Genomic DNA, 57,671 nt, shown 5'->3' on the forward strand with positions numbered 1-57,671 from the left:
GCCGAATAATCCACAGCCCTCATGCGCCGGACCTCCTGTGGATAACCGGGGATCGGGAGCCAAGACACGAACGCCCGCACGAGGCGGGCGTTCTCAACAGCATTGCCTGGCCACGCCGGTCAGGAAACCAGGACCCTGGCGTAGCGTTTTTTGCCGGCCTGGATCACATAACTCTTGCCGGTATCCAGCAGGTGATCACGGGCGACTGCCTCTCCGTCGACTTTCACCCGGCCATTGCCCAGCATGTCCTTGGCCTGGGCGCTGTTCTTCACCAGGCCGGCCCGGTTGAGGACGGCACCGATCGGGGCCTGATCGCTACCCTCGAAATCGACTTCCACTTCCGGCAGGTCTTCCGGCAATTCGCCATCCGCCAGCTGGTTGCCGGCACTGCGGTGCGCATTGGCCGCCGCTTCTGCGCCGTGGTAACGCCCGATCAGCTCACGCGCCAGTTCCATCTTGATATCGCGGGGATTGTCACCGCGCTCGATACGCTGGCGGAGATCCTCGATCTCGTCATTGTTCTTCAACGACAACAACTCGAAGTAGCGCCACATCAGGCTGTCGGGCATGGAGACCAGCTTGTTGAACATGGCCCCGGGCGATTCGTCGACACCGACATAGTTATCCAGCGACTTGGACATCTTCTGAACGCCGTCCAGGCCTTCCAGCAGCGGCATGGTGATGACGACCTGGGACTCCTGGTCGAAGTGCTTCTGCACTTCACGGCCCATGAGCAGGTTGAACTTCTGGTCGGTACCGCCGAGCTCGATGTCGGCTTCCAGTGCCACCGAATCGTAGCCCTGCACGAGCGGATAAAGGAACTCGTGAATGGAGATCGCCTGACCACCGCGATAGCGCTTCTCGAAATCATCGCGCTCGAGCATGCGAGCCACCGTGCTCTGTGCGGCCAGCTCGATCATGTCGGCGGCACTCATGGAGGAGAACCACTCGGCATTGAAGCGCACCTCGGTCTTGGCCGGGTCGAGCACCTTGAACACCTGTTCCTTGTAGGTCTCGGCGTTGGCGCGCACCTCTGCTTCCGTGAGTGGCTTGCGGGTCACGCTCTTGCCGGTCGGGTCGCCAATGCGACCGGTAAAGTCACCGATCAGGAAGATGACCTCATGGCCCAGATCCTGGAACTGACGCATCTTGGTCAGCAGGACGCTGTGCCCCAGGTGCAGGTCCGGTGCCGTGGGATCGAACCCGGCCTTGATGCGCAGGGTGCGACCGGACTCGAGCTTCTTGACCAGCTCGTCTTCCAGCAGGATTTCGTGAGTACCGCGCTTGAGCAACGCTAGCGCGTCGGCGACATCGGACATTCTCTCCTCTCCACTCGGCAAGATGGCCCACCCGGGACCTTGATCGGCGATGATGATTCACCAATGCTACCATGTCGCTCGATAACGGTTGAGCCTATTGGCAGGAGTTCCCATGAGCTTGTTCATCGGCCTGATGTCAGGCACCAGTCTCGACGGCATCGATGCCGCCCTGGTCGACCTGAGTGCGGAGGCCCCGGCACGACTGCTGGCGACCCGCGCCGAGCCCATGCCCGCCGAGTTGCGCGACCGCTTATGGCAGCTCTGCCATGCCGAGAGTGCGCGCTTCGCCGACCTGGCCCGGGCCGAACATGACTTTAGCCACCTGCAGGCCCGGGCCGTGCGCCACCTCCTGGACGACCAGCAACTGGAAGCCTGCGCGATCACCGCCATCGGCAGTCATGGCCAGACCGTGGAACACGCGCCGGCGGGGCATGACGGCGGCTCCGCCTATACCCTGCAGCTGGACAACCCGAGCCTGCTCGCGGAGCTCACCGGATGCCAGGTAGTTGCCGACATCCGGCGTCGCGACCTGGCCGCCGGCGGCCAGGCGGCCCCCCTGGCGCCGGCCTTCCATCAGGCCCTGTTCCGCGCTGCCGACGAGTGGCGCGTGGTTCTCAATCTGGGCGGCTTCGCCAATATCACGGTCCTGCCACCCGACCACGATCCTCGGGCCCCGCTGGGCTTCGATACCGGCCCCGCCAATGCCCTGATGGATGCCTGGCATGCACGGCACCGTGGCGGCCACTTCGATGCCGAGGGCGCCTGGGCCGGCTCGGGCCAAGTCGACAAGGCCCTGCTCGCCCGCCTTCTGGATGATCCCTTCTTTCGCCAGGCGCCGCCGCGCAGCACCGGCCGCGAGTATTTCCACCTCGACTGGCTGCACGCCCGGCTCACCGGCGACGAGCACCCCGCCGACGTTCAGGCCACGCTCGCCGAGTTGACCTCCAGCAGTATCGCCCAGGGCATCGAGATGGCCCGGCTACAGCTGGAAGCGCCCGCCATTGCTCGGCTCCTGCCCTGTGGCGGCGGGGCGCACAACCCCGACCTGATGGCCAGGCTGGCCCGCCAACTGCCCGATGCCCGCGTGACCGACAGCAGCGAGGCCGGCTGGCCACCCGACTGGCTGGAGGCCGGCGCCTTTGCCTGGCTGGCCTGGCGACGACTCGAAGGCCTGCCCGGTAACCTGCCCTCGGTTACCGGCGCCCTCGGGCCACGCGTTCTGGGCGGCATCTACGCCGCCTGAGCTCAGGGCGCCGCGACGCCCGGCAGGTCAGCACGCGCCAGCGATTGCGCCTCGTCCGGGTCGACCACGCCCGCACTCACCAGGCGGCTCAATGCCGTATCGAGGGTCTGCATGCCCTGGGCCGTCCCGGTCTGCAACACCGAATAGAGCTGGGCCACCTTGTCCTCACGAATCAGGTTGCGCACTGCCGGTGTCGCCAGCATGCGCTCATGAGCGACCACGCGGCCGCCCGTCCGGCACTTGATCAGCACCTGGGACACCACCGCCTGCAGGGATTCCGACAGCATGGCGCGCACCATCGGCTGTTCTGCCCCCGGGAAGGCATCGATGATACGATCAATGGTCTTGGTCGCGGAGAGAGTGTGCAGGGTTCCCAGTACCAGGTGGCCGGTCTCGGCCGCGGTCAGCGCCAGCCGCATGGTCTCCAGGTCGCGCATTTCACCGACCAGGATCACGTCAGGATCCTCGCGCAGTGCACCACGCAGGGCAGCCGAAAAGCTCTGCGTATCCCGCGCGACCTCGCGCTGACTGACCAGACCGCACTGGCCCTGATGCACGAATTCCACCGGATCCTCGATGGTCAGGATGTGCTCGGGGCGCGTCGCATTGATGGCATCGATGATCGCCGCCAGGGTGGTGCTCTTGCCCGAGCCGGTCGGCCCGGTCACCAGCACCAGACCCTGCCTCAGCCGGGCCAGCTGGCCGAGCTCCGCGGCCAGCCCGAGGGCCTCGAGGCTCGGCACCGCTACCGGGATGGCGCGCAGCACGGCCCCGATGCCGCGACCATGCTCGAAGACATTGCCGCGGAAACGGGACCCGTCCGGCATGGCCAGCGCCAGATCGACCTGCCCCTCGGTCTCCAGCGTCGCCCAGTGCGACTCGCCGAGCAGGCCGCGCAGCTCCCGGCGCAAATCCGCATCGTCGAGGGGCTCACTCCCCAGAGGTTGCAGAGCCCCGTCAACACGCACCATCGGCACCGTTTGCGCCGAAAGATGCAGATCCGAGGCGCCGTGCTTTGCCGAGGATGCCAGCAATTCGGTAATATCCATGCGATTCCCTCGCTCCCTCGCCAGAGGTTCCTGTTGCATGACGGGCCACACGACATGACAGACCCAGCACTTTCCGAGTCATTGGACGCCGCCCGCGCCCGCCTCGCTGCCGCCCTGCAGGCCGCTCGGCGCCCCGAGGGCGAGGCGCGGCTGCTGGCCGTCAGCAAGACCAAGCCCGCCGCCATGATTCGCGAGGCCTGGGGCCTGGGGCTGCGCGAGTTCGGCGAAAGCTATGTCCAGGAAGCCCTGGACAAGCAGGCCGAACTCGACGACCTGAGCGATATCGTCTGGCACTTCATCGGCCCGCTGCAGACCAACAAGAGCCGCAGCGTCGCCGAACACTTTTCCTGGGTACACAGCATAGACCGTGAACGCCTGGCCCGACGCCTGGATGCACAGCGGCCCGCGACGCTGCCGCCACTGAACGTCTGCCTCCAGGTCAACATCAGCAACGAGGCCAGCAAGTCCGGCGTGACGCTCGACGAGCTGCCTGCCCTGGCGGCCTGCGTACAGTCACTGCCGAACCTGCAACTGCGGGGGTTGATGGCCATTCCGGCCCAGTACGACGACCCGGACGCACAGCGCCGTCCTTTCCGGCAGCTGCGCGAGGCGCTCGATGCCTTGCGCGAACACCTGCCCGAGGCACCACTGGATACGCTCTCCATGGGCATGAGCAACGACATGGAAGCCGCCGTGATGGAAGGCGCTACCCTGGTAAGACTGGGTACCGCCATCTTCGGCACACGCCATTACAGCTGACATTGCCGCGCCGACCCGGCGCCGAGCGACTCACCGACAGACACAGGACACCAGCATGACAACTCGAGTGACTTTCATCGGGGCCGGCAACATGGCCGGCGCCATCATCGGCGGCATGATCGACAGCGGCTTTGCGCGTCAGGCGATTACCGCCACCTCGCCGGATGACAGCGTGCTGGCCCCGCTGCGCGAACGCCTGGGCATCCATACCGCCACCGACAACGCCGCCGCCGTGGCCGAGGCCGACGTGGTCGTGCTGGCCGTCAAGCCGCAGATCATGCAGGACGTCTGCGCCGGCATGCAGGCAGCCATCCAGGCCCGCAAGCCGCTGATTCTCTCCGTGGCCGCAGGCCTGCCGGCCGACACCCTCGAGCATTGGCTCGGCGGGGAACTGCCGGTGGTCCGCTGCATGCCCAACACCCCTTCGCTGGTGGGCGCCGGCGCGGCCGGCCTGTACGCCAATGCCCGTGTCAGCGACGACCAGAAGCGCAGTGCCACCGAGCTGCTCGAGGCCGTGGGGCTGGTCGAGTGGGTCGACGACGAATCACTGCTGGATGCCGTAACCGCCGTGTCCGGCAGCGCACCGGCCTACTTCTTCCTGATGTTCGAGGCCATGGAGCAGGCCGGCGTCGAACTCGGCCTGCCCGCCGACACGGCGCGTCGTCTGGCGATGCAGACCGCCTATGGCGCCGCCAGCATGGCCATGGACAGCGACAAGACGCCCGGCGAACTCAAGCGCAACGTGATGTCACCGGGCGGCACCACCGAACGTGCCATCCAGCACATGGAAAACGCCGGCCTGCGTGACATCATGCAAGGGGCCATGCGCGCCTGCGCCGACCGCGCGAGTGAAATGGCCGACGAACTCGGCAAGCGCTGAAACCCGCTCTACCACGGAGGAGCCCAATGGGCAGTCAACTGGGAAACGCCGGCCTCTTGCTGGTCAACACCATCGTCAACATCTACCTGTTCCTGCTGATGCTGCGCTTTCTGCTGCAGGCATCACAGGCCGACTACTACAACCCCATCAGCCAGTCGGTGGTCAAGATCACCCAGCCGGCCGTGCGCCCTTTCCAGAGTTTTCTGGGACCGATCATGGGGCGTTTCGACCTGGCCACCCTGGCCAGTGGTCTGGTCATCAAGCTGATCGCCATCATCGTCGTGCTGCAGATCGCCGGCTACGGCATGGCGCCCATCGACAGCCTGGCCATCGGCGCCGTGGCGGCACTGGCCAATGCCATCCTGAAGATCTATTTCTTCGCGCTGATCGCCATGATCATCCTCAGCTGGGTCGCGCCCCAGGCCAGCCACCCCGGCGCCCTGCTGATCATGCAGCTGGTGGAACCGATCATGGCGCCGGTGCGGCGCATCATTCCGCCGCTGGGCATGATCGATCTGTCACCCATCGTGGTGTTCATCGCCATCAACCTGATCGATGGTATCGTGGTGGGTTCACTGATCCGCGCCGCCGGCGTCGTCGGTGTGCTGGTCGGCCTTTGACGATCGGCACGCTGCCAACAAACGCGAACAAGGGAAACGACACACCCGATGACCGAGATGCCTCGTGAGTCGGTCGGCCTGGTGACGCCTATCACGGCGCACTTCGACGACCCCCTGGAGCTGGCCTGCGGCAAGACGCTGCCGGCCTATGACCTGGTCTACGAGACCTACGGCACGCTCAACGCCGAGCGCAGCAACGCCGTGCTGATCTGTCACGCCCTGTCCGGGCACCACCACGCCGCCGGCTATCACAGCAGCGAGGACCGCAAGCCCGGCTGGTGGGATGCGCATATCGGCCCCGGCAAGTCCATCGACACCGAACGCTTCTTCGTGGTGTCGCTGAACAACCTGGGCGGCTGCCACGGCAGCACCGGCCCCACCAGCCTCGACCCCGCAACCGGGGAAGCCTGGGGGCCGGACTTCCCGATGGTGACGGTGATCGACTGGGTGCACAGCCAGGCACGGCTGGCCGATCGCCTGGGCATCGAGCGCTTCGCCGCCATCATCGGCGGCAGCCTCGGCGGCATGCAGGTACTGCAGTGGGCGCTCAGCTACCCGGAGCGCATCGCTCATGCCGGCGTCATCGCCGCGACTCCCAAGCTGTCGGCTCAGAACATCGCCTTCAACGAGGTCGCACGCCAGGCCATCCGCTCGGACCCGGACTTCTTCGACGGCCGCTATGCCGACCATGACACCCTGCCGCGTCGCGGGCTCAAGCTGGCGCGCATGATCGGTCACATCACCTATCTGTCGGAAGACGCCATGGGCAACAAGTTCGGCCGCGACCTGCGCAGCCAGGACCTGAACTTCGGCTATGGCGAGGAATTCCAGGTAGAGTCCTATCTGCGCTATCAGGGCGACACCTTTTCCTCGTCCTTCGATGCGCATACCTACCTGCTGATGACCAAGGCGCTGGACTACTTCGACCCCGCCGCGAACCACGACGGCGACCTCGCCGCCGCCCTGGCCCCGGCGCGCTGCCCCTTCCTGGTGGTCAGCTTCACCAGCGACTGGCGCTTCACGCCCTCGCGCTCCAGGGAACTGGTCGACGCCCTGATTCGCGCCGGCAAGCCGGTCAGCTATGCCAATATCGAATCGTCCCATGGTCACGATGCCTTCCTGCTGCCCGAACCCCGCTACCAGGCGGTATTCGCCGCCTTCATGGATCGCGTGGCCGATGACGAGGGACTGGAGGGCCGTTTGTGATGCGTACCGACCTGAAGCTGATCTACGACTGGGTGCCCGAGAAAGCCCGCCTTCTCGACCTGGGGTGCGGCGATGGCGAACTGCTGGATGCCCTGGCCCGCGACAAGCACGTCACCGGCTATGGCCTGGAGATCGACCCCGAGGGCATCACCCGCTGCCTGGCCCGGGGCGTCAACGTCATTGAGCAGAACCTGGATGAAGGGCTGGCCAACTTCGAGGATGATGCCTGCGACCTGGTCGTCATGACCCAGGCCCTGCAGGCCCTGCGACGGCCCGACCGGATGCTCGACGAGATGCTGCGCGTCGCCGAGGAATGCATCATCACCTTTCCCAACTTCGCCTACTGGCGCCACCGGGTGCATCTCGGCATGCGCGGCTACATGCCGGTGTCCAAGTCGCTGCCGCACGCCTGGTACGACACCCCCAACATCCACCTCTCGACCTTCAACGACTTCGAGCACCTGTGCCGCCAGAAGGACCTGGTCATCGTCGATCGCGCCGTGGGCGCCGGGGATTATCGCGACCACTGGGCATCGCGGCTGTGGCCCAACCTGCTGGGCGAAATCGCCATCTTTCGGGTCACCCGGCGGCGCCGCCAGGGGGCGACGGCCTGAGCCACCGCGGCGCGGCGGCGTTCAGGCGCCGTGCAGGCGTACCGGCAGTGCCGCCGCCAGGCTGATATCCTCGGGCACGGCATCGGCGCCACGCGCCACCCTGACCCCATGCGCCAGCACCTCGACGCCCTGACCGGCGACCCGGCGCAGGGTCTCGGCGTAGGCCGGGTCCAGGTGGTCCGCCGGCGCGACATCGGCGATGCCCTCATGGGCCACGCAGAACAGCAGCACCGCCCGGTGCCCACGGGCCGCCAGCGACGCCAGGGCCTCCAGGTGCCGGCGGCCGCGCTCGCTTACCGCATCGGGAAAGTAGCCGTGGCCATCCGTCTCGCGCAGCGTGACCTGCTTGACCTCCACGAAGGTGTCGACACCCGCGGTGCCGGGGCGCCGGAAATCGAGGCGACTCCCCTCGACCCGGGCCTCGGCCTGCCAGCTCCCGGCGCCGGCCAGCGCCGCGATGCGTTGCGCCTGCAGGGCTTCCGCGACGATGCGGTTGGTGCGTCCGGTATGCACCGAGGCCAGTGCCACGCCACCCTCCGGCTCGGGCAGCTCGATCAGCTCCCAGGTCCAGGCCAGCTTGCGTTGCGGGTTGTCGCTGGGCGCCAGCCAGGCCCGACAGCCCGGCACATTGACCGCACGCATCGAGCCGGTATTGGGGCAGTGCGCCACCACCTCGCGGCCATCGTCCAGCCGTACATCGGCCAGAAAGCGCTTGTAGCGGCGCCGCAGGGTACCCCCCACCAGACTCGGATAGCGCATCACGCCATCCCTTGGCGGCGTTGTAGAAAGCGCCCGAGGCGCGCCACGGCCTCTTCCAGCCGCGCCACGTCAGTGGTGAAGGCGATCCGCACATGGCGCTCGCCGCCCTGCACGGCAAAATCCGTCCCCGGCGTGATGGCCACGTTCTCTTCCTCGAGCAAGCTCAGGCAGAAGGCTTCGCTGTCCTGGCTGTAGCGCGAGATGTCCAGCCACAGATAGAACGCCCCCTGGGGCGGCAGCGACGGCGCCAGCCCCAGGGCGGCCAGCCCCTTCAGCAGGGCATCACGGCGCGTCTCGAGCTCGCGACGGCGACCCTCGAGAATCTCCCGGCAGTCGGGCCGGAAGGCCGCCAGGGCGGCATACTGGGCCGGTGTCGAGGCCGCCAGGAAGATGTTCTGCGCCAGCCGCGACAGAGGCTCGACGGCATCCTCGGGCGCCACCAGCCAGCCCAGCCGCCAGCCGGTCATGCCGAAGTACTTGGAGAAGCTGTTGACCACAAAGGCGTCCGAACTCACCGCGGTGGCCGAGACCGGTGGCATATCGTAGGTCAGGCCCTGGTAGATCTCGTCCACCAGCAGGTGACCGCCGCGCTCGGCCACGCTGCCAGCCAGCTCGCGCAAGGCGTCGAGGCCCAGCATATGGCCGGTCGGATTGGAGGGCGAGGCCAGCATGGCCAGCCGCGTCCGGGGCTGCCAGTGGCGGGCAACGAGCGATGCATCCAGCTGCCAGCCACTGTGCTCGTCCACCGGCACGGCATCCACCTCCGCCCCGGCCAGCGACATGAAGTGCCGGTTGCAGGGATAGGTCGGGTCGGCCATCAGTACCCGGTCGCCGGACTCCACCAGCAACTGGCTGGCCAGCAGCAAGGCCCCCGAGGCCCCGGGCGTGACCAGGATGCGTTCCGGCGCCACCGACGCGCCGAAGTGCTCGGCATAGTGAGTCGCAATCGCCTCGCGCAGTGCCGGCAGTCCGCCGGCCGGCGTATAGCGCGTTCGCCCATGGGCGAGCGCCGCCTGACCCGCTTCCAGCACCGGCGGCGGGGTCGGAAAATCCGGCTCGCCGATTTCCAGATGAATCACGTCATGGCCGGCCGCTTCCCGGGCCTGCGCCGTTTCCAGCAGATTCATCACCCGGAAGGGCGCAATGCCCTTCAGCCGCGAGCTCCAGCTCATCCTGTTCTCCTCTTGTCGGTCTCGCAAACCACCCTGTGGGACTCGTCAGGATACTGCTCGGCATGTTACGACGTTTGGCTCGAGGACGCAGTCGCCGGATCGGCCGGCCTTCTGACAACAGTCCTTTACACAATGGCCTTGCAAAACCGCCAATTTTTCGCTAAACAAGCATCCCTTTGGCGTGAGATACCTTAGGGAGCGCTGGAAGAGCCGCCTGACGGATCAGGCGTGGCGCACGATACCGGGAGAGCACGACATGGCGGCGCTCTCTGAAACGCCGGCACAGGCCGGCAGCGCGCCGCGCACGGCTTCGACGCAGTGTTCCCGCATCAGCATGGCAGGTATTGATCAGCAGTCACTCAAGTAGCGAGGCAGTCCCATGCCAGTAGCCGAACAGAAAATGGAAGCGCCCCGGAAATTCACCCCGTACGAGCCTGCGGCGGATGAAGAGTACATGAACGACAAGCAGCTCGCGCATTTCCGCCAGATCCTTCAGGGCTGGAAGCAGGAGCTGATGGAGGAAGTCGACCGCACGGTGCGCCACCTGCAGGAAGAGGCCAACAACTACGCGGACCCGGCCGACCGGGCGACGCAGGAGGAAGGCTTCAGCCTGGAGCTGCGCACCCGTGACCGCGAGCGCAAGCTGCTGAAGAAGATCAACGAGACCATCGACAAGATCGACGAGGACGACTACGGCTTCTGCGAGGCCTGTGGTGTCGAGATCGGCATCCGTCGTCTCGAGGCACGACCCACCGCTACCCTGTGCGTCGACTGCAAGACGCTGGCCGAGCTCAAGGAAAAGCAGCTCGGCGGCTGAGCCGCCCCGATGCGTCGCGCCGGGCACGCTGCCCGGCGTCCCGGTTTCCTGCAAGCCTTGTCGCCGGTGACACGCGCACAAGGCTCGCCGCCACGTCCCGGAGTCGTGCATGCGCGCCTACCGCGGCCGCTTCGCCCCCACCCCTTCTGGCCCCTTGCATTTCGGCTCGCTGATCGCGGCCCTGGCCAGCTATCTGGATGCCCGGCATCAACAGGGACAGTGGCTGCTGCGTATCGAGGATATCGACCCGCCGCGTTGCCCGGCCGGTGCCGCGGCGACCATTCAGCGCCAGCTCGAGGCCTTCGGCCTGCACTGGGACGGCCCGGTGCTCTGGCAGCATGATCGCAATGCGGCCTACCAGCAGGCGCTCGAGCGTCTCGCGGCACTGGGGCTGGCCTACCCCTGCAGTTGTTCGCGCAAGCAGTGGCGGGACCACTCGATCTATCCGGGCTGGTGCCGTGACGGCCCACGGGAACCCGACAGCCCCCTCGCCTGGCGGCTGCGTACCGACCTCGGCCCGACCCCGGTCAGCTGGCAGGACCGCCTGTTCGGTCATCAGCAGTTTACGCCGACCGCCATGGGCGATGTGGTGCTCAAGCGCAAGGACGGCCTCTGGGCCTACCAGCTGGCGGTCGTGGTGGATGATGCCGACCAGGGCATCAGCGACATCGTGCGCGGCGCCGACCTCCTCGACAACACCCCCTGGCAGCGTCAACTGCAGCATGCTCTGGACCTGCCGACGCCTCGCTACCTGCATCTGCCATTGATTCTCGCCGACAACGGGCAGAAGCTGTCGAAGCAGAACCTGGCCCCGGCCCTGCCCGAAACACCCGACGCGGCCCGCCCCCTGCTGCATCGCGCGCTGGTCGCGCTGGACCAGGCGCCCCCGGCATCCCTGGCCAGCGAGCCGGTGCACACCCAGCTCGACTGGGCCATCGCGCACTGGTCGCCGCGCTCCCTGCAGGCCACGGCGGAGCGGCGTGAACCCAGGCACAACGGCTTTTAGGGAGTGACATGTACGTCTACCGCATCATGCTATTCCTGGTCTTTGGTGGCTACCTGCTGTCCCCCCTGTTGATGAGCGGCTGGGCGTCGCCCGAGGCGTCCTGGTACCGCCCCTTCCTGATCTGGGCCGGGCTGATCGCCCTGACGCTGTGGCTGGAGCAGAAACGCAAGCTGGACGAGCGGCGCTAGGGGGTAATGACTGCCATGAGCCTGAACCTCCCCGGCCTGCTGATGCTCGGCATCGGTTACCTGTCACTGCTCTTCCTCAGCGCCACGGCCGTCGATCGCGGCTGGCTGCCCAGGCGGCTGGTCCGCCATCCGGCGGTCTATATCCTGGCCCTGGGCGTCTACGCCAGCGCCTGGGCCGTCTACGGCAGCCTCGAGTTCGCCAGCCGCTATGGCTTCGGCTATCTGGCCTATTACCTCGGCGTTGCCGGCGCCTTCCTGCTGGCCCCAGTGCTGCTGGTCCCCATCCAGCGCATGACACGCACGCACCAGCTGGCCTCGCTGGCCGATCTGTTCGCCTTTCGCTTCCGTTCGCGCTGGGTCGGCACCCTGATGACAGTGGTCAGCCTGCTGGCCGTACTGCCCTTGCTGGCGTTGCAGATACAGACCATGGGCCAGGCCATCCACCGCCTCAGCGGCAGCGCCTCCCCGGCACTGCTGGCGCTGGGCTTCAGCCTGTTGATCGCCTTGTTCGCCATGCTGTTCGGCGCGCGTCACACGCACCAGCATGCCCGCCATGACGGCCTGCTCGCGGCCATTGCCCTGGAATCGCTGGTCAAGCTGGCCGCCATGCTGGCGCTCGGCGGGGTGGCCCTGTTCGGTGTCTTCAACGGTCCCGCGGACCTGCAGAGCTGGCTCGATGGCGCCGGCCACGTCAGCCAGACACGCATCGCCCAGCTCGACCCCGGACAGTGGCGCACCCTGCTGCTGCTGTTCTTCGCAGCGGCCTTTTTGATGCCGCACATGTTCCACATCGCCTTCGCCGAGACGCTGGACCGGCGCACGCTCCTGCAGTCCAGCTGGGCATTGCCGCTGTTTCTGCTGCTGATGGCCCTGCCGATTCCCTTGATCCTGTGGGCCAGCCAGCGCCTGGGCGTCGACGAAGTGGGCGCCGGGGCGGCTTACCTGGCCTTCGGCCTGTCCACGTCCTGGTGGGTCGACGGCCTGGCCTTCATCGCCGGCCTGGCCGCCGCCAGCGGGACCATGATCATCATCTCGCTGGCGCTGTCGGGCATGATGCTGAACCATATGGTGCTGGTGGCCCACCCGCCGATCGCTCAGCCCGACCTCTATCGCTGGCTGCGCTGGCTGCGGCGCGGCTTGATCGCCGCGGTCATCCTGGCCGGCTGGCTGTTCTATCGACTGGTCGGCGTGCATCACGACCTCTCCGCCCTGGGCCTGGCTTCCTTCGTCGGCGTGGCCCAGTGCCTGCCGGGTATGCTGGCGCTGCTCTACTGGCCGGGTGCCAACCGCAAGGGCATGGTCAGCGGGCTCAGCGTGGGCGTGGTGATCTGGCTGGCGGGCCTGTGGGTGCCATTGCTGACGCCCTATCCCGGCCTGGTCCTGCTGCCGCCAGGCCTCGATGTGCTGGCCGGCGAACCCGACTGGTACAGCGTCACCCTGGTCGCGCTGGCGGCCAATATCCTGACCTTCATCCTGGTCTCCCTGGCCACGCAGACCTCGACCGGCGAACGTGCCGCCGCCGAGGCCTGCTCCGTGGACGCCGTGGTGCGTCCCATGCGCCTGCCGCTGGCCGCCGCCAACGGTGCCGAGTTCAAGCAGCAGCTGGCCGGGGTACTGGGCGCCGATGTCGCCGGCCGGGAAGTCGAGAGGGCCCTGACGGCTCTCGAGATGTCGCCCCTGGACGCCCGGCCCTACGCCCTGCGCCGCCTGCGTGACCGTATTCAGGCCAATCTTTCCGGCCTGATGGGCCCTTCGGTGGCCCAGGACATCGTCGACCGCTGCCTGCCCTATCAGCACGACGGCCCGGTCGCCAGCGAGGACATCCACTTCGTCGAGAACCGGCTCGAAGCCTATCGCTCGCGCCTCACCGGCCTGGCACGCGAACTCGACAGCCTGCGGCGCTACCATCGGCGGACGCTCACCCGCCTGCCCATCGGCCTGTGCGCCTTCGGCGAGGACGGTGAACTGCTGATGTGGAATGATGCCCTGGCCGAACTGTCGGGCATCGCCGGCGAGGCCGTGCTCGGCGCGCACCGCGAGACTCTGCCGGCCCCCTGGAACACCCTGCTGGGGCAGATTCTCGCGGCACCCCAGGAGCGGCTCTACAAGCAGCCGGTCAGCCTGGCACACGGCGAACGCTTCCTGACCCTGCACCGCGCCGGCCTGCAGGGCGAACAGGGCGAGGATGGCGGTCATGTCATCCTGGTCGAGGATCACAGCGAAATGAAATGGCTCGAGGACGAGCTGATTCATGCCGCGCGCCTGGCCTCCATCGGCCAGTTGGCCACCGGCGTGGCCCACGAGATCGGCAATCCGATCACCGGCATTTCCTCGCTGGCCCAGAACCTGCGCTACGACACCGAGGACCCGGCACTGCGCGAAACCGCCGACCAGATTCAGGGCCTCACCGATCGTGTCTCGCAGATCGTCGGTTCGCTGGTGGGCTTCGCCCATGGCGGCCGGCATGTCACCGGGGCCGGCTTTACTGCCACCCGCATGCAGGAGGTGACCGAGGAGGCCCTGCACTTGATTCGACTCGCCCGCTCGGGGGACGATATACACTACATCAATCGCTGTGCGGCCGATCAGGTCGTGATGGGCGACGCACAGCGCCTGCAGCAGGTGATGCTCAACCTGCTGGGCAATGCCCGGGACGCCAGCGAGGCCGGTGCCCAGGTCATCATCGAGGCCGTGCCCCAGGCAGCCTACCTGCACCTGAGCATCACCGACGAAGGCCGCGGCATCGACCCGGAGGTGCGCGACCACCTCTTCGAGCCCTTCACGACCACCAAACCCGCAGGCGAAGGAACCGGGCTCGGCCTGCCGCTGGTCTACAGCATCATCGCCGAGCATGATGGGCATATTGACATCGAGTCGCCGCCCGCGGGACATGCCGGCGGCACTCGCATCCACCTGTGGCTGCCCCTGTACCGAGAAGGTGACGAAGGCCCCCATGAGCCGGATTCTGATCGTTGAAGACGAAGCCATCATTCGCAGCGCCCTGAGGCGGCTGTTGGAGCGGCATGACCATCATGTCAGCGAGGCGGCCTCCATCGACGAGGCCCGTGCGCTCGAGCCCCAGGGCCAGGATCTGGTCATCGCCGACCTGCGCCTGCCCGGCGAGCCGGGGACCGACCTCATTCGGCTGGCGGACCCGGTGCCGGTGCTGATCATGACCAGCTATGCCAGCATGCGATCAGCCGTCGAGGCGCTCAAGCTCGGCGCCGTCGACTATGTGGCCAAGCCCTTCGATCATGACGAGCTGCTCGAGACGGTCTCGCGCATCCTGCACCAGCAGGCCAGCCGCCGCACCGAGCCGCCCGACGTCACCGACCCGGTCGGCCAGGCGCAACCCATGATAGGGCGCTGCCCGGCCATGCAGGCCGTCTACACACGCATCCGCAAGACCGCGCCCGCGGATGTCACCGTGCTCATCCAGGGCGAGTCGGGCACCGGCAAGGAACTGGTCGCCCGCGCCCTGCACCAGCAGAGCCGGCGCGCCGCCGCCCCGCTGATCTGCGTCAACTGCGCCGCCATCCCCGAGACGCTGATCGAGTCCGAGCTCTTCGGTCACGAGAAGGGCGCCTTCACCGGGGCCAACAGTGCCCGCACCGGCCTGGTCGAAGCCGCCGACAACGGCACCCTGTTTCTCGACGAGATCGGCGAGCTGCCGACGGATGCCCAGGCGCGTCTGTTGCGCGTGCTGCAGGAAGGCGAGATCCGCAAGATCGGCTCGGTGGAGACGCGTCACGTCGATGTGCGCCTGATCGCCGCCACGCACCGCGACCTGCATGCGCTGTCGCGGACCGGAGAATTCCGTCTCGACCTGTATTACCGGCTCAACGTCATGCAGATCGATCTGCCGCCCCTGCGGGACCGCGAGGACGATATCCTCGAGATCGCCGACACTCTCCTCGACAAGGCGTGCCGACGCCACCAGCGCGAGGGCCTGCGCCTCTCCCGGGCTGCCCGGCGCGTGATACGCGACGCCCCCTGGCCGGGCAATGTCCGCGAGCTGGAAAATGCCCTGGAGCGCGGCGTCATCCTCGCCGAGAGCCACCTCATTCACCCGGATGACCTGGGCCTCGGCGGACCGCTTCCGCCGGCCACCACGCGTGCCGAGGCCCACAATGTCACCCCGCTCGACGAGGGCCCGGACCCCGCGCCGACCAGCGACGACGCCGAGGACCTCTCCCTCGAGGATTACTTCCAGCACTTCGTGCTCGAGCATCAGGACCAGATGAGCGAAACCGAGCTGGCCCACAAGCTGGGCATCAGCCGCAAGTGCCTGTGGGAGCGGCGCCAGAAACTGGGCATTCCCCGCAAGAAGGGGCCACGCCGCCACACCGGCTGACCCGCATGCCCCACCGGCGCGGCCGGCCTGCAACCAAAGTGTGAGAGAAGCCCTGCCTCCCGTTCTCTGTCCGGCACCCCGTAGCGCGCACCAGATTGTTACCTTCCCACACAGCGCATGCGCCACCACGGGGCAGAGCGGGTAACACAGCCCTTACCGGAGCCCCATGACAAATCGATGAAAAACCATAAGACACTGTCTAAAAACAGCTTTCATCATTCTGGCACGAGCTCTGCAATTAAATAGGCAAGAAAAACAATCCGGATGTCACCACGGCCGCCAACAATAACAACGGCTCGCAAGGTGACAGGATCCGACCCGACAACAACAAGTCCCCGGGTCGAGACACTGGAGCCCCATGCCGACCAACAACAACAGCACGGCATGCATGAGCTCTGTTCGAGGCCAACAACGACAATATCCTCGAGAACCGGAAAATGACGCGACGCACCCATCACCGACCGCCAACAACAACAAGGGTCGCCGAGGTGCACTCCCGGTAACAACAACAAGCCATCGGGAGGAGGTATGCCAGGCATGCCGTCGTGGTTGGATTATTGTTTTGAATACGAGGCGGTCGCTGCCAGGAGCAGCACAAGGACAACAACATGCTTGCCTGAGACTCCTTGGTGACTGTGGTGCGTATTCAAGGCGATGTGCCATCACGAAGAAAAACAGCAGCTCGCGAGCTGCCATCTGCAACATTCCGGGGAGGCCACTGGCCTCCCCTTTCTATTGGCCGCCTGCCCAGACGTTCCCTGCCCGCCATCGTCGCGCTCCGACCGCCTCGCGCCACGCACCTGGGACTCCTCATGCAGGGCGACGTCCTCGCTCCCTGATGCACCATGCTTTGCAAGGCCGCGGGTGTCCGCTACACTCGACGACTTTCATGGTTTCATTTCGACCCTCTTTTCGAACTCCCGCGAGTCGACAACACCGCATGATCAAAGGTTTTACCCGCTTTCTGCAGAGCCCGGGCGAGCACCTCAAGTCGCTGTTCGGCACTCAGGATGCGCCGGCCGGAGGCCCAGTGCTGCGCATCATTCCCCGCGAAGATCACCCTGTCTCGCGCCAGCTTTTCAGTGACTCGGCGCTCAAGGTGCTGTATCGCCTGCACAATGCCGGGTTCGAGGCCTTCCTGGTCGGCGGCTGCATTCGCGATGCCCTGCTCGGGCGCCAGCCCAAGGACTTCGACGTGGCAACCGACGCCACGCCGGAAGAGGTGCGCGACCTGTTCCGCAACTCGCGCCTCATCGGCCGGCGCTTCCGCATCGTTCACGTCCGCTTCGGCCGTGAAGTCATCGAGGTCACCACCTTTCGCGGCAAACCGAGTGAAGATGACGGCCAGAACGTGGCGCACCAGTCCGATGACGGCATGCTGCTGCGCGACAACGTCTGGGGCAATATCGAAGAGGACGCCCTGCGTCGCGACTTTTCGATCAATGCCCTCTACTACAACATCGCCGACTTCTCGATCCATGACTTCGCCGATGGCGTGCGTGATATCGAATCGCGCACCCTACGGCTGATCGGCGATCCGGCGACCCGTTACCGCGAGGACCCGGTGCGCATGCTGCGCGCCATTCGCTTCGCCGCCAAGCTGGACTTCCAGCTCGACGTCGAGACCGAGGCGCCGCTCGAGGAACTGGCGCCCCTGTTGTTGCAGGTGCCACCGGCACGCCTGTTCGACGAAGTCCTCAAGCTGTTCATGAACGGCTACGGCGTCGAGACCTATCACCTGCTGCGTGACTACGGCCTCTTCCCCATGCTGTTCCCGGAAACCGACGAGGCCTTCGACGAGCTGCCCTGGGCCGACGCCGTGATCGAAAGAGCGCTGGCCAGCACCGATGAGCGCGTGCAACAGGACCGGCCGGTCACCCCGGCCTTCCTGTTCGCCGCCCTGCTCTGGGGCCCGGTCCAGCTTCGCCAGCGTGCCCACGAGCAGGAAGGCATGGCGCCGATCCCGGCCCTGCAGGCCGCCTCGCAGCGCGTGGTCTCGCGGCAGCTGCAGCATGTCGCCATCCCCAAGCGCTTCAGCCTGCCCATGCGGGACATCTGGGATCTCCAGCAACGCCTGCCCAAGCGGCGCGGCAAGCGCGCCTTCCAGACACGCGAGCACCCGCGCTTCCGTGCCGCCTTCGACTTCCTGCTGCTGCGCGAGGCCGCCGGCGAGCTCGAACCGGGTCTCGGCGACTGGTGGAGCGCCTTCCAGAAGGCCGATGAGCACGAACAGCGCCGCCTGCTCGGCAAGGTCGATGCCGATCCGGCCGGCTCTCCCGCGCCACGCAAGCGTCGCCGGCGTCGTCGGCGCAAGCCCCAGAACACGCCGTCGGACTCATGAGCCTCGCCTGGATCGGACTCGGCAGTAACCTGGATGACCCGGCAGGACATGTCGCCCGGGCCCTGCACGAACTCGACGGACTGCCCCTGACCCGTCGTCGCACGGCCTCTTCACTGTATGCCACGTGCCCGGTGGGCCCGGCGGATCAGCCGGACTTCATCAATGCCGTTGCCCAGCTGGAGACCCGGCTCTCGCCGCTGGCCCTGCTCGATCAACTGCAGGCCCTCGAACAACGCCATGGCCGAGTGCGCGAGCGCCGCTGGGGCCCCCGCACCCTGGACCTCGACCTGCTGCTCTTCGATACGCGACAGCTTGAAGCCCCACGCCTTACGCTCCCCCATGCGGAGATGACGCGGCGGGCCTTCGTACTGGTGCCACTGCTGGAAGCGGCCCCCACGCTGTCGCTGCCCGACGGTCAGACCATTGCCGCCCTGGTGGCGCAGTTACCCGAGGCGACGCCGCCGCGCCGCATGTCCGCTGCAGTGTTACCCGAATCCCGCTGACGCCTCACCAATGTTACCTATCGACACCCTGGACGAATTCGAGTAACAATCTCATGTTACCCGAGGGCCGCGGCCCATCGCCGACCGGTCGACGACATAACGAGAGCACGCCATGAAACCCATCACCCTGAGCACGCTGCAGGCCAACAAGCGCGCCGGTGAAGCCTTCAGCTGCCTGACCGCCTATGACGCCACCTTCGCGCACGCTGCCGATGCCGCCGGCATCGAAGTGCTGCTGGTGGGCGACTCCCTGGGCATGGTGCTGCAGGGCCATGCCAGCACCCTGCCGGTCACCCTGGCGGACATTGCCTACCACACCGGCTGTGTGGCGCGACACAAGGGCAGAAGCCTGCTGATGGCCGACCTGCCCTTCATGAGCAATGCCTCCACCCAGCGCCTGCTCGAGGATGCCGGCGAACTGATGCGCGCCGGCGCCGAGATGATCAAGGTCGAAGGCGAAGCCTGGATGGCCGAGGGCGTGCGTGAGCTGGTGCGCCGCGGTGTGCCGGTCTGCGCCCACCTGGGCCTGACGCCCCAGGCCGTTCACCAGCTGGGCGGCTACAAGGTGCAGGGCCGGGACAGCGAGGAGGCCTCGCGCATCCTCGAGGAGGCCCGCGCCCTGGTCGCGGCCGGCGCCTCGGTGATCCTCCTCGAATGCGTGCCGGCCAGCCTGGGGCGTGCCGTCAGCGAGGCGCTCGAGGTGCCGGTGATCGGTATCGGCGCCGGCCCGGACACCGATGGCCAGATCCTCGTCATGCACGATGTGCTGGGCGTGACAGCGGGGCGCGGCCCACGCTTCGTCAAGAACTTCATGGCCGAGGCCGACGACATCCAGGACGCCTTCAAGCGCTACCATGACGCCGTCAAGACACGTCAATTTCCCGCCGAGGAGCACTGCTTCTGATGCAATGCCTGCAGCAGATCCGCGCCTTGCGAGACACGCTCGACGCGCACCGTCGTGCCGGCCGCAGCATCGGCCTGGTGCCCACCATGGGTAATCTGCATGACGGCCATCTGGCCCTGGTCGCCGAGGCGCGGCGGCGCGCCGACATCGTGGTGGCCAGCATCTTCGTCAACCCGACCCAGTTCGGACCGGGCGAGGATCTGGATGCCTACCCGCGAACCTTCGAGGCCGACCGCCGCCAGCTCGCCGAGGCCGGCTGCGACCTGGTGTTCGCGCCCGACGAGGCCACCCTCTATCCGCGCGGCGGGGCAGCCCAGACCCGGGTCAGCGTGCCCGATGTCTCGCAGGGCTTGTGCGGCGGCTCGCGTCCCGGCCATTTCGATGGTGTGGCCACCGTGGTCACCATGCTGTTCCATCTGGTGCAGCCCGATCTGGCCTGCTTCGGCGAGAAGGACTATCAGCAGCTGGCGGTGATTCGCCGCCTGGTCGACGACCTGCACCTGCCCATCGAGATCATCGGCGTGCCCATCGTGCGCGACGCGGATGGCCTGGCGCTGTCGTCACGCAACGGCTACCTGAATGCCGACCAGCGCCGCACGGCGGCCCGGCTGCAACAGACGCTGGGCGAGCTGCGCGATGCCCTGGAAAACGGCGCCGCCATCGCGCCGACCCTCGACCAGGGCCGGCAGCGCCTGCGCGCGGCCGGCTTCGAGCCCGACTACCTGGAGCTGCGCGCCGCCGACCTGAGCGAGCCCGATGCCTCGACAGGCGACGCCGTGCTGCTCGCCGCGGCCTGGCTCGGCAGCACCCGACTGATCGACAACCTGACCCTGAGGCTGCCCTCGGCCGCTTCACCGCCCTGACCACCCTCATGCCCTGACTCACCCCTAAAAAGGAGCCCGCGATGCTCACCCATATGCTCAAGGCCAAGCTGCACATGGCCCGCGTGACCCACGCCGTTCTCAACTATGAAGGTTCCTGCGCCATCGATGGCGAGCTGCTCGACATGGCAGGCATCCGCGACAACGAACAGATCCAGATCTACAACGTCGAGAACGGCCAGCGCTTCACCACCTATGCCATCCGCGCCGAGGAAGGCTCCGGCATCATCTCGGTCAACGGCGCCGCCGCCCATCTGGCCAGTGCCGACCAGCGGGTCATCATCTGCAGCTACGCCATGTACACCGATGCCGAGCTGGACGCCCATCAGCCGGCCCTGGTCTACCTGCAGGATGGCAACGCGGTCAGCCACACCAGCAACGCGATTCCCGTCCAGCTGGCCTGAGTCGGGCACGGCATGATGCCGCCGTCAGCCGCCATGCGACATAAGTTCAGGGGGCTTTCGGCGCACCGGGCATTGTCGCAGCGCACAATGGTCGCCTATGCTGGAAAGGCGTACGTCCGCTCATTTCAGGAGTCTTGACCATGTCAGAAGTGGTGATCGTTGCTGCACGCCGTACCGCTGTCGGCGCCTTCGGCGGCTCTCTTGCCGGCATTCCCGCCAGTGAACTCGGTGCCCATGTCATCAAGGATATCCTTGGTGGCACCGGTGTTGCCGGCGACCAGGTCGACGAGGTGCTGCTCGGCCAGGTGCTGACCGCCGGGACCGGCCAGAACCCGGCTCGTCAGGCGGCCATTCAGGCCGGCCTGCCCGAGGCGGTGCCCGCCATGACCATCAACAAGGTCTGCGGCTCCGGGCTCAAGGCCCTGCACCTGGCCACCCAGGCCATCCGCTGCGGCGATGCCGAGCTGATCCTGGCCGGCGGCCAGGAGAACATGTCGCTCTCCCCCCATGTGCTGCCCAACTCGCGCACCGGCCAGCGCATGGGGGACTGGAAGGCCATCGATTCCATGGTTCACGACGGCCTGTGGGACGCCTTCAACAACTACCACATGGGCATCACCGCCGAGAATCTGGCGGAAAAGTACAGCATCACCCGCGAGGCCATGGACGAGTTCGCCGCCGCCTCCCAGCAGAAGGCCGCCGCCGCCATCCGCGAAGGCCGCTTCAAGGGCCAGATCGCTGGCATCGACATCCCGCAGCGCAAGGGTGACCCGGTCCACTTCGACACCGACGAGAATCCTCGCGAGGTGACCGCCGAAAAGCTGGGCAGCATGCGCCCGGCCTTCAAGAAGGATGGCAGCGTCACGGCCGGCAATGCCTCGGCGCTCAATGACGGCGCCGCCGTGGTCATGCTGTGCTCCGCGGAAAAGGCCGAGGCCCTGGGCCTGGAGCCACTGGCCCGCATCAAGGCCTACTCCAATGCCGGCGTCGACCCGTCCATCATGGGCATCGGCCCGGCCCCGGCCACCCGCCGCTGCCTGGACAAGGCCGGCTGGAGCCTCGCTGAGCTTGATCTGATCGAGGCCAATGAAGCCTTCGCCGCCCAGGCGCTCTCGGTCAACAAGGAGCTCGGCTGGGACACCGACAAGGTCAACGTCAACGGCGGCGCCATTGCCCTGGGCCACCCGATCGGCGCCTCCGGCTGCCGGATTCTGGTCACTCTGGTGCACGAGATGATCGCCCGCGACGCGCACAAGGGACTGGCGACGCTGTGCATCGGCGGGGGGCAGGGCGTGGCACTGGCCATCGAGCGCTGATGGCTCGCTGACCGCCCTATCCAACCCATCGTCACCCTCGACAGGCCCCCGTTTGACGGGGGCCTTGTCGTTGCATTGCCGTCAATCGCGGCTGGGCCCGACCACCCGCGATGGCGTGCCTGCCACCAGTACCGCCGCCACGACGAACAATGCGCCCGAGCACAACAGCACACCGCTCAGGCCGGTGGCATCGACCACCTGCCCCCCGGCCATGGCGCCGATGCCGATCGACAGGTTGAACACGAAGGCCATCAGGGCGGTGGCGGCCTCGGAGTTCCGGGCGCTCTTGAGAATCCAGGTCTGCAGGCTGACCGAGATGCTGCCGAACACCGCGCCCCACAGCATCAGCAAACCGATCGCCAGCGGCGGCTGATGCCCCAGCAGGGGAAACGCCAGCGTCGCCGTGGCCAGCAACAGCGGAATGGCCAGCACCGTGGCATAGGGCCGACGCCCGGCGGCACTGCCGGCAAAGAAGTTGCCCAGCAACCCCGCCGCGCCGTAACACAGCAGCAGGGCACTGATGCTGGCTAGCGGAATACCGGCGATGTCCTGCAGAATCGGGCTGATGAAGGTGTAGGCGGAGAAATGACCGATCACGATCAGCGTCGTGACCGCGACGCCGACCCGCACGCCGCGACTGGCAAACTGATCGGCCAGATTCGACAGACGCACCGGCTCGCGTGCCGGCAGGCTGGGCAGCAACTGCCACAACGCCAGAGTCACCAGCAGGCTCAGCCCCGCCAGTGAGCCGAAGGCAATGCGCCAGTCGGTATGCTCGCCCAGCCAGGTCCCCGCCGGTACACCCAGCACCGCGGCCCCGGCCACCCCACTGAAGATCATCGACATGGCACGCGGCACCTGCGGCAGGGCAACCAGGCGCGAGGCCAGCCCCCCGGCAATCGCCCAGAAGCCGCCGATGCAGATGCCGACCAGCACTCGGGTCGCCAGCAGGGTGATGAAATCATCCGCCAGTGCCCCCAGCAGACTGGCCAGCGTCATCAGCGCCATCAAACCGGTGAGCAGCCAGCGCCGATTCAGGCGCCCGACCGCAACCGGCAACAAGGGGGCCGAGAAGGCCGCCACGACGCCGGGCACCGTGATCAGCAGGCCGGCGATGCCCGGCGTGACTGCCAGCGAATCGGCGACCTGGGACAGCAGCCCGATGGGCAGCTGCTCGGCCGTCACCAGCAGGAAGATGCCCACCATCACGGCGCCCACGCCCAGCCAGTCACGTTTCTCGGTGGTGGCCCTGGCCGCCGTCTGACTTGCAGTATCCTGTGTCATGAATTCCTCGGGTTCCACACAAAGACGCCCCCGCAGCTCGGCTGCAGGGGCGGCTCGTCCTCAAGCGTGCGGCTTGAAGCTTACAGCTGCGATTCTTCCTCGGCTGCCTCGGCTTCGAAGGCCGCCTTCTCTTCCGGAGTGATTTCCTTGATGGTCAGCTTCACCCGGTTGCGGTTGTCGATGTCGAGCACCTTGACGATGGGCTCGTCGCCCTCGTTCAGGAAATCGCGCACATCATTGACCCGCTCTGGCACGATCTGGGAAATGTGCACCAGGCCATCGGTCCCCGGAATGATGTTGACGAAGGCGCCGAAGTCGGCGATACGCACGACCTTGCCACGATACAGCTTGCCGATTTCGGGCACGGCGGTAATCGACAGCACGGTATCGATCGCCGCCTTGGCCGCCGACTTCTCCTCGGCATAGATGCGTACCGTACCGTCGTCGTCGAGATCGATGGAGGCGCCGGTGTCATCGCAGATCTTGCGGATCATGGCGCCGCCCTTGCCGATGACGTCGCGGATCTTCTCCGGATCGATCTTGATGGTCGCCATGGAGGGGGCGTTCTCGGAGACTTCCTCACGGCTCGTGCCGATCACGTCGTTCATCTGGCCGAGGATATGCTGACGCGCTTCATGGGCCTGCTGCAGCGCCTGCTCCATGATCTCCTCGTTGATGCCCTCGATCTTGATGTCCATCTGCAGGGCCGTGACGCCGGAGGCCGAGCCGGCCACCTTGAAGTCCATGTCGCCGAGGTGGTCCTCGTCCCCCAGGATATCGGTCAGCACGGCGAAGTCATCCCCGTCCTTGACCAGGCCCATGGCGATGCCGGCCACCGGAGCCTTCATGGGCACGCCGGCATCCATCAGGGCCAGCGAGGAGCCGCACACCGAGGCCATGGAGCTCGAGCCGTTGGATTCGGTGATTTCCGAGACCACTCGGATGGTGTAGGGGAAGTCGTCCTCGGACGGCAGCATGGCTTCCACACCGCGGCGGGCCAGACGGCCATGGCCGATCTCGCGACGCTTGGGCCCGCCCATGAAGCCGGCTTCGCCGACACAGTAGGGCGGGAAGTTATAGTGCAGCAGGAAGCGATCCTTGCGTTCACCTTCCAGGGATTCGATCAGCTGGGCATCACGCAGCGTGCCCAGGGTAGCCACGACCACCGCCTGCGTCTCGCCGCGGGTGAAGACGGCCGAGCCATGCGTCTTGGGCAGGCCGCCGACCTCGATGTCCAGCGGGCGTACGGTCCTCAGGTCGCGGCCATCGATACGCGGCTCGCCCTTGACCACCCGGCTGCGCACGACACGCTTCTCGAGGCTGGCGAAGGCGCCCTTGACCTCGTCGGCCTCGAACTGGCCGTCCTGGTCGCCGGCGAGCTGCTCGATGGCCTCGGCCTTGAGTGCCGCCAGAGCGTCCTGACGCTGCATCTTGTCGGTGACGCGGTAGGCCTCGCCGACGCGTGTCTCGAAGCCACGGCTCAGGGCCTCCTCGAGGGACACGTTGGCTTGCGGTGCCTGCCACTCCCAGCGCGGCTTGCCGGCCTCGGCGGCCAGCTCATTGACGGCCTTGACCACCGCCTGCATTTCCTGGTGGGCGAACAGCACGGCGCCCAGCATCTCGTCCTCGAGCAGCTCCTTGGCCTCGGACTCGACCATCAGCACGGCCTTCTCGGTCCCGGCCACCACCATGTTCAGCTCGGAGCTGGTCAGCTCCTCGACGGTCGGGTTGAGGAAGTAGCCCTGCTCTTCGCTGAAGCCGACCCGCGCCGCGCCGATCGGCCCATTGAAGGGCACGCCGGAAATGGCCAGGGCCGCCGAGGTACCGATCATGGCGGCGATATCCGGGTCATGGTTGCGATCGGTGGAAAGCACCGTGCACACGACCTGGACCTCGTTCATGAAGCCATCCGGGAACAGCGGACGAATCGGCCGATCGATCAGCCGCGAAGTCAGCGTCTCCTTCTCGGTGGGACGCCCCTCGCGCTTGAAGAAGCCTCCGGGAATCTTGCCGACCGCGTAGGTCTTTTCCTGATAATGGACGGAGAGCGGGAAGAACGGCTGGGAAGGATTGACGTCCTTCTTGGCCACGACGGTGCACAGCACCACGGTGTCGTCCATGGTGACCATCACGGCACCATTGGCCTGGCGGGCGATACGCCCGGTTTCCAGGGTGACGGTGCTGCGACCGTATTCGAATGTTTTCTTGACCGGATTCACGGCGGCTTCCTTCAACTTGTCGATTCATGTTCGGGTCGTTTTGACTCGCCGACCATTTTAGGGATTGACGGCCGAGAGGGCCACCGATTCTGTCACCCGCCCCGCCTCGCCAGCCCGACTACCCCGGACGCCACCCCCTGACAGACGAAACGGGCGGCCCCGAAGGACCGCCCGTTTCAACTGGCCTGAGTGAAGAAAAGGAGGAATTCGCGTGACGAGCGACGAGAGGCTGGTCGCCGCCGGCGCGCAGGACCCGCAGTGTAGGTGAAACTACATGAGGAGTCCGAGCACCGCCGGCGGCCAGGATCTCGAGCGCAGTAGCGAATGCCCCTTTTCTTAGCGGCGCAGGCCGAGACGCTTGATAATCGCCTGATACCGGTCGAAATCCTTGCGCTTCAGATAGTCCAGCAGCTTGCGACGCTGGTTGACCATGCGGATCAGGCCACGACGCGAGTGGTGATCCTGCTTGTTGGTCTTGAAGTGCCCCTGCAGACCGTCGATGTTGGCGGTCAGCAGTGCCACCTGAACCTCGGGGGAACCAGTGTCGTTTTCACCACGGCCGTGTTCGTTGACGATCGCGGCTTTCTGTTCTGCGGTCAGTGCCATCTGTCTCTCCAGTAAGCAATATGCCTAATGATGAATGTCGGGGACCACGCATATTTGCAGTCCCCACGCCCAGTCCGTGTCGGACTGGCTCACGCCGAGCCCGCGACCGCGGAGCTCAGCAGACGCCGGGGCGCTATATCCCCGGCCGCCGTCACCACGCCGAGCCCCCGGAAGGCCTCGTCATGGTAAAGCCTGATCAAGCTGTCGACGGGCAGCTCACCCGCCTCGCTTCTTGCCGCCTGGCCATAGCTCAGGTGGCGGGCGCCGGCATCACTCAGATCATGACGCGGCAGATGGGCCACCAGCACATCGACGGGCAGCAGCGCCGCATCCTGTGAGGCCGCCTCGACCCGCTGTTCCAGGCTTGCCAGGTCCAGCATGTCGTCCGCCACGAAGGGCCCTGTCTTGAGCCGCCGCAGCGCACTGATGTAGCCCCCGCATCCCAGCGCCTGACCGATGTCCTCGGCCAGGGTGCGGATGTAGGTGCCCTTGCTGACCCGTGCCTCCATCTCGAAGGCCGTGCCATCGACAGACAGGAGGCGCGCATCATACACGCTCACGCGACGCGCTGCACGCTCGATTGTCTTGCCCTCGCGAGCCAGCTCGTACAGCTTGCGCCCCTGATGCTTGAGTGCCGAATGCATCGGCGGCACCTGATCGAGCTCGCCGATGAAGTCGGTCAAGACCGCGCTGATGGCGGTCTCGTCCAGTGTCGGCGGGTCACGTCGTTCCAGCACCTCGCCGTCGGCATCGCCGGTATCGGTGATCACACCGAGCTCGACGCGGGTCCGGTAGACCTTGTCGGCCTCCAGCAGGTGCGACGAGAACTTGGTGGCCTCACCGAAGCAGACGGGCAGCAGACCGGTCGCCATGGGATCCAGAGTGCCGGTATGGCCGGCCTTCTGCGCATCGAACAAGCGCCTGGCACGCTGCAGGGCATGATTGCTGGACACCCCCTCGGGCTTGTCCAGCAACAGCACGCCGTCCACCGGACGGCCGCGACGGCGGCGCGCCATCAGCGTTCGCCTTCCTCGTCATCATGACGCGAGCGATCGTCGGCGACGGCCTCGTCAATCAGCGAGGAAAGGCGCTGGCCACGCTCCAGGCTGGCATCATAATGAAAGCGCAGCTCGGGCACATGGCGCAGCTTGATGCGGCGCGCGATCTGACCACGCAGGAAGCCGGCAGCGCGCTTGAGAATCTTCAGATTCTCGGCCACGCGCTCGTCGTCGTTCTCGCCCAGCAGGGTCACGTGAACGTCGGCGTAGCCCAGGTCGCGACTGACCTCGACACCACTGACGGTCACCATGCCCAGGCGCGGGTCCTTGACCTCGCGCTGGATCAGGACCGCCAGCTCCTTCTGGAGCTGGTCGGCCACACGGTCGGTACGCTTGAACTCACGCATGATCGACTCCTCGAGCGGTCACAGTGTCCGCTCGACCTTGACCTGATCGAAGACCTCGATCTTGTCGCCGACCTGGACATCGTTGTAGTTCTTCACGCCGATGCCGCACTCGACCCCGCTGCGCACCTCGTTGACATCGTCCTTGTAGCGACGCAGGGATTCCAGCTCGCCCTCGTAGATGACCACGTTCTCGCGCAGCACGCGGATCTTCTTCTGACGATGGACGTTGCCTTCGAGCACCATGCACCCGGCCACCTGGCCGATCTTGGGCGCACGGAAGACATCACGAACCTCGGCCACACCGACGATCTGCTCTTTCCAGTCCGGCTCGAGCATGCCGCTCATGGCCTGCTTGACCTCGTCGATCAGGTGGTAGATGACGCTGTAGTAGCGCAGCTCCAGGCCTTCACGTTCGATGATCTCGCGGGCGGCCGCATCGGCACGCACATTGAAGCCGACCACGATGGCCTCGGAGGCCAGCGCCAGGTTGGCATCGGTACCGGTGATACCGCCAACCCCGGACGACACCACGGCAACCTTCACCTCGTCGGTGGAGAGTTCCTCGAGGGCGCCCTTGATGGCTTCCAGCGAGCCCTGCACATCGGCCTTGAGGACGATGTTGACCTTGGCCGCCTCTTCCTGACCCATCTGGCTGAACATGTTCTCCAGCTTGGCCTTCTGCTGCCGGGCCAGACGCACCTCGCGGTACTTGCCCTGGCGGAAGTTGGCCACTTCACGGGCCTTCTTCTCGTCGTCGAGGACCATGAAGTCATCACCGGCTTCCGGCGTGCCATCCAGACCCTGGATCTCCACCGGCATGGCGGGCCCCACTTCCTCGACCTGCTTGCCGAGTTCGTTGGTCAGGGCGCGCACGCGGCCATAGTGCAGGCCGGCGAGCACGATATCGCCACGCTTCAGGGTACCGTTCTGGACCAGTACGGTGGCCACCGGACCACGACCCTTGTCGAGACGCGATTCGACCACCACACCCTTGCCGGGCGCTTCGGGCACGGCCTTGAGCTCGAGCACTTCGGATACCAGCTGAATCGACTCCAGCAGGTTCTCGATGCCTTCCCCGCTCTGTGCGGAGACATGCACGAACTGCGTATCACCGCCCCACTCTTCGGAGATCACGCCGTGCTGCGACAGCTCACTCTTGACGCGGTCCGGATCGGCATTTTCCTTGTCGATCTTGTTGACGGCCACGACCATCGGGACTTCGGCCGCCTTGGAGTGCTCGACGGCTTCGATGGTCTGCGGCATGACACCGTCATCGGCCGCCACGACCAGCACCACCACGTCGGTGGCCTTGGCGCCGCGTGCCCGCATGGCGGTAAAGGCCGCGTGGCCCGGCGTATCCAGGAAGGTCACGCCGCCGTGATCGTCTTCGACGTGGTAGGCACCAATGTGCTGGGTGATGCCGCCGGCTTCGCCGGTGGCCACCTTGGCACGGCGGATGTAGTCGAGCAGCGAGGTCTTGCCGTGGTCGACGTGGCCCATGACCGTGACGACCGGCGAACGCATGATTTCCTCGCCCTCGTAGGAAATGCCTTCGAGGACTTCCGTCTCCAGCGCATCATCCTTGACCAGCTTGGGCTTGTGGCCCATTTCCTCGACCACGATGGCCGCGGTGTCCTGGTCGATGGTCTGGTTGATGGTCACCGCCGCGCCCATGGTGAACATGGCCTTGATGACCTCGTTGGCCTTGATCGACATCTTGTCGGCCAGGTCGGCAACGCTGATGGACTCGGGGATCGAGACTTCGCGGACGATCGGCTGCGTCGGCTTCTGGAAGCCGTGCTTGCCACCGCCCTGGCCACCACGGCGGCTGCCACGACGCTCGGCGCGCTTGGCCTTGCGACCACCACGCCGCCGCTCTTCGCGGTCGTTGCGGTCATCCTCGCGCTCGTTGCCGCTGTGCCCCTTCTTGCCGGGCTTGCCACTGGCCTTCTTGACGGCCGCGCGGCGACCCTCGGTGCGGCCTTCCTTGGGCGGTGCCGGGGCTTCCTCGGGGGCCGGGGTCTCCAGCTCGGGCACCGGAATCTCGGGCTCGGGCTCGGCCTTGGCCGGCGCGGCCTCTTCGGCGGCGGATTGCTCGGCGGCCGCCTTCTCGGCTTCGGCCTGCTCGGCTGCCTGGCGCGCCTCTTCTTCCTCGGCACGACGCTTGGCTTCCTCGGCCGCCTCGGCTTCACGCTTGGCCTCGGCCGAGGCCATGTCCCCCACCAGCTGACGAGGACCGCTTTCCTCCTGCTGGGGCTCTTCGGCCGGCTCTTCGTCGCGCTTCACGTAGGTACGCTTCTTGCGGACCTGCACCTCGATGCTCTTGCCACGCTCACCGGTATTGATACGGCTGCGGGTCTTGCGGGTGAGGGTGACGCGGTTTTTCTCTCCCGCCGAGCCACTGCCCCCGTGGCTCTTGGTGAGGTAATCGAGCAGCTGTCGCTTGTCCTCCTCGGACACAACGTCGCCCTCGGACTTGTGCTCGAGTCCGGCTTCTTTCATCTGCTCCAGCAGGCGGGACACATCGCGCCCCACCTTTGCTGCAAAATCCTTAACGGTCATTTCTGACATTACGACCCTCCTCAGCCCGTGACCCGTATTACTGTTCGCTCTCGAACCATGGCGCGCGGGCGGTCATGATCAGTGATGCAGCGCGCTCGTCGTCCAGTTCCTCGATATCGGTCAGATCATCGACAGACTGCTCGGCGAGATCCTCCATGGTGACGATACCCCGACTGGCCAGGATGAAGGCCAGGTGGCGCTCCATGCCGTCCATCGCCAGCAGGTCGTCGGCCGGCTGGGCGCCATCGAGTTCTTCCTCGGAAGCGATGGCCAGGTTCAACAATTCGTCCTTGGCACGCGCGCGCAGCTCCTCGATGAGCTCTTCGTCCAGCTCTTCGATTTCCAGCATTTCTTCCACCGGGACGTAGGCGACTTCTTCCAGTGACGTGAAGCCTTCCTCGACCAGTAGACGCGCCACGTCATCGTCGACGTTCAGGTGTTGAATGAAGTACTCGACCAGGCTATCGACCTCCTGATCACGTTTGCTCTCGGCTTCCGCCTCGGTCATGACGTTGATGCGCCAGCCGGTAAGCTCGGTTGCCAGGCGGACGTTCTGGCCGCTGCGACCGATGGCCTGGGCCAGATTGTCCTCGCCGACCGCGACGTCCATGGCATGGGCGTCCTCGTCGACCAGAATGGACGCCACATCCGCCGGCGCCATGGCATTGATAACCAGCTGTGCCGGGTTGTCGTCCCACAGTACGATGTCCACGCGCTCGTTCTGCAGCTCGGTGGAGACCGCCTGAACGCGCGAGCCGCGCATGCCGACACAGGCACCCACCGGATCGATGCGGCGATCATTGGTCTTGACCGCGATTTTGGCGCGCGAACCCGGATCGCGGGCCGCGCCCTTGATCTCGATCAGCTGCTCGGCGATCTCGGGAACCTCGATCTTGAACAGCTCGATGATCAGTTGCGGTGCGATGCGCGACAGGATCAATTGAGCGCCACGCGCCTCGGGATCGACCTTGGTCAGCAGGGCCCGCACACGTTCGTTCATGCGATAGCGCTCGCCGGCGATCATCTCGCTACGCGGCAGGAACGCCTCGGCATTGTCGCCCAGGTCAATGATCAGGCCGTCGCGTGTCGTCTTCTTGACAATGCCCGCGACCAGCTCGCCCTCGCGTTCGGCGTAGAGGCTGACGACCTCGGCACGCTCGGCTTCACGGACCTTCTGCACGATGACCTGCTTGGCGGTCTGAGCGGCGATCCGGCCGAAGGTGGCGTTCTCGATCCGCTCCTCGACTACATCACCCAGACCCAGCGGCGGATCGCGCCGTTCGGCATAGGTGAGCTTGATCTGGGCATCCGGCCCGTCGAAGTCGTCGTCCTCGACCACCTCCCAACGACGGAAGGTTTCATAGTCCCCGGTACGACGATCGATGTGCACGCGCACGCTAGCTTCTTCATCCTCGAAGCGCTTGCGCGAGGCACTGGCCAAGGCGGACTCGACCGCCTCGAAGATCACGTCGCGGGGGACCCCCTTCTCATTGGAGATCGCGTCGACGACCGCCAGAATCTCTTTACTCATGACTTAGCCTCGCCAGAAAACCCGTCCTTGTGCACCACCATCACGACTCGAACTGCGGTTCGATGCGTGCCTGGTCAATGCTCTCGATGGGAAAGCAATATTCCTCGCCGTCGAGCTGCAACAGCACCTCGTCACCTTCAATGCCGGCCAGCACTCCCTTGAACTTGCGACGCCCATCGAAGGCCGTGCGCAGTTTCACGGTCACGCTGTGACCCGCATAGCGCTCGAATTGCTCGAGGGTAAACAGCGGCCGATCCACCCCAGGGGATGACACCTCGAGTCGATACTCGCCGGCGATCGGATCCTCGACATCCAGCACCGCACTGACCTGGCGACTGATATCGGCACAATCATCCACCCCGACCCCGTTCTCATGGTCGATGTAGACCACCAGCCGGGAGTGCTTGCCCTGGGACAGATAATCGATGCCCCACAGCTCAAAGCCCATGGCCGTGACGATCGGCTCGATCAGCGCCTTCAGCGCAGTATCCTTGGTTGCCATGGAAGAAAGCTCCTACAGCCGTTGCATCAGGCACCTGGCCAGGAGTCAACAGGAAAGTCAGGTGGCTGATTGGCGTTATCCCGGGTCAGCCGATCGCGCTGTGTCGTCGAGCTGGCCGCTAACAAAAAGCCCCTTCACAGGAAGGGGCTTTTACAAGAAACCTGTATACCACTTCGGCATCATCGGCATGCCCCTCAAGGAACTGCATGCCTGCCAGGAAGATGGTAGCGGGGACCGGATTTGAACCGATGACCTTCGGGTTATGAGCCCGACGAGCTACCAGACTGCTCCACCCCGCATCAATCTAGGTCGGTGATTGTATGCCCGATGCCTGCCGGCGTCAAGCTACAACGCTACCGTTCTGCCAATCCTGCTACTGAGGCCGACACTCGCATGCTCACTGCCCTGCGGAGTCGGTTTCAGATGGTGCCGAAGGCGGGACTTGAACCCGCACGACCGTAAGGCCACTACCCCCTCAAGATAGCGTGTCTACCAATTCCACCACTTCGGCATCAGGGGACGACCGGAAGGCACGGATCAGCTTCCGCCCTCCTCCAGTACTGGCGCTGCATTATCCTCGCCACTGCCCTCTTCGTCAAGGGTCGGGGAGGTTTTTTGCTGCTCGATCACTTCGGCATCGGGAATACCTGTCTCGACCGGCGCCTCGCCGGCCTGGGACGCAAAATACGCCAGGGCCAGGGAGGTCGCGAAGAACGCGGCCGCCAGCAGGGCGGTCGCGCGTGACAGGAAGTTGCCGCTGCCGCTCGAACCGAACACGGTCTGGGAAGAACCGCCACCGAAGGAGGCGCCGGCATCGGCACCCTTACCCTGCTGCAGCAGGATCAGGGCAACCAGGGCGATGGCAATCGCCACGTGGATCATGAGAAGAGCAACTTGCATGGATTCAACCTGCTGACTGACAAATGGCTAGGAAATCGTCGATCTTGAGAGAAGCGCCACCGATCAGGCCACCATCGATATCCGGCTGAGCCAGGAGTTCGGCGGCGTTGTCGGCCTTCATGCTGCCGCCGTACAGCAGCGGCGTGGCAGCGGCGAGCGCTTCGGCATGACTCGCCAGGCGACGGCGGATCGCGGCGTGCATCGCCTGCGCCTGTTCCGGAGAAGCAGTACGCCCGGTGCCGATGGCCCATACCGGCTCATAGGCGATCACCAGCTGCTGACGCTGGTCCGGCTCCAGGCCGTTCAATACCGCATCCAGCTGACCGAGCACCACTGCCTCGCTACGCTCGGCATCACGCTCGGCGAGGGTCTCACCGAGGCACAGGATCGGCCGCAGGCCGACGTCCAGGGCGCGTTGTACGCGTACCAGCACGGCGGCGTCGTCCTCGTTGAACAGGGTACGCCGCTCGGAGTGGCCGACGAGCACCAGGCTCGCCCCCAGCTCGCGCAGCATCTCGCCGCTGACTTCACCGGTGTAGGCCCCCGAGGCCTGGTCACTGAGGGTCTGCGCGCCCAGTGTCGCGCGGCTGCCCGATAGGGCACGGGCCGCGGCGTCCAGATAAGGGAATGGCACCATCAGGGCGACATCCAGCTGCGACGGCAATGCAGCATCACCGAGTGCCTGACCGAATGACTCGACCAGGCTACGGGAACCGTTCATCTTCCAGTTGCCGGCAATCAGCGGCGTAGGCATGAGACTTCCTCTTCAAGGTGGGCCGAAATGGTATAGGAGCGGCTTTGTCAAGACAACATGTGCTCGACATCATCGGCAAGACGGCGCGCCAGGCCCTGGACATCCAGGTGCGGGCGGCCCTCCACCATGACGCGGATCAACGGCTCGGTGCCCGACGGCCGCAGCAGGACACGCCCCTGGTCGCCGAGCTCGGCTTCCAGGGCCGCGACGGCGTCCTTCAAGGCCGGCTCATCCATCAGCGCCTTGGCATCGGCACCGGCCGGCAAGCGCACGTTGACCAGCGCCTGTGGCGCTTTCTCCAGCCCGGACAGCAGTTGCCCCAGAGGCTTGCCCTCGCGCGCCATGATCGACAGTACCTGGAGGGCCGAGACGATGCCGTCGCCGGTGGTCTGCACATGACCACAGACGATATGGCCCGAGGATTCGCCGCCCAGCTGCCAGTCATTGGCGGCCATGCGCTCGATCACATAGCGATCGCCGACCTTGGCGCGCTCGAAGGGCACGCCCATCTGTTCCAGGGCGGCCGCCAGGCCGAAGTTGCTCATCAGGGTGCCGACCACGCCACCGACCAGTTCGCCCCTGGCGTGGCGATCACGGGCAATCATGTAGAGGATGTCGTCGCCATCGACCTCGCGGCCATCGGCATCCACCAGCAGCACCCGATCACCGTCGCCGTCGAAGGCCACGCCCAGGTCCGCGCCCTCGCGGATGACCGCGGCACGCAGCGCCGCCGGCTGGGTGGAGCCCACGTCATGGTTGATGTTCAGGCCATCCGGATTGGCGCCGATCAGGCTGACCTCGGCGCCCAGCTCGCGGAACACATTGGGCGCGATGTGGTAGGTGGCCCCATGGGCGCAATCGACCACCATGTGCAGGCCGTGCAGATGAACACGGTTGGGCACGGTGGACTTGCAGAACTCGATGTAGCGACCGGCCGCATCATCCACGCGACGCGCCTTGCCCAGGGCATCCGGCGCCACCGTGGTCAGCGGCTGGTCGAGCATCGCCTCGATGCGCTCCTCGACGGCATCGTCCAGCTTGACCCCCTCGGCGGAAAAGAACTTGATGCCGTTGTCGGCAAAGGCATTATGCGACGCCGAAATGACGATCCCGGCATCGGCGCGGAAGGTGCGCGTCAGGTAGGCGATGCCCGGCGTCGGCATCGGGCCGAGCAGGGCCACATCGACGCCCGCCGCCGACAGCCCGGCCTCCAGCGCCGACTCGAACATGTAGCCCGAGATACGGGTGTCCTTGCCGATCAGCACCCTGGCCTGGCCGAGTTCACGCCTCAGCACCTGGCCGGTCGCCCAACCCAGCTTGAGCATGAAGTCAGCAGTGATGGGAGGTTCCCCGACCGTCCCGCGAATGCCATCCGTGCCAAAGTAACGTCTAGTCATTGTCGCAACCTTCCTTGAGTACGGCCCAGGCCATGTTCACCGCGTCCACGTGGGGCCCCACATCATGAACGCGCAGGATGCGCGCCCCACGCTCGACAGCCATGGCGGACAGGACCAGGCCACCCGCAAGACGCTCTTCCACCGGCCGCTCCAGCACTTTGCCGATCATGCTCTTGCGCGACATGCCGACCAGGATCGGCAACTCGAGTGCGGTCAGGCGCTCCATGTACTTCAACAGACGTAGATTATGCTCCACCGTCTTGGCGAACCCAAAGCCGGGATCGATCAGCAACCGCTCACGCCGCAGCCCCGCTGCCTCACAGGCGGCCACCCTCGCCTCGAGGAACTCGGCCACGGCTTCCTCGACGGGCCGGTCATAGTGCGGATCCTTCTGCATGTCCCCCGGCTCGCCCAGCATGTGCATCAGGCATACCGGCAGCCCGGTAGTGGCAGCGGCCCGCATGGCGCCCTCGCGCCGCAGGTTGCGCACGTCGTTGAGCATGCCGGCCCCGGCATTGGCCACTTCATGCATGACCTCCGGTGTGCTGGTATCCACCGAGACCAGCGCATCCAGGTCGCGCACCAGGGCCTCGACCACCGGCATGACCCGATCCAGTTCCTGCTGCACGGGCACGGCGGCCGCGCCGGGACGTGTCGATTCGCCGCCCACGTCGATGATCGAGGCCCCCTCGCCGAGCATCTTCTCGGCCCGCTGACGGGCATCATCCAGGGCCACATGATGCCCCCCATCCGAGAAGGAGTCCGGCGTCACATTGAGCACCCCCATGACATGGGGAAAGGAGAGATCCAGGCGGTGGCGACCGCATTGCAGGGTGGAGGCAGGTCTGGTGTACATCATCTTCCCGGAAAAGCAGCGAACGACCGAGCCCGGCATCATGCTGGCCGGGCGCTACACAAAAGGCGCCCCGCAGGGCGCCTGACGATCCTGGTGACTGGGCAGCGGATCAGGTACCGGCAGGACCACCCAGGGGATCGGAGGGGCGACGCCGCGGCGTCTCCTCGTCCGAGTCACCATCATCGGAGGACGAATCCGAGGCCTGGTTCTCGTCGCCGGCATCGGTCACCGGCGAACCGCCACCGGAGCCCCCATCTTCCCAGTCCTGCGGCGGCTTCGGGTCACGGCCTTCCATGATGTCCTTGAGCTGGCTGTGATCGATGGTCTCGTACTTGACCAGCGCCTCGGCCATGGCATCCAGCTTGTCGCGGTTATCCTCGAGGATCTGACGCGCCTGCTGGTAGCACTCGTCGATGATGCGGCGCACTTCCTTGTCGAGACGCGTGGTGGTCTCGCCGGACTTCAGCATGCCGCCCTGACTGCCACCACCGAGGAACTGGTGCGACTCGTCCTCGTCGTACATGATCGGCCCCATCTCGTCGGACAGACCCCACTTGGCGACCATGTTGTGGGCCAGCTCGGTGGCCCGCTTGATGTCGTTCGAGGCCCCCGTGGTCACGCCATTGGGTCCGAGCGTCATTTCCTCGGCGATACGACCACCGAACAGCGAGCAGATCTGACTGATGATCTGCTGACGCGACATGCTGTAGCGATCCTCGTCCGGCAGGAACATGGTCACGCCCAGTGCGCGGCCACGCGGAATGATGGTCACCTTGTAGACCGGATCATGCTCTGGCATCACCAGGCCGATAATAGCGTGGCCGGACTCGTGATAGGCCGTGTTGAGCTTGTCCTTTTCGGTCATGACCATGGAGCGGCGCTCGGCGCCCATCAGGATCTTGTCCTTGGCCATTTCCAGCTCATCCATGCCCACCAGGCGCTTGTTGCCACGCGCGGCGAACAGCGCCGCCTCGTTGACCAGGTTGGCCAGGTCGGCCCCAGAGAAGCCCGGGGTACCACGGGCGATGAAGGTCGGCTTGACGTCATCTCCCAGCGGCACCTTGCGCAGGTGCACGTTGAGAATATGCTCGCGGCCGCGGATGTCCGGCAGCGGCACGGTCACCTGGCGGTCGAAACGGCCGGGGCGCAGCAGCGCCGGATCCAGCACGTCGGGACGGTTGGTTGCGGCAATGACGATGATGCCTTCATTGGCCTCGAAGCCGTCCATCTCGACCAGCAACTGGTTGAGCGTCTGCTCACGCTCGTCATTGCCGCCGCCCATGCCGGCACCGCGCGAGCGGCCCACGGCGTCGATCTCATCGATGAAGATGATGCACGGCGACTGCTTCTTGGCCTGCTCGAACATGTCGCGCACGCGGGAAGCACCGACGCCGACGAACATTTCCACGAAGTCGGAACCGGAAATCGAGAAGAAGGGCACACTGGCCTCGCCGGCAATCGACTTGGCCAGCAGGGTCTTGCCGGTACCCGGCGGCCCCACCATCAGCACGCCGCGCGGAATCGTGCCGCCCAGGCGCTGAAACTTGGTCGGATCGCGCAGGAAGTCGACCAGCTCCTCGACTTCTTCCTTGGCCTCGTCACAGCCGGCGACGTCGGAAAACGTGGTCTTGATCTGATCCTGGGACAGCAGCTTGGCCTTGGACTTGCCGAAACTCATCGGCCCGCCCTTGCCGGTACCACCGCCCTGCATCTGGCGCATGAAGAAGATGAATATCGCCAGAATCAGCAGGATCGGGAAGCTGGCGATCAGCAGGCGAGTCCACAGGCTCTGCTCTTCGGGCTTCTTGCCGACCACGGTGACGTCATGGGCCAGCAGATCATCCATCAGCTTGGGGTCTTGCGCCGCCGGGCGAATGGTCTGGAATTCCGAACCATCGCTGCGCTGGCCGGAGATCGTGTAACCATCGATGGTCACGCTCTCGATCTGCTCGTTTTGCACCTGCTCGATGAACTGAGAGTAGTTCATCATCTGCGGTGAGTCTTCGACACTGAAATTGTTGAACACCGTCAGCAACACCGCTGCGATGACCAACCACAAAATCAGGTTCTTCGCCATATCGTTCAAGGGACTACCCTCATTGCAAGAATCCGTCGGCCGAATACGCCTAGTGCTTCGACACTACATTCGGGACACATGTTCAACCAGGACGTGGCCGCGCGTCCATCACATGATGACCCACTGTGGCATATTTGCCACACATTGTCCGGCCATTGAACCGTTAGTACCAGCCTATCGACGAGGCTGTCTTGTCACGGGTCCGGGCCCGACAGGTCGCCAGGCTCAGCCGCGAAATCCTTCCGCCAGCAGGTACACCTCGCGCGAACGGGCTCGCGAGGCTTCCGGCTTGCGCGTCACCACCCGCTTGAAGTCGCCGCGCAGCTCCTTCAGGAAGGCATCGAAGCCTTCCCCCTGAAACACCTTGGCGAGGAAGCTGCCGCCCGGCGACAGTGTCTGGCGGGCCAAGTCCAGGGCCAGCTCGACCAGGTACATGGCCTGCGGCTGATCGATCGCCGCCATACCACTCATGTTGGGGGCCATGTCCGACATCACAAGGTCAACCGGTCGCTTTTCGAGGCGCGCCAGTATTTCGTCGAGCACGCTCTCTTCGGTGAAGTCGCCCTGCACGAAATCGACACCGGGCAGGGCATCGATGTCGAGAATGTCGGAGGCGATCACGCGGCCCTTGTCGCCCACCTTCTCGGCCGCCACCTGGCTCCAGCCACCCGGCGCCGCCCCGAGATCGATGATCGTCATGCCGGGACGCAGCAGCTTGTCCTTGTCGTTGATCGCCAGCAGCTTGTAGCTGGCACGACTGCGATAACCGTCCTGCCAGCTCTGCTGCACATAGGGATCATCGAAATGCTCTTTCATCCAGCCGGAACGCGCTTTTGACGAACCGCCCGACGAGCCGCGCTTCCCGGCTCCCTTGGCACGCGAGGCTTTATCCCCGGCGCGCGAATCATGCGAAGATGCCACGGCATCACCTGTAAAATGATCTGGATGACGGGCGGTCGAGCGAAGTCCGGGATGACCTGAAGGCAAGTGCGCTCCCGGCCGCTCGGCACAATAACCCGAGAATGCGGTTTCGCCACGACGCGATACGCCGTAACATGGGCGCGCAGCGCGCCAACCGGGAAGAATCAAGATACCATGAGCTTGTCACAGGCACAAAAGAAAGCATTTCGCAGCATCGGCCACCACCTCGACCCCGTGGTCATGGTGTCGGAGAACGGCATTTCAGAAGGCGTGATCGCCGAACTGGACCGCGCGCTCACCGACCATGAACTGATCAAGGTCAAGCTGGCACTGCCCGAACGCGAGGACCGCACCGCGATGATCGAGGAACTGCTCGACGCCAGCGGCGCGGAACTGATCCAGAAGATCGGCAAGGTCGCCCTCCTCTACCGCCACAACCCGAAGGTCAACCCGAAGCTGTCCAACATCAAACGCTTCGAGAATCATCACGGGCGACGCTGACGCGCCGCAGAGAGGGAAGAAGGAAGAGACAAGAGGGAAGAAAACCCTCTACCCAACGACAAGGCCGCCCGTCCGGGCGGCCTTTCTTACTTCTTCACTCTTCCGACTTATCTTACAGATGCTCCACACTGGAGATCTCGTACTCGACGTCGCCGCCGGGGGTGCGCACCAGCACCGTCTCGCCTTCTTCCTTGCCGATCAGGGCGCGGGCGATCGGCGAGGTCACGGAGATCAGCCCCGATTTGATATCGGCCTCGTCCTCGCCGACGATGCGATAGGTCACTTCCTCGTCATCCTCGAGGTTGATCAACTCCACCGTCACCCCGAAGATCACCTTGCCCGTCCTGGGCAGCTTGGTGACGTCGATGACCTGAGCGTTCGAGAGCTTGCCCTCGATTTCCTGAATACGCCCCTCGATGAAGCCCTGCTGCTCACGCGCCGCATGATACTCGGCGTTCTCCTTGAGATCGCCGTGCTCACGCGCCTCGGCGATCGCGGCAATGACATTGGGTCGTGCTTCGCCCTTGAGGTGTTCGAGTTCTTCGCGCAGACGCTGTTCACCGACGGAGGTCATCGGGACCTTGTTCATTGACTGACTCCTGCATGCAGTTCCTGTAACCGCCGTACCGTGATGGCATTTCCATATTCGAGCGCCAGACAAACGGCATTCGCCCCTGCCAGGGTGGTGGCATAGGGGACCTTCCGAGCAAGGGCGGTACGGCGGATCACCGAGGAATCATTGATGGCCTGGCGGCCCTCGGTGGTATTGACGATATAGGCGATCTCGTCGTTCTTGAGCAGATCGACGATATGCGGCCGGCCTTCATACACCTTGTTCACGACCTCGACGGGCAGGTCGGCCGCTTCCAGAGCCGATGCCGTGCCGCGTGTCGCGCATAGGGTAAAGCCCAACTTTAGCAGAGAACGGGCCACTTCGATAACACCCGATTTATCCGGCTCGCGCACCGACAGGAAGGCCTTGCGCTCGCCATCCAGGGCCGGAATGGCCTCGCCGGCGCCCAGCTGGGCCTTGTAGAAGGCCTCGGCAAAGGTGTCCCCGCTGCCCATGACCTCGCCGGTGGACTTCATCTCCGGCGACAGGATGGGGTCGACCCCCGGGAACTTGTTGAACGGGAAGACGGCTTCCTTGACGCTGTAGAAGTGCGGCACCACTTCCTCGGCGAAGCCCTGGTCGGCCAGCGAGGTGCCGGCCATGCAGCGCGCCGCCACCTGCGCCAGCGAAGTGCCGATACACTTCGATACGAAGGGCACGGTACGCGAAGCCCGCGGATTGACCTCGATGACATAGATCTCGCCATTCTGCCAGGCCAGCTGCACGTTCATCAGGCCCTTGACGCCAAGCTCCACCGCCATGCGCTTGACCTGGTCACGCATCTCGTCCTGCACCGCGGCCGGCAGCGAGTACGGCGGCAGGGCACAGGCCGAGTCACCGGAGTGCACGCCGGCCTGCTCGATGTGCTGCATGATGCCGCCGATCACCACCTGCTGGCCGTCGGAGACCGCATCGATATCGACCTCGATGGCCGCATTCAGGAAGTGGTCGAGCAGCACCGGCGAGTCATTGGAAACCTTGACCGCGTGGATCATGTAGTTCTCGAGCTCGGACGCATCATAGACGATCTCCATGGCCCGACCGCCCAGCACATAGGACGGCCGCACCACCAGCGGGTAGCCGATGGCCTCGGCCTTGGAGAAGGCCTCCTCGAAGCTGCGCGCGGTGGCATTGGGCGGCTGCTTGAGCCCCAGCTTGTCGATCATCTCCTGGAAACGTTCACGGTCCTCCGCGCGGTCGATGGCATCCGGCGTGGTACCGATGATCGGCACCCCGGCGGCCTCGAGCTCACGGGCCAGCTTGAGCGGGGTCTGACCGCCGAACTGCACGATCACGCCCGCCGGCTTCTCCTTGTCGGCGATCTCGAGCACGTCCTCGAGGGTCACCGGATCGAAGTAGAGACGGTCCGAGGTGTCATAGTCGGTGGAGACGGTCTCCGGGTTGCAGTTGACCATGATGGTTTCATAGCCGTCGTCGCGCATGGCGAGCACCGCGTGCACACAGCAATAGTCGAACTCGATGCCCTGGCCGATACGATTGGGCCCGCCACCCAGCACCATGATCTTCGGGCGCTCGGAGACCTCGGCCTCGCACTCTTCCTCGTAGCTGGAATACATGTAGGCGGTATCGGTGGCGAACTCGGCGGCACAGGTATCCACACGCTTGTAGACGGGACGGATGTCGAACGCCTGACGCGCCTTGCGGAAATCCTTCTCGGCCACCCCCAGCAGCTTCGACAGGCGCGCATCCGAGAAACCCTTGCGCTTGAGTGCGAAGAGCTCGTCAGACGTCAGCTCGGAGAGCGAGCGCCGCGCCAGCTCGGCCTCGGCACGCACCAGGTCCTCGAGCTGCACCAGGAACCAGCGGTCGATATTGGTCAGGCGGAATACTTCCTCGATGCCCAGCCCGGCGCGCATGGCGTCGGCCACATAGAAGACGCGCTCGGCACCCGCCACCTGCAGCTCGCCCTTGATGTGCGCCATGGCATCATCCGTGAAGCGCGTGACCTTCGGGTCGAGGCCGTCATTGCCGGTCTCCAGGCCGCGCAGCGCTTTCTGCAACGACTCTTGGAAGGTCCGGCCGATGGCCATGACCTCGCCCACCGACTTCATCTGGGTGGTCAGGCGGTCGTTGGCCTGGGGGAACTTCTCGAAGGTGAAGCGCGGTATCTTGGTGACCACATAGTCGATGGACGGCTCGAACGAGGCCGGGGTACGCCCGCCGGTGATGTCGTTCTGCAGCTCGTCCAGGGTATAGCCGACGGCCAGCTTGGCGGCGATCTTGGCGATGGGAAAGCCGGTGGCCTTGGAGGCCAGCGCCGAGGAGCGCGAGACGCGCGGGTTCATCTCGATGACCACCACGCGACCGGTCTGCGGGTCCACGCCGAACTGCACGTTGGAGCCGCCGGTCTCGACGCCGATCTCGCGCAACACCGCCAGCGAGGCGTCGCGCATGATCTGGTATTCCTTGTCGGTCAGCGTCTGCGCCGGCGCCACGGTGATGGAGTCGCCGGTATGCACGCCCATGGGATCGAAGTTCTCGATGGCACAGACGATGATGCAGTTGTCGTTCTTGTCACGAACGACCTCCATCTCGTATTCCTTCCAGCCCAGCAGCGACTCATCGATCAACAGCTCATGGTTGTTGGAGAGCTCGAAGCCACGGGTGCAGATTTCCTTGAACTCTTCCTTGTTGTAGGCCACGCCGCCGCCGGAGCCGCCCATGGTGTAGGAAGGCCGGATGATCACCGGGAAGCCCAGCTCGCCCTGGATCTCCCAGGCCTCGTCCATGCTGTGGGCGACCTTGGCCTTGGGGCATTCCAGGTCGATGCGCCTCATGGCCTGGTCGAAGAGGTCGCGATCCTCGGCCATGTTGATGGCGTCGGCGTTGGCGCCGATCATCTCGACGCCGTGTTTGGCGAGGACGCCGTGCTTGTCGAGGTCCAGGGCACAGTTGAGGGCCGTCTGGCCGCCCATGGTGGGCAGGATGGCATCGGGTTTTTCAGCCTCGATGATTTTCTCGACGGCCTGCCAGGTGATCGGCTCGATGTAGGTGGCATCGGCCATCACCGGGTCGGTCATGATGGTCGCCGGGTTGGAGTTGACCAGGATGACCCGGAAGCCCTCCTCGCTCAACGCCTTGCAGGCCTGGGCGCCGGAGTAGTCGAATTCGCACGCCTGACCGATGACGATCGGGCCGGCGCCAATGATCAGGATGCTCTGGATGTCGGTACGTTTTGGCATGACGGTTCCCGCGTCTAATTCAGTGTAAAAACAGACTCGATGATGGCTTGGAGAGAACTTTTCCGGCGCCAAGCCCCGGAGTGCCGGACCATCGCGAGGGCGCTGTAAACCCTTCCCTGAGCGCTACTTTTGCCATTCATGGACAAAAGACACTCGCTTCGGCTTGTCCCCGGCGCTCATCACGCCGCAAGTTTGCACAGGAGTCCTTAGCGGCGCTCCTTCATCATTGAGACAAAGCGGTCGAACAACGGCGACACATCCCGGGGGCCGGGGCTAGCTTCGGGGTGGCCCTGAAAGCTGAACGCCGGTCGGTCGGTGCGCTCGATGCCCTGCAGGGTGCCATCGAACAGCGAGCGATGCGTCGCGCGCAGGGTGGCCGGCAGCGTGGCTTCATCGGCGGCAAAGCCGTGGTTCTGGCTGGTGATCATCACCTGGCCGCTGTCCAGATCCTGCACCGGATGGTTGGCGCCGTGGTGGCCGTGCCCCATCTTGACCGTGCGCGCGCCGCTGGCCAGCGCCAGCAACTGATGGCCCAGGCAGATGCCGAACACCGGGATGTCGGTCTCGAGGAACTCCTGGATGGCGCGAATGGCGTAGTCGCAGGGCTCGGGGTCGCCCGGGCCATTGGACAGGAAGATGCCGTCCGGCTGCATGCCCAGCACCTCGCGCGCCGATGTCTCGGCCGGCACCACGGTCAGGCGGCAGCCGCGCGAGGCCAGCATGCGCAGGATGTTGTGCTTGGCGCCGAAGTCATAGGCCACCACATGATAGGGGCGCTCGTCCCGAGCGGTATCGGCATAGCCCTTGCCCAGCGCCCACTCGCCCTGGGACCAGTCGTGGGCCGCGCTGCACGATACCACCCTGGCCAGGTCCATGCCCTTGAGGCCGGGAAAGGCTCGGGCCGCTTCCAGGGCGCGCGCCGTGGCATCCTCGCCCGCGGCCGTCTCCCCGGCGAAGATGGCGCCGTTCAGCGCGCCCTTGTCGCGCAGCAGGCGGGTCAGGCGACGCGTGTCGATATCGGCGATTCCCAGGACGTTGTTGTCGGCGAGGTACTCGGACAGGGTCTGTTCGCAGCGGAAGCTGCTGGCCAGCAGCGGCAGGTCGCGAATCACCAGCCCGGCGGCGGCAATGCTGGCGGACTCCACGTCCTCGTGATTGACGCCGGTATTGCCGATGTGTGGATAGGTCAGGGTCACGATCTGACGGCTGTAGGACGGGTCGGTGAGGATCTCCTGGTAGCCCGTCATGGCCGTATTGAACACCACCTCACCGCTGGTTTGCCCATCGGCGCCAATGGCGGTGCCGTAAAACACACTGCCATCTTCCAAGGCCAGTATCGCGGGTTTGTTCAATGCAACGTCCTCCCAGGTGTAAAGAGACAGCTCGTCAAGAAATACGCTTCGAACGGCGCTGGCCGCATGGCGCTCGCTGTGCCGTCAGGGGCCGGCCGGCGGCACGACAGACCCACCATCGGCCCGTAAAAAAGCGGGACGAAACCCGACATGGAAGACCGGTTTCATCCCGCTTGTTGTCATTCGCTCGGAATGCTGGGCCGACGCAACAAGCGTTCGCGCGGCATGAGCCGGCTGCCCGGCCAAAATTTGGGAGATTTTAAAGCATCCGCGGCCGTTCGACCACCCTTCAGTCGAGCCCGAGCACGTCCTGCATGTCATAACGGCCGGCCGACTGGCCGGCCACCCAACGCGCCGCGCGCACCGCGCCCTTGGCGAAGGTCATGCGGCTGGACGCCTTGTGGGTGATCTCGACGCGCTCGCCCTCGGTGGCAAACATCACGGTGTGCTCACCGACGATGTCGCCGGCGCGCAGCGTGGCAAAGCCGATCTCCTTGTCGGTGCGCGGCCCGCACTGACCGACACGCTCGAACACCCCGTATTCCTTGAGCGGGCGCTCCAGGACATCGGCCATCACCTCACCCATCTTCAGGGCCGTACCGGAAGGCGCATCGACCTTGTGACGGTGGTGAGACTCGATGACCTCGATGTCATACCCCTCGTCCCCCAGCGCCCTGGCGGCAGTCTGCAGCAGCTGCAGCGTCAGATTGACGCCGACGCTCATGTTGGGCGCGAAGACCATGGGGACCCGCTCACGGTAGCCGTCCAGCTCGGCCAGCTCGGCCTCGGAGAGCCCGGTGGTGCCGATCACCATGCGCTTGCCGTGCGTGGCGCAGAACGCCAGGTTGTCGAGCGTGACCCGCGGCGCGGTGAAATCGATCAGCACGTCGATGTCATCGGCGATGCGCGCCGGGTCATCGACGGCGGCCACCCCCAGCCTGCCCTGGCCGGCGAGTTCACCGAGGTCGACCCCCACCAGCGAACTCCCCGGCTCGACGATGCCGCCGGCCAGGCTGGCCTCGGTATCCTGCTGCACGGCGTTGACCAGGGTGCGGCCCATGCGGCCGGCGACACCGACGATGGCAATACGAGTCATGGAAACTCCTGAAGTTGGCGATCGAAAGATGGTCGGAGTATAACAACGCCACCCCCGGGCGTCTCGACGGATGCCGGCGGCGCCGAGGCGTCACCCGATCGATACGCCAGTGTGGCAGACTGACGCCAACGTCACCCGAACAAGCCGAGATACCGCCATGCCCAGCCCCCGAATACCGCGCCCGAGCCTTCGCCTGCTGATGGTCGCCAGCCTGCTGACGGCCCTGGTCACCCCGCTGGCCGGCTGCGCCGATCGCGTGCGCGCCATCCCGCTGGCCGGCGACGAGGTCCTGGCGCGCGCCCCTGTCGAGCTCTGCGGCAGCCTGGCACTACCCGACCAGTGGCTTGAGGGCACCCCGGTCAACGGGCTCTCCGACCTGGCTCTGGAAGCGGATACCGGCCTCCTCTACCTGCTCTCGGATCGCGGGCGCCTGCATCGCGCACGTCCCCTCTTCGACAACGGACAGCTGAGCGGACTGACGCCCATCGACAGTCAGCGGCTGCGCGACGCCCGGGGCCAACCGCTCGCCGGCGCGGACGCCGATGCCGAGTCGCTGACCCTGCTGCATGCTGACAATGCCACGCCGGGTGACACTGAGTTCTGGGTCAGCTTCGAGCGCGACCACCGCCTGCAACGCTTCGCCCCGGACGGCACTCCCCTGGCGGCGCCCATTCGCCCACCGCAGACCAGCACGGCGCGCCGCAACCAGGGCATGGAGGCCATGACCCGGCACCCGACCCACGGACTCATCCTGGGCCTGGAAGCAGCGCCGGCCGGCGTCCCGGACAAGCAGACCCGGCTGTTCAGCCTGGACGGCAAGGAGTGGCATTACCCCCTGGCGGCGGCCAGCGGCAGCGCCCTGACCGAGCTCACGACCGATGGCGACGAGCTGCTGGCACTCGAGCGCGCTTTTGCTCCGCCCGCCCCGCTGGTCATCAGCCTGCGACGCGTCCGACTCGGCGAGCCACCGCGACTGAATGTCGAAACCCTGGCCAGCTTTTCCAGTGCCGACGGCTGGTGGCTGGACAACATGGAAGGCATGACACGGCTCGACGACGGCCGCGTGCTGATCCTCAGCGATGACAACGCCAGGGCGCTGCAGCGTAGCCTGCTGGTCTGCCTACGCCCGCGTTGAGCCGCCGCCGGCGTCATGGCGCAATAACAGCGCAATAGCCGCCAGTACCATCAGACTGCCCGGCAGCCAGATCCAGCCCAGGCTCTGCGGCACCCGCAGGAACAACACCAGCATGGAAACGAAGGGCACCAGGTAGCCATAGGCGGTGATAGCACCCGGCGTCAGCACCTGGGTGGCACGCTGCATCAGCCAGAAGGTCAGGGCGCTGGAGCACAGCCCCAGATAGACCAGCAGCAGGCCATCGCTCCAGCGCATCGACCCCAGCCGGACCGCAGGTTCCACCAGCAGCCCCAGCAGGCCGATCAGCGCGCCGCCCAGCGCCAGACTCCAGAAGGTACGCACCGCGGCCGACGCCGACAGCAGTCCGGTATTGAGCCCCCATTTGGAAATCACCGGGTACAGCGCCGAGCAGACACAGCCGGCGAAGAAGACCGCTTCGCCTCGGCCCAGCTGCATCGCGCCACCCCGCACCCGTGCCTCGGCCAGTGCCAGCGCCAGGGCACCCGCCGCTCCCAGGGCCAGGATCGCCGGCAGCCGCCAGGCCGGCTGCTCCACGCGCAGCAGCCGACCGAGGCCATAGGCCAGCAAGGGCACACTGACATACAGGGTCGCCATGGACAGCGCCGTGGCATGATGCGCCGCCCAGAACATGGCGCCGAAGAACCCCGCCAGACACAGACCCATCAGGGCATAGAGCGGCCACGCTGCAGGCGCGGGCCTGAAACCATCGGCCCAATACGCCAGCGGCCACAGGCCGCCACAGGCAATGGCGAAACGTAGCGCCGTCAGCAGCATCGGCGGCAGCTCACTCAGCAGGCCCACGGCGGGAAACGACAGCCCCACCAGTGCCGCCCAGAGCCACATCCCCAGGTGCGCGGCACGCGATGTCACGGATCAGTTTTCCCAGATGATATCCAGGGATTCCTTGCCCGCCATGCGCTCCAGGTGATTGGCCACGACACCTTCCAGCTGGTCCAGCCCTTCCTCGTCGAGTGCTTCCACCGCCACATGCAGCTTGTCTTCCTCGGCCTGCAGCAGGCAACTGCCATTCTCGAACTGGATTCGGCCCTGTGCCTCCGATTGCTCGACCTCCAGCTTGTGCGCCCAGTGCTTGCACAGCCGGTTGATCAATTGGTCACCGGATTCGGTGAGTACTACCGCTCGCGATATCGGCATGACGACGCTTCCATCATTTTCAGAGAATTGAAGACCACAGATTATGACGGCACATCATCGAGCGCCACCCTACCTTGGCCGACCCGCACGACCGAAGCGATCATCGCCCGACGAAGCCTCGACAACCCGACGGCATCCCGGCAAAATATTATCATTTGTAAACCCGAATCATACGCAACAAGGGAATCACGACTTGAATCGCCAAGCCGAGTGAGGCGCACGCAGCACAGCCAGCGCAACAGCGAGTCAGGCGAGCCTGTGAGCAGCGTGCCACGCAGTGATTGGCATGCACAGGCACTCAAGCAGCGTTTCCCGGAGTCAGCCCTCTTTCAACCCGCGAGCCCCGCCCCATGACAGCACCTCTACTCAAGACCCTCGGCAGCCTCGGCCTGCTGATGAGCGCCAGCCTGGCCCAGGCCGACGAGATCACCGTCACCGATGTCGCCGGCCGCGACGTCAGCGTGGAGGCGCCCGTGGACCGCGTGATCCTCGGCGAAGGCCGTCAGATCTACCTGCTCGGCGCCCTGCAGCCGCAGGATCCGTTCGAACACGTGGTGGGCTGGCGCAACGACTTTTCCCAGGCCGACCCGGACAATTACGCCAGCTATGCCGACAAGTTTCCGGAGTTAAAGGACATCCCCACCTTCGGCGGCTTCAAGGATGGCACCTTCGATGTCGAGCAGGCGGCCTCGCTGCAGCCGGACGTGGTGCTGATGAACCTCGAGGCCAGGACGGCCACCGAGGACGCCGGCTATGACGACAAGCTGGCCGAGCTGGGCATCCCCATCGTCTACGTCGATTTCCGCGCCGATCCCATCGCGCATACCACCCCCTCGATGCGCCTGATGGGCAAACTGCTCGGCGAGCAAAAGACCGCCGAGGCCTTCATCGACTTCGCCGAACAGCAGATGGCGCGCGTCACCGACACCATCGAAGCCGCTGACCCCGAGAGGCCGCGGGTCTTCATCGACCGCGCCGGTGGCTACTCGGAAGACTGCTGCATGAGCTTCGGCCCGGGCAATTTCGGCGAATACGTCGAGCTCGCCGGCGGCACCAATATTGCCGACGGCATCATCCCCAACACCTTCGGCACCTTGAACCCGGAGCAGATCATCGCCGCCGACCCGCAGCATGTCGTGGTCACCGGCGGCAACTGGGACGCCTATGTGCCCGGCGGCGACTGGGTGGGCGTCGGCCCGGGCGCCGACATGGACAAGGCCCGGGCCAAACTCGAGGGCCTGACCGAGCGCACCGCCATGACCGGTATCGAGGCCGTCGAAAACGACAACTTTCATGCCATCTGGCACCAGTTCTACAACAGTCCCTACTACTTCGTGGCGGTACAGAAGATGGCCAAGTGGTTCCACCCTGACCTCTTCACCGACCTCGACCCCGAAGCCACCATGCAGACACTGCACGAGCGCTTCCTGCCAGTCGACTATGAGCCGGGCTACTGGCTCTCGCTGAAGGATCGCTGAGATGCCGGCCAGCGCCAGTGACAGTATCGAGCAGCAGGGTGCTCGCCCCGTCTCCGCAGGCCGCGACCATTACCGCCGCCTGGTGCTGCGCCGCCAGCTGATTCTGGCCGGCCTGGCACTCGCCCTGCTCTGCACCCTGTGCGTCGACCTGGCCATGGGGCCGGCACGCTTCAGCCTGGCGGAGGTGGTCGCCGCACTGTTTGACCCGGATGCTGCCAGCCAGCAGGTGCGCGTCATCCTCTGGGAAATCCGCATGCCGGTGGCGCTGATGGCCCTGGTGGTCGGCGCCAGCCTGTCGGTGGCCGGCGCCCAGATGCAGACCATCCTCAGCAACCCGCTGGCCAGCCCCTTCACGCTGGGGATTTCGGCGGGTGCCAGCTTCGGCGCCGCCCTCGCCCTGGCCTTCGGCGTGGCGATCATTCCCACCGCCATCGACTACGTCATCCCGATCAATGCCTTCGTGATGGCCATGCTCACCGCCTTCGCCATCCATGCGCTGAGCCTCAAACGCGGCGTGACCATCGAGACCATCGTGCTGCTCGGCATCGCCATGGTCTTCATCTTCAACTCGCTGATGGCACTGATTCAGTTCTTCGCCAGCCAGCAGGCCGTGTCCGCCGTGGTGTTCTGGACCATGGGCAGCCTGACCAAGGCCACCTGGCCCAAGTTGTGGATCGCGTTGGCAGTGCTGGCCGTGGTCATGCCACTGCTGGCCCGCCATGGCTGGGCGCTGACCGCCATGCGCCTGGGCGACGCCAAGGCCGAAAGCCTGGGCGTGAAGCCCCGCGGCCTGCGCCTGGAGGTGCTGATACTGGTCTCGTTGCTGGCCGCCATTGCCGTGGCCTTCGTCGGCACCATCGGCTTCATCGGCCTGGTCGGACCACATATCGCCCGCCTGCTGCTGGGCGAGGATCAGCGCTTCTTCCTACCGGGAGCCGCCCTGTGCGGCGCCCTGATCCTCTCAGTCGGCTCGGTGCTGTCGAAGGTCATCATTCCGGGCACCATCATCCCGATCGGCATCATCACCTCGCTGGTCGGCATCCCCTTCTTCCTGTTCCTCGTTCTCAACCACAAGAAGGCCTCATGGTAACGCTCACCCTCGACCGGCTGACGGCGAGCTATGGTCGTCGGCCCATCCTCGCCGAGATCACCACGCCACCCCTCGAGGGCGGACAGGTGGTCGCCGTGCTCGGCCCCAATGCCGCCGGGAAGTCGACCCTGTTCCGACGCCTCTTCGGCCTGCTCACCGGCGGCGGCCAGGTGCATCTCGAAGGCGTCAGCCGCCAGCAGCCCATCGCCTACATGCCTCAGGAAACCGCCGTCAGCGCCGCCCTCACGGTGTATGAGGCCGTTTTGCTGTCCCGCATGCAGGGACGGCACCTGAAGGTGGATGACGATGACCTCGCCGCCGTGGATCAGGCCCTGGGCGAGCTGGGCATCGCCGCGCTCGGCGAGCGGGATATCGGCGACCTGAGTGGCGGCCAGCGGCAGATGGTCAGCGCCGCCCAGGCCCTGGTACAGAACCCGGACATCCTGCTGCTCGACGAGCCGACCTCGGCGCTGGACCTGCACCGGCAGATCCAGCTACTGACGATCCTACGCCGCCTGGCCAGGGAACGCGGCATACTGGTGATCGCGGCGCTTCACGATATCGGTCATGCCCTGCGCTTCAGCGATCACGCCATGGTGCTGCAGGACGGCACCTTGATCAGCTGTGGCCCGACCACCGAAGTCGTCACGCCCGAGCTGCTGCACCGGGTCTACCAGGTGAATGCCCGAATCGAGCCCTGCTCGAAGGGACAGCCCCAGCTCATCGTCGAAGAAGCCGTCTGACACGGTGGCCTTCGAGGGCCGCCAGGGCGGCCCCGCCCAGCACCAGTGGCAGCGCGACAAGAAAACCACTGGACAGCGGCAGGCCGAAGATCAGCAGGTCGGCCAGCACCGGCCAGACCAGCGCCACATACTCGAAGGGTGCCAACCGCGAGACCTCGGTGAAGCGCAGGGCCAGTGTCATGCAGATGTGCGCCGCGCCGCCGAACAACCCGGCCAGGATCAGCAACGCCAGGGTCGTCCCGGACACCGCCACCCAGCCCAGCGGCAGGGTGGCCAGGCCAGCCAGGGTGGTGACCAGCACGAAGTAGAAGGCAATCGAGGCCGCCGACTCGGTACGCGAGATGCGCCTGACCGTGACCAGGGCCCCGGCCGTCAGCAAGGCGGCGAGTATGCCCAGCCCATAGCCGAGCACCCGCCCCGCCGGCTGCCCCGCACCCAGATCCGGGACGACCAGTGCCGCGACGCCGCACAGCACCAGGGCAAAAGCCAGGGCGCGATGCAGCGTGAAACGCTCGCTTAGCAACAGCACACCGCCGATGGCCGTGAAGACCGGCGCCAGTTGCGCCAACAGCGTCGCCTCGGCCACCGGCAAGCGCGCCACCGCCGCGAAGGACGCGAACATCGCCGCTGCCCCCAGCCCCGAGCGCAGCAGATGCCCCAGCGGCCGCCGCGTGACCAGGACCCGCGGGAACTCCCGTCGCCACAGCATGAACACCAGGATCGGCAACAGCGCGAAGGCCGAACGGAAGAAGATCGTCTGCCCCAGCGGCACCTGAGTGCTCACCAGCTTGACGCAGACCATCATGCCGGTGAACAGAATGCCCGACATCAGCCGCAGCAGGATGCCGGCCAGCGGCCGATCCACAACGTCATTCATGGGGTCTATCGTCTCCTGATCGGGCCCTGCCGGTCGTCAGCATTGTCGGGAGAGGCAGGCGAGCGTACACAATGAGGCCCCGCCTCCTCGGGGAGTGCGGGGCCTCTGGGTGAAGCGACGGACCGGCGCCCGTTACGGTTTCATGTCCTCGAAGAACTTCTTCACGCCGTCGAAGAAGTTGCTCTTCTTCGGCGAGTGATGGCTGTTGCTGCCGTCCAGGCTGTCCTGGAACTGGCGCAGCAGGTCCTTCTGTTCCTCGCTGAGCTTGACCGGCGTCTCGACCTCGACGCGGCACAGCAGGTCGCCGGCGGGGCCGCCGCGCACCGGCTTCACGCCCTTGCCCTTGAGGCGGAACATCTTGCCGGTCTGGGTCTCGGGCGGAATCTTCAGCTTGACCCGGCCATCCAGGGTCGGCACCTCGAGCTCGCCACCCAGGGTGGCATCGACGAAGTTGATCGGCACCTCGCACTGCAGATGACGGCCTTCGCGCTCGAAGATATGGTGCGGCTTGATGGCCACCTGGACGTAGAGATCACCGGGCGGGCCACCGTTCATGCCGGCTTCGCCTTCGGCATTGAGGCGAATGCGATCGCCGGTGTCCACGCCGGCCGGAATCTTCACCGACAGGGTGCGGGTCTCGCGCTCGCGGCCTTCACCGTTGCACTTGTGACACGGCACCTTGACGTGCTGACCGCTGCCATGACAGGTCGGGCAGGTCTGCTGCACGGCGAAGAAGCCCTGCTGCATGCGCACCTGACCCATGCCGTGACAGGTCGGGCAGGTCTCCTTGCTGGAGCCCGGCTCGGCACCGTCCCCGTCGCAGCGCTCGCACTCGATATGGCGCGGCACGCGAATATCCACGCTGGTACCGGCGACGGCATCCTCGAGGTCGACCTCGAGGTTGTAGCGCAGATCACTGCCACGCTGCGGGGCATTGGGATTGCGGCGCGCTCCGCCACCTCCGAAGATATCGCCGAAGACATCGCCGAAGATGTCACTGAAGCCGCCGGCCCCGGCACCGCCGAAGCCGCCACCGGCCTGGCCGTCGACGCCGTCATGACCGAACTGGTCATAGGCCGCGCGCTTCTCGCTGTCCGTCAGGACCTCATAGGCCTCGGAAACCTCGCGGAACTTCTCCGCCGCGGTATCATCGTCCGGATTACGGTCCGGATGGTATTTCTGTGCCAGGCGCCGGTAGGCCTTCTTGATCTCTTTCTGATCGGCCCCGCGCTCGATTCCCAGCACTTCGTAATAGTCACGCTTGGACATCTGTCTGTCCGCCTCCGTAGCGACGCTGCGCAAACACCAACGCGGGAGTCGAGCTCCCGCGCTGGTGTCAGCCGTGATTCAGGCGTCGTGGTTTACTGCTTTTTCTGGTCGTCGTTGACTTCCTCGTACTCGGCGTCGACCACGTCTTCTTCCTGCTTGCCTTCGGCCTGCTCACCGCTGTCGGCCTGCTGCTGAGCGGCGTCGTCACCCTGCTCGGCGTACATCTTCTGCGCCAGGTTGCCGGAGGCTTCGGTCAGCGTATCCAGCTTGGCCTGGATGTCGTCCTTGTCGTCGCCCTTGATGGCTTCCTCGAGTTCGCTGGCCGCATTCTCGATGGACTGCTTCTCTTCGTCGGTCGCCTTGTCGCCGGCTTCCTCGAGCGTCTTGCGGGCGGCGTGGACCATGCCGTCGGCCTGGTTGCGCAGCTGGACGAGTTCCTCGAACTTCTTGTCCTCTTCGGCATTGGCCTCGGCGTCCTGCACCATCTGCTCGACTTCTTCCTCGGACAGACCGCTGGAGGCCTTGATGACGATCGACTGTTCTTTGCCGGTCGCCTTGTCCTTGGCGGAGACGTTGAGAATGCCGTTGGCGTCCAGGTCGAAGGCGACCTCGATCTGCGGCACACCGCGCGGCGCCGGCGGAATGTCGGAGAGGTCGAAGCGACCCAGCGACTTGTTGCCACTGGACTGCTTGCGCTCGCCCTGCTGCACGTGAATGGTCACGGCCGTCTGATTGTCATCCGCGGTCGAGAAGGTCTGCGTCTTCTTGGTCGGGATAGTGGTGTTCTTTTCGATCAGCGGCGTCATCACGCCACCCAGGGTCTCGATACCCAGAGTCAGCGGGGTAACGTCGAGCAGCAGCACGTCCTTGACGTCGCCGCCGAGCACACCGCCCTGGATGGCAGCACCCACGGCCACGGCTTCGTCCGGGTTGACGTCCTTGCGGGCGTCCTTGCCGAAGAATTCGGTGACCTTGGACTGCACCAGCGGCATGCGCGTCTGACCACCGACCAAGATGACATCATCGATGTCGGAAGCGGACAGATCGGCATCCGCCAGCGCGGTCTTGCACGGCTTCAGCGAACGCGCCACCAGGTCCTCGACCAGCGACTCGAGCTTGGCCCGCGTGACCTTGACGTTGAGGTGCTTGGGCCCGGTGTTGTCGGCCGTGATGTACGGCAGATTGACCTCGGTCTGCTGGGCACTGGACAGCTCGATCTTGGCCTTCTCGGCGGCTTCCTTGAGGCGCTGCATGGCCAGGTTGTCGCCGGACAGGTCCATGCCGCTGTCATGCTTGAACTGATCGACCAGATAGTTGATCAACGCCAGGTCGAAGTCTTCACCACCCAGGAAGGTATCGCCATTGGTGGCCAGCACTTCGAACTGGGTCTCGCCGTCGACATCGGCCACTTCGATGATGGAGATATCGAAGGTACCGCCACCCAGGTCATAGACCGCGATGGTCTTGTCGCCGCGCGACTTGTCCATACCGTAGGCCAGTGCAGCGGCCGTCGGCTCGTTGATGATGCGCTTGACCTCGAGACCGGCGATACGACCCGCGTCCTTGGTGGCCTGACGCTGGCTGTCGTTGAAGTAGGCCGGCACGGTGATGACCGCTTCGGTGACCGTCTCGCCCAGGTAGTCCTCGGCGGTCTTCTTCATCTTCTGCAGCACTTCGGCACTGACCTGGGGCGGCGCCAGCTTGTTGCCCTTGACCTCGACCCAGGCATCGCCGTTGTCGGCTTCCGTGATGGTGTAAGGCACCATCTTGATGTCCTTCTGCACGACATCGTCTTCGAAACGACGGCCAATCAAGCGCTTGATGGCATACAGGGTGTTCTGCGGGTTGGTCACCGCCTGGCGCTTGGCCGCCTGACCGACGAGTGTCTCGCCGTCGTCGGTGTAGCCAATGATGGACGGGGTAGTACGAGCGCCTTCGGCGTTCTCGATCACCTTGGCCTGGTCGCCGTCGAGCACGGCAACGCAGGAATTGGTGGTCCCCAGGTCAATACCGATGATGCGTCCCATAGGAAATCCTCGAAATATCGCTGTTACAAATTCGTTCGTGTGAGGCGGTTACCGCCTTGATGCCATGTATCTGGGGGCCCTCAGCACCTTTTCAAGGGCCCGAAGCGCTTTTTCAGCGCAAAATCATTCGGCGGCCTGACTGACCACGACCATCGCCGGGCGTACCAGGCGACCGTTGAGCAGATAGCCCTTCTGGATCACTTCCATGACGCTGTTGGGATCCATTTCCGCGTTGGGCACCATGGTCACGGCCTCGTGGTACTGCGGATCGAAGGGTTCACCGGCCGGGTCGACCACCTCGACGCCAAACTTGTTGAGCACATCCAGCTGCAGCTTGAGGGTCATGGAAACCCCCTCGCGATGCACTTCGGTGGCATCCTCGCCCATGGCGTCCAGCGCCTTTTCCAGGCTGTCGACTACCGGCAGCAGTTCCTTGACGAACTTCTCGAGCGCAAACTTGCGTGCCTTCTCGGTCTCCTGCTCGGCACGACGGCGAATGTTCTGCGCCTCGGCCGCCTCGCGCATGGCCTTGTCGTTGGCCTCGGCCAGGCTCTTCTCGAGCTCCTCTACCTTGGCCGCCAGCATCTCGGCTTCGGGGTTGTCGCTGGACTCACCCTCGACCTTCTCCTGTTCAGCGTTCTCGATTGCATCCTCGATGGTATCCTCGAGCTCGCCGTCGACGATTTCCGGCTCCACCTGGGCGTCGGTTTCCGCCTGCTGGCGGGAAAGCTCATCGTCCTGAGGTGTCTGCGGATCTTTGGCCATGTGTGCCTCCTGAATGACAGCTGGCGGGCGGTGCCGCCTGAAGACATGTTGTCGGGTTGAAACGTCGTTGCCAGGTATATGGGGCTGACAGCGCAGAACTCAAGGCACCCCTGCCAACCGATTCGCGGTGCGCGTTGTTCGCCGACATGAACTACTGTATAAACACACAAGGCAATGGATGAATAACCAGTGAATTCCAGCGGCACCGGGGAGGCATCATGCTGACAGAGCTTGCCATCAGCGACTTCGCTATCGTCGACCAACTGTCACTCGAATGGGACAGCGGCATGACCGCCATTACCGGCGAGACAGGGGCCGGCAAGTCCATCCTGCTGGGGGCGCTCGGCCTGTGCCTCGGTGAACGGGCGGATACCGGCAGTGTGCGCCATGGCTGCGAACGCGCCGACCTCAGCGCGCGCTTCGATGTCTCGGCACTGCCCGGCGCCCGCGCCTGGCTCGAAGCCCGCGAACTGCCCAGTGAGGACTGCCTGCTGCGGCGCGTGGTGACCCGTTCGGGGCGCTCCAAGGCGTGGATCAACGGCCTGCCGGCCACGGTCAGCGACCTCAAGGCGCTGGGCAGCCACCTCATCGAGATTCACGGCCAGCATGCCCACCAGGGCCTGATGCGCGAAGACACCCACCTGCAACTGCTCGACGACTTCGCCGGTCACCATGCCGCCATCGAGGCACTGGCCGAGACCTATCGCGACTGGCGTGACGCCCAGCAACGACTCAAGCGCCTCTCGGAGGATGACGACGAGATTCGCGCCCGGCTGCAGCTGCTGCGTTACCAGGTCGAGGAGCTCGACCAGCTGAGCCTGGCCGAGGGCGAGCTGGACGAGCTGGAAACCGAGCAGGAAAACCTGGCCCATGCCGAGGAGCGCCTGCAGGAAGCCCAGTTCGCCGCCCAGTGCTGTGATGGCGACGAGGGCGGTGCCCTGCCGTTGCTGCATCAGGCGGTCAACCGACTCTCCGCCCTGCCCGGCAGCGAACGAGG

At 65.5% G+C, this 57,671-nt stretch carries 51 protein-coding genes and 2 tRNA genes (1 of these 53 running past the window's edge); 23 read left to right on the forward strand and 30 right to left on the reverse strand.

What is annotated here, in order from left to right:
* Positions 1–119: 119 nt before the first annotated feature.
* On the reverse strand, positions 120–1,319 hold the full coding sequence (gene tyrS, locus HHA01_RS10445) for a tyrosine--tRNA ligase (RefSeq protein WP_141320433.1): 1,200 nt from the start codon (positions 1,317–1,319) through the stop codon (positions 120–122).
* Between the two features lie 112 nt (positions 1,320–1,431).
* Here tyrS and HHA01_RS10450 point away from each other — a divergent pair, with 112 nt between their 5' ends.
* Positions 1,432–2,562, forward strand: coding sequence for an anhydro-N-acetylmuramic acid kinase (locus HHA01_RS10450; protein WP_141320435.1), 1,131 nt, complete (start codon positions 1,432–1,434; stop codon positions 2,560–2,562).
* Positions 2,563–2,564: 2 nt separating this feature from the next.
* On the opposite strand, the gene HHA01_RS10455 is transcribed toward HHA01_RS10450, so the two are convergent.
* Complete coding sequence (locus HHA01_RS10455) at positions 2,565–3,611, reverse strand: type IV pilus twitching motility protein PilT (protein ID WP_141320437.1); 1,047 nt, start codon at positions 3,609–3,611, stop codon at positions 2,565–2,567.
* Positions 3,612–3,665: 54 nt separating this feature from the next.
* Here HHA01_RS10455 and HHA01_RS10460 point away from each other — a divergent pair, with 54 nt between their 5' ends.
* Genes HHA01_RS10460 through metW form a run of 5 tightly spaced genes read left to right on the forward strand, consistent with a single transcriptional unit; the run spans position 3,666 to position 7,690 of the window.
* Positions 3,666–4,370, forward strand: a complete 705-nt coding sequence (locus HHA01_RS10460) for a YggS family pyridoxal phosphate-dependent enzyme (protein ID WP_141320439.1) — start codon at positions 3,666–3,668, stop codon at positions 4,368–4,370.
* Positions 4,371–4,425: 55 nt separating this feature from the next.
* Positions 4,426–5,250: a pyrroline-5-carboxylate reductase gene (gene proC / locus HHA01_RS10465; protein ID WP_141320441.1), complete on the forward strand. Its 825-nt coding sequence runs from the start codon at positions 4,426–4,428 to the stop codon at positions 5,248–5,250.
* A 26-nt stretch (positions 5,251–5,276) separates the two neighbouring features.
* On the forward strand, positions 5,277–5,870 hold the full coding sequence (locus tag HHA01_RS10470) for a YggT family protein (protein ID WP_141320444.1): 594 nt from the start codon (positions 5,277–5,279) through the stop codon (positions 5,868–5,870).
* Positions 5,871–5,918: 48 nt separating this feature from the next.
* Entirely contained in the window at positions 5,919–7,076 is a 1,158-nt protein-coding gene (gene metX / locus HHA01_RS10475; protein ID WP_141320446.1) for a homoserine O-succinyltransferase MetX, read from the forward strand.
* On the forward strand, positions 7,076–7,690 hold the full coding sequence (metW, locus tag HHA01_RS10480; protein ID WP_141320448.1) for a methionine biosynthesis protein MetW: 615 nt from the start codon (positions 7,076–7,078) through the stop codon (positions 7,688–7,690). The genes metX and metW overlap by 1 nt, the downstream gene beginning before the upstream one ends.
* A gap of 21 nt (positions 7,691–7,711) precedes the next feature.
* On the opposite strand, the gene sfsA is transcribed toward metW, so the two are convergent.
* Both sfsA and HHA01_RS10490 read right to left on the reverse strand, forming a co-directional pair.
* Positions 7,712–8,449 carry a DNA/RNA nuclease SfsA gene (sfsA, locus tag HHA01_RS10485; protein WP_141320450.1) on the reverse strand — a complete coding sequence of 246 codons (738 nt, stop codon included), beginning with the start codon at positions 8,447–8,449 and terminating at the stop codon, positions 7,712–7,714.
* Entirely contained in the window at positions 8,449–9,621 is a 1,173-nt protein-coding gene (locus tag HHA01_RS10490; RefSeq protein ID WP_141320452.1) for a pyridoxal phosphate-dependent aminotransferase, read from the reverse strand. Before HHA01_RS10490 ends, sfsA begins: the two co-directional genes overlap by 1 nt.
* Positions 9,622–10,000: 379 nt before the next feature.
* On the opposite strand from HHA01_RS10490, the gene dksA reads away from it, so the two are divergent.
* The 11 genes from dksA to HHA01_RS10545 all read left to right on the forward strand — a co-directional run bounded on the left by dksA (position 10,001) and on the right by HHA01_RS10545 (position 22,335).
* Positions 10,001–10,438, forward strand: a complete 438-nt coding sequence (gene dksA, locus HHA01_RS10495) for an RNA polymerase-binding protein DksA (RefSeq protein WP_141320454.1) — start codon at positions 10,001–10,003, stop codon at positions 10,436–10,438.
* Positions 10,439–10,547: 109 nt separating this feature from the next.
* Positions 10,548–11,444, forward strand: a complete 897-nt coding sequence (gluQRS, locus tag HHA01_RS10500) for a tRNA glutamyl-Q(34) synthetase GluQRS (RefSeq protein WP_141320456.1) — start codon at positions 10,548–10,550, stop codon at positions 11,442–11,444.
* An 8-nt stretch (positions 11,445–11,452) separates the two neighbouring features.
* Positions 11,453–11,632, forward strand: coding sequence for a hypothetical protein (locus HHA01_RS10505; protein ID WP_141320458.1), 180 nt, complete (start codon positions 11,453–11,455; stop codon positions 11,630–11,632).
* 15 nt (positions 11,633–11,647) lie between these two features.
* Positions 11,648–14,608 carry an ATP-binding protein gene (locus tag HHA01_RS10510; protein WP_141320460.1) on the forward strand — a complete coding sequence of 987 codons (2,961 nt, stop codon included), beginning with the start codon at positions 11,648–11,650 and terminating at the stop codon, positions 14,606–14,608.
* Positions 14,586–15,986 carry a sigma-54-dependent transcriptional regulator gene (locus tag HHA01_RS10515; RefSeq protein WP_141320462.1) on the forward strand — a complete coding sequence of 467 codons (1,401 nt, stop codon included), beginning with the start codon at positions 14,586–14,588 and terminating at the stop codon, positions 15,984–15,986. The genes HHA01_RS10510 and HHA01_RS10515 overlap by 23 nt, the downstream gene beginning before the upstream one ends.
* Positions 15,987–16,926: 940 nt before the next feature.
* Positions 16,927–18,327 (forward strand): polynucleotide adenylyltransferase PcnB, encoded by a 1,401-nt coding sequence (gene pcnB / locus HHA01_RS10520; RefSeq protein WP_141320465.1) that lies wholly within the window; start codon positions 16,927–16,929, stop codon positions 18,325–18,327.
* On the forward strand, positions 18,324–18,830 hold the full coding sequence (folK, locus tag HHA01_RS10525; RefSeq protein WP_141320468.1) for a 2-amino-4-hydroxy-6-hydroxymethyldihydropteridine diphosphokinase: 507 nt from the start codon (positions 18,324–18,326) through the stop codon (positions 18,828–18,830). Before pcnB ends, folK begins: the two co-directional genes overlap by 4 nt.
* A gap of 112 nt (positions 18,831–18,942) precedes the next feature.
* Positions 18,943–19,734: a 3-methyl-2-oxobutanoate hydroxymethyltransferase gene (panB, locus tag HHA01_RS10530; RefSeq protein WP_141320469.1), complete on the forward strand. Its 792-nt coding sequence runs from the start codon at positions 18,943–18,945 to the stop codon at positions 19,732–19,734.
* Positions 19,734–20,597, forward strand: a complete 864-nt coding sequence (panC, locus tag HHA01_RS10535) for a pantoate--beta-alanine ligase (protein WP_141320471.1) — start codon at positions 19,734–19,736, stop codon at positions 20,595–20,597. Before panB ends, panC begins: the two co-directional genes overlap by 1 nt.
* A 41-nt stretch (positions 20,598–20,638) precedes the next feature.
* Entirely contained in the window at positions 20,639–21,019 is a 381-nt protein-coding gene (gene panD, locus HHA01_RS10540) for an aspartate 1-decarboxylase (RefSeq protein WP_141320473.1), read from the forward strand.
* Positions 21,020–21,159: 140 nt separating this feature from the next.
* Entirely contained in the window at positions 21,160–22,335 is a 1,176-nt protein-coding gene (locus tag HHA01_RS10545; RefSeq protein ID WP_141320475.1) for an acetyl-CoA C-acetyltransferase, read from the forward strand.
* An 81-nt stretch (positions 22,336–22,416) separates the two neighbouring features.
* Here the strand turns inward: HHA01_RS10545 and HHA01_RS10550 are convergent, their stop codons facing one another.
* From HHA01_RS10550 to rlmE, 16 genes are all read right to left on the reverse strand, one after another.
* On the reverse strand, positions 22,417–23,619 hold the full coding sequence (locus HHA01_RS10550; protein WP_141320477.1) for an MFS transporter: 1,203 nt from the start codon (positions 23,617–23,619) through the stop codon (positions 22,417–22,419).
* An 80-nt stretch (positions 23,620–23,699) separates the two neighbouring features.
* On the reverse strand, positions 23,700–25,838 hold the full coding sequence (pnp, locus tag HHA01_RS10555) for a polyribonucleotide nucleotidyltransferase (protein WP_174787731.1): 2,139 nt from the start codon (positions 25,836–25,838) through the stop codon (positions 23,700–23,702).
* A gap of 336 nt (positions 25,839–26,174) precedes the next feature.
* The gene (gene rpsO, locus HHA01_RS10560; protein WP_141320481.1) at positions 26,175–26,444 is read right to left on the reverse strand and encodes a 30S ribosomal protein S15; all 270 of its coding nucleotides are present in this window, start codon (positions 26,442–26,444) and stop codon (positions 26,175–26,177) included.
* An 89-nt stretch (positions 26,445–26,533) separates the two neighbouring features.
* Entirely contained in the window at positions 26,534–27,460 is a 927-nt protein-coding gene (truB, locus tag HHA01_RS10565; protein WP_141320483.1) for a tRNA pseudouridine(55) synthase TruB, read from the reverse strand.
* Positions 27,460–27,849: a 30S ribosome-binding factor RbfA gene (gene rbfA, locus HHA01_RS10570; protein ID WP_141320485.1), complete on the reverse strand. Its 390-nt coding sequence runs from the start codon at positions 27,847–27,849 to the stop codon at positions 27,460–27,462. The genes truB and rbfA overlap by 1 nt, the downstream gene beginning before the upstream one ends.
* 18 nt (positions 27,850–27,867) lie before the next feature.
* Positions 27,868–30,420, reverse strand: a complete 2,553-nt coding sequence (gene infB, locus HHA01_RS10575) for a translation initiation factor IF-2 (RefSeq protein WP_141320487.1) — start codon at positions 30,418–30,420, stop codon at positions 27,868–27,870.
* A gap of 28 nt (positions 30,421–30,448) precedes the next feature.
* Positions 30,449–31,942, reverse strand: coding sequence for a transcription termination factor NusA (gene nusA, locus HHA01_RS10580; RefSeq protein WP_141320489.1), 1,494 nt, complete (start codon positions 31,940–31,942; stop codon positions 30,449–30,451).
* Positions 31,943–31,982: 40 nt separating this feature from the next.
* Complete coding sequence (gene rimP, locus HHA01_RS10585; RefSeq protein ID WP_141320491.1) at positions 31,983–32,444, reverse strand: ribosome maturation factor RimP; 462 nt, start codon at positions 32,442–32,444, stop codon at positions 31,983–31,985.
* 222 nt (positions 32,445–32,666) lie between these two features.
* Positions 32,667–32,743: transfer RNA gene (locus tag HHA01_RS10590), tRNA-Met, on the reverse strand.
* Between the two features lie 125 nt (positions 32,744–32,868).
* Positions 32,869–32,955, reverse strand: a tRNA-Leu gene (locus HHA01_RS10595).
* Positions 32,956–32,981: 26 nt separating this feature from the next.
* The gene (secG, locus tag HHA01_RS10600; RefSeq protein WP_141320493.1) at positions 32,982–33,344 is read right to left on the reverse strand and encodes a preprotein translocase subunit SecG; all 363 of its coding nucleotides are present in this window, start codon (positions 33,342–33,344) and stop codon (positions 32,982–32,984) included.
* A gap of 4 nt (positions 33,345–33,348) precedes the next feature.
* Positions 33,349–34,098: a triose-phosphate isomerase gene (gene tpiA, locus HHA01_RS10605; RefSeq protein ID WP_141320495.1), complete on the reverse strand. Its 750-nt coding sequence runs from the start codon at positions 34,096–34,098 to the stop codon at positions 33,349–33,351.
* A 47-nt stretch (positions 34,099–34,145) separates the two neighbouring features.
* Entirely contained in the window at positions 34,146–35,495 is a 1,350-nt protein-coding gene (glmM, locus tag HHA01_RS10610) for a phosphoglucosamine mutase (RefSeq protein WP_141320497.1), read from the reverse strand.
* A complete protein-coding gene (gene folP, locus HHA01_RS10615; protein WP_438825522.1) occupies positions 35,488–36,351 on the reverse strand; it encodes a dihydropteroate synthase in 864 nt (287 codons plus the stop codon). The genes glmM and folP overlap by 8 nt, the downstream gene beginning before the upstream one ends.
* A gap of 109 nt (positions 36,352–36,460) precedes the next feature.
* Positions 36,461–38,437, reverse strand: a complete 1,977-nt coding sequence (ftsH, locus tag HHA01_RS10620) for an ATP-dependent zinc metalloprotease FtsH (RefSeq protein ID WP_141320501.1) — start codon at positions 38,435–38,437, stop codon at positions 36,461–36,463.
* A 216-nt stretch (positions 38,438–38,653) separates the two neighbouring features.
* Complete coding sequence (rlmE, locus tag HHA01_RS10625; protein WP_141320503.1) at positions 38,654–39,349, reverse strand: 23S rRNA (uridine(2552)-2'-O)-methyltransferase RlmE; 696 nt, start codon at positions 39,347–39,349, stop codon at positions 38,654–38,656.
* 174 nt (positions 39,350–39,523) lie between these two features.
* Between rlmE and yhbY the strand changes: the two genes are divergently transcribed.
* Entirely contained in the window at positions 39,524–39,850 is a 327-nt protein-coding gene (gene yhbY, locus HHA01_RS10630; RefSeq protein ID WP_141320505.1) for a ribosome assembly RNA-binding protein YhbY, read from the forward strand.
* Between the two features lie 112 nt (positions 39,851–39,962).
* Here the strand turns inward: yhbY and greA are convergent, their stop codons facing one another.
* The 4 genes from greA to dapB form a co-directional block, all read right to left on the reverse strand.
* The gene (gene greA, locus HHA01_RS10635) at positions 39,963–40,439 is read right to left on the reverse strand and encodes a transcription elongation factor GreA (RefSeq protein ID WP_141320507.1); all 477 of its coding nucleotides are present in this window, start codon (positions 40,437–40,439) and stop codon (positions 39,963–39,965) included.
* Positions 40,436–43,666 carry a carbamoyl-phosphate synthase large subunit gene (gene carB / locus HHA01_RS10640; protein WP_141320509.1) on the reverse strand — a complete coding sequence of 1,077 codons (3,231 nt, stop codon included), beginning with the start codon at positions 43,664–43,666 and terminating at the stop codon, positions 40,436–40,438. Before carB ends, greA begins: the two co-directional genes overlap by 4 nt.
* A 206-nt stretch (positions 43,667–43,872) precedes the next feature.
* Positions 43,873–45,018, reverse strand: a complete 1,146-nt coding sequence (gene carA, locus HHA01_RS10645; protein ID WP_141320511.1) for a glutamine-hydrolyzing carbamoyl-phosphate synthase small subunit — start codon at positions 45,016–45,018, stop codon at positions 43,873–43,875.
* A gap of 289 nt (positions 45,019–45,307) precedes the next feature.
* A complete protein-coding gene (gene dapB / locus HHA01_RS10650; RefSeq protein WP_141320514.1) occupies positions 45,308–46,114 on the reverse strand; it encodes a 4-hydroxy-tetrahydrodipicolinate reductase in 807 nt (268 codons plus the stop codon).
* 157 nt (positions 46,115–46,271) lie between these two features.
* Here dapB and HHA01_RS10655 point away from each other — a divergent pair, with 157 nt between their 5' ends.
* A complete protein-coding gene (locus tag HHA01_RS10655) occupies positions 46,272–47,249 on the forward strand; it encodes an esterase-like activity of phytase family protein (RefSeq protein ID WP_141320516.1) in 978 nt (325 codons plus the stop codon).
* Here the strand turns inward: HHA01_RS10655 and HHA01_RS10660 are convergent.
* Entirely contained in the window at positions 47,235–48,140 is a 906-nt protein-coding gene (locus HHA01_RS10660) for a DMT family transporter (RefSeq protein ID WP_246053877.1), read from the reverse strand. The two genes, HHA01_RS10655 and HHA01_RS10660, sit on opposite strands and share 15 nt — an antisense overlap.
* Positions 48,141–48,143: 3 nt before the next feature.
* The gene (locus HHA01_RS10665) at positions 48,144–48,425 is read right to left on the reverse strand and encodes a DUF2218 domain-containing protein (protein ID WP_141320518.1); all 282 of its coding nucleotides are present in this window, start codon (positions 48,423–48,425) and stop codon (positions 48,144–48,146) included.
* Between the two features lie 350 nt (positions 48,426–48,775).
* Here HHA01_RS10665 and HHA01_RS10670 point away from each other — a divergent pair, with 350 nt between their 5' ends.
* Genes HHA01_RS10670 through HHA01_RS10680 form a run of 3 tightly spaced genes read left to right on the forward strand, consistent with a single transcriptional unit; the run spans position 48,776 to position 51,736 of the window.
* The gene (locus HHA01_RS10670) at positions 48,776–49,903 is read left to right on the forward strand and encodes an ABC transporter substrate-binding protein (RefSeq protein WP_141320520.1); all 1,128 of its coding nucleotides are present in this window, start codon (positions 48,776–48,778) and stop codon (positions 49,901–49,903) included.
* A 1-nt stretch (position 49,904) separates the two neighbouring features.
* The gene (locus HHA01_RS10675; protein ID WP_141320522.1) at positions 49,905–50,993 is read left to right on the forward strand and encodes a FecCD family ABC transporter permease; all 1,089 of its coding nucleotides are present in this window, start codon (positions 49,905–49,907) and stop codon (positions 50,991–50,993) included.
* On the forward strand, positions 50,987–51,736 hold the full coding sequence (locus tag HHA01_RS10680) for an ABC transporter ATP-binding protein (protein WP_141320524.1): 750 nt from the start codon (positions 50,987–50,989) through the stop codon (positions 51,734–51,736). The genes HHA01_RS10675 and HHA01_RS10680 overlap by 7 nt, the downstream gene beginning before the upstream one ends.
* Here the strand turns inward: HHA01_RS10680 and HHA01_RS10685 are convergent.
* From HHA01_RS10685 to grpE, 4 genes are all read right to left on the reverse strand, one after another.
* Entirely contained in the window at positions 51,714–52,613 is a 900-nt protein-coding gene (locus tag HHA01_RS10685; RefSeq protein WP_141320526.1) for a DMT family transporter, read from the reverse strand. The genes HHA01_RS10680 and HHA01_RS10685 overlap by 23 nt on opposite strands.
* Positions 52,614–52,745: 132 nt before the next feature.
* Entirely contained in the window at positions 52,746–53,882 is a 1,137-nt protein-coding gene (dnaJ, locus tag HHA01_RS10690) for a molecular chaperone DnaJ (protein WP_141320527.1), read from the reverse strand.
* Positions 53,883–53,974: 92 nt separating this feature from the next.
* Positions 53,975–55,909 (reverse strand): molecular chaperone DnaK, encoded by a 1,935-nt coding sequence (gene dnaK / locus HHA01_RS10695; protein ID WP_141320529.1) that lies wholly within the window; start codon positions 55,907–55,909, stop codon positions 53,975–53,977.
* A 123-nt stretch (positions 55,910–56,032) separates the two neighbouring features.
* Complete coding sequence (gene grpE, locus HHA01_RS10700) at positions 56,033–56,674, reverse strand: nucleotide exchange factor GrpE (protein ID WP_141320531.1); 642 nt, start codon at positions 56,672–56,674, stop codon at positions 56,033–56,035.
* A gap of 218 nt (positions 56,675–56,892) precedes the next feature.
* On the opposite strand from grpE, the gene recN reads away from it, so the two are divergent.
* On the forward strand, positions 56,893–57,671 hold the 5' portion of the coding sequence (recN, locus tag HHA01_RS10705) for a DNA repair protein RecN (protein WP_141320533.1). The gene runs 895 nt beyond the window's last position; the window shows 779 of its 1,674 coding nt (coding positions 1–779); its start codon is at positions 56,893–56,895; its stop codon lies beyond the right edge, outside the window.

It is taken from the genome of Halomonas halmophila (assembly GCF_006540005.1).
GTDB classification, from domain to species: Bacteria; Pseudomonadota; Gammaproteobacteria; order Pseudomonadales; family Halomonadaceae; genus Halomonas; species Halomonas halmophila.

Excerpts from the sequence above, each read along its gene's own strand:
- HHA01_RS10450 (WP_141320435.1), top strand. The coding sequence starts at position 1,432 with ATGAGCTTGTTCATCGGCCTGATGTCAGGCACCAGTCTCGACGGCATC.
- nusA (WP_141320489.1), bottom strand. The coding sequence starts at position 31,942 with ATGAGTAAAGAGATTCTGGCGGTCGTCGACGCGATCTCCAATGAGAAG.
- HHA01_RS10655 (WP_141320516.1), top strand. The coding sequence starts at position 46,272 with ATGCCCAGCCCCCGAATACCGCGCCCGAGCCTTCGCCTGCTGATGGTC.
- carB (WP_141320509.1), bottom strand. The coding sequence starts at position 43,666 with ATGCCAAAACGTACCGACATCCAGAGCATCCTGATCATTGGCGCCGGC.
- HHA01_RS10550 (WP_141320477.1), bottom strand. The coding sequence starts at position 23,619 with ATGACACAGGATACTGCAAGTCAGACGGCGGCCAGGGCCACCACCGAG.
- dnaK (WP_141320529.1), bottom strand. The coding sequence starts at position 55,909 with ATGGGACGCATCATCGGTATTGACCTGGGGACCACCAATTCCTGCGTT.
- HHA01_RS10505 (WP_141320458.1), top strand. The coding sequence starts at position 11,453 with ATGTACGTCTACCGCATCATGCTATTCCTGGTCTTTGGTGGCTACCTG.
- tpiA (WP_141320495.1), bottom strand. The coding sequence starts at position 34,098 with ATGCCTACGCCGCTGATTGCCGGCAACTGGAAGATGAACGGTTCCCGT.
- rpsO (WP_141320481.1), bottom strand. The coding sequence starts at position 26,444 with ATGGCACTGACCGCAGAACAGAAAGCCGCGATCGTCAACGAACACGGC.
- folK (WP_141320468.1), top strand. The coding sequence starts at position 18,324 with ATGAGCCTCGCCTGGATCGGACTCGGCAGTAACCTGGATGACCCGGCA.
- sfsA (WP_141320450.1), bottom strand. The coding sequence starts at position 8,449 with ATGCGCTATCCGAGTCTGGTGGGGGGTACCCTGCGGCGCCGCTACAAG.
- HHA01_RS10680 (WP_141320524.1), top strand. The coding sequence starts at position 50,987 with ATGGTAACGCTCACCCTCGACCGGCTGACGGCGAGCTATGGTCGTCGG.
- HHA01_RS10455 (WP_141320437.1), bottom strand. The coding sequence starts at position 3,611 with ATGGATATTACCGAATTGCTGGCATCCTCGGCAAAGCACGGCGCCTCG.
- dksA (WP_141320454.1), top strand. The coding sequence starts at position 10,001 with ATGCCAGTAGCCGAACAGAAAATGGAAGCGCCCCGGAAATTCACCCCG.
- HHA01_RS10510 (WP_141320460.1), top strand. The coding sequence starts at position 11,648 with ATGAGCCTGAACCTCCCCGGCCTGCTGATGCTCGGCATCGGTTACCTG.
- proC (WP_141320441.1), top strand. The coding sequence starts at position 4,426 with ATGACAACTCGAGTGACTTTCATCGGGGCCGGCAACATGGCCGGCGCC.
- HHA01_RS10675 (WP_141320522.1), top strand. The coding sequence starts at position 49,905 with ATGCCGGCCAGCGCCAGTGACAGTATCGAGCAGCAGGGTGCTCGCCCC.
- glmM (WP_141320497.1), bottom strand. The coding sequence starts at position 35,495 with ATGACTAGACGTTACTTTGGCACGGATGGCATTCGCGGGACGGTCGGG.
- rbfA (WP_141320485.1), bottom strand. The coding sequence starts at position 27,849 with ATGCGTGAGTTCAAGCGTACCGACCGTGTGGCCGACCAGCTCCAGAAG.
- secG (WP_141320493.1), bottom strand. The coding sequence starts at position 33,344 with ATGCAAGTTGCTCTTCTCATGATCCACGTGGCGATTGCCATCGCCCTG.
- greA (WP_141320507.1), bottom strand. The coding sequence starts at position 40,439 with ATGAACAAGGTCCCGATGACCTCCGTCGGTGAACAGCGTCTGCGCGAA.
- yhbY (WP_141320505.1), top strand. The coding sequence starts at position 39,524 with ATGAGCTTGTCACAGGCACAAAAGAAAGCATTTCGCAGCATCGGCCAC.
- metW (WP_141320448.1), top strand. The coding sequence starts at position 7,076 with ATGCGTACCGACCTGAAGCTGATCTACGACTGGGTGCCCGAGAAAGCC.
- infB (WP_141320487.1), bottom strand. The coding sequence starts at position 30,420 with ATGTCAGAAATGACCGTTAAGGATTTTGCAGCAAAGGTGGGGCGCGAT.
- panB (WP_141320469.1), top strand. The coding sequence starts at position 18,943 with ATGAAACCCATCACCCTGAGCACGCTGCAGGCCAACAAGCGCGCCGGT.
- metX (WP_141320446.1), top strand. The coding sequence starts at position 5,919 with ATGACCGAGATGCCTCGTGAGTCGGTCGGCCTGGTGACGCCTATCACG.
- pcnB (WP_141320465.1), top strand. The coding sequence starts at position 16,927 with ATGATCAAAGGTTTTACCCGCTTTCTGCAGAGCCCGGGCGAGCACCTC.
- panC (WP_141320471.1), top strand. The coding sequence starts at position 19,734 with ATGCAATGCCTGCAGCAGATCCGCGCCTTGCGAGACACGCTCGACGCG.
- dapB (WP_141320514.1), bottom strand. The coding sequence starts at position 46,114 with ATGACTCGTATTGCCATCGTCGGTGTCGCCGGCCGCATGGGCCGCACC.
- gluQRS (WP_141320456.1), top strand. The coding sequence starts at position 10,548 with ATGCGCGCCTACCGCGGCCGCTTCGCCCCCACCCCTTCTGGCCCCTTG.
- truB (WP_141320483.1), bottom strand. The coding sequence starts at position 27,460 with ATGGCGCGCCGCCGTCGCGGCCGTCCGGTGGACGGCGTGCTGTTGCTG.
- rimP (WP_141320491.1), bottom strand. The coding sequence starts at position 32,444 with ATGGCAACCAAGGATACTGCGCTGAAGGCGCTGATCGAGCCGATCGTC.
- HHA01_RS10545 (WP_141320475.1), top strand. The coding sequence starts at position 21,160 with ATGTCAGAAGTGGTGATCGTTGCTGCACGCCGTACCGCTGTCGGCGCC.
- HHA01_RS10470 (WP_141320444.1), top strand. The coding sequence starts at position 5,277 with ATGGGCAGTCAACTGGGAAACGCCGGCCTCTTGCTGGTCAACACCATC.
- panD (WP_141320473.1), top strand. The coding sequence starts at position 20,639 with ATGCTCACCCATATGCTCAAGGCCAAGCTGCACATGGCCCGCGTGACC.
- HHA01_RS10460 (WP_141320439.1), top strand. The coding sequence starts at position 3,666 with ATGACAGACCCAGCACTTTCCGAGTCATTGGACGCCGCCCGCGCCCGC.
- dnaJ (WP_141320527.1), bottom strand. The coding sequence starts at position 53,882 with ATGTCCAAGCGTGACTATTACGAAGTGCTGGGAATCGAGCGCGGGGCC.
- HHA01_RS10670 (WP_141320520.1), top strand. The coding sequence starts at position 48,776 with ATGACAGCACCTCTACTCAAGACCCTCGGCAGCCTCGGCCTGCTGATG.
- tyrS (WP_141320433.1), bottom strand. The coding sequence starts at position 1,319 with ATGTCCGATGTCGCCGACGCGCTAGCGTTGCTCAAGCGCGGTACTCAC.
- HHA01_RS10665 (WP_141320518.1), bottom strand. The coding sequence starts at position 48,425 with ATGCCGATATCGCGAGCGGTAGTACTCACCGAATCCGGTGACCAATTG.
- HHA01_RS10490 (WP_141320452.1), bottom strand. The coding sequence starts at position 9,621 with ATGAGCTGGAGCTCGCGGCTGAAGGGCATTGCGCCCTTCCGGGTGATG.
- HHA01_RS10515 (WP_141320462.1), top strand. The coding sequence starts at position 14,586 with ATGAGCCGGATTCTGATCGTTGAAGACGAAGCCATCATTCGCAGCGCC.
- folP (WP_438825522.1), bottom strand. The coding sequence starts at position 36,351 with ATGTACACCAGACCTGCCTCCACCCTGCAATGCGGTCGCCACCGCCTG.
- HHA01_RS10685 (WP_141320526.1), bottom strand. The coding sequence starts at position 52,613 with ATGAATGACGTTGTGGATCGGCCGCTGGCCGGCATCCTGCTGCGGCTG.
- grpE (WP_141320531.1), bottom strand. The coding sequence starts at position 56,674 with ATGGCCAAAGATCCGCAGACACCTCAGGACGATGAGCTTTCCCGCCAG.